The 57,180-nt window shown below is 58.9% G+C and carries 50 protein-coding genes, 1 tRNA gene and 1 pseudogene (2 of these 52 only partly in view); 18 read left to right on the top strand and 34 right to left on the bottom strand.

From position 1 onward, the window contains the following. The 11 genes from E3Z29_RS03720 to E3Z29_RS03670 all read right to left on the bottom strand — a co-directional run. A protein-coding gene (locus tag E3Z29_RS03720) for a MetQ/NlpA family ABC transporter substrate-binding protein (protein WP_027611172.1) crosses the window boundary here: on the bottom strand, positions 1-630 show its 5' portion. The gene continues 168 nt to the left of window position 1, outside the view; only the first 630 of its 798 coding nucleotides appear in the window; the start codon lies at positions 628-630; its stop codon lies off the left edge, out of view. A gap of 167 nt (positions 631-797) precedes the next feature. After that, a complete protein-coding gene (locus E3Z29_RS03715) occupies positions 798-1,730 on the bottom strand; it encodes a sigma 54-interacting transcriptional regulator (RefSeq protein WP_096797445.1) in 933 nt (310 codons plus the stop codon). Positions 1,731-1,786: 56 nt separating this feature from the next. After that, the gene (locus E3Z29_RS03710; RefSeq protein WP_003220572.1) at positions 1,787-2,368 is read right to left on the bottom strand and encodes an alpha/beta hydrolase; all 582 of its coding nucleotides are present in this window, start codon (positions 2,366-2,368) and stop codon (positions 1,787-1,789) included. A 355-nt stretch (positions 2,369-2,723) separates the two neighbouring features. Beyond that, positions 2,724-3,125 carry a biopolymer transporter ExbD gene (locus E3Z29_RS03705; protein WP_003220570.1) on the bottom strand — a complete coding sequence of 134 codons (402 nt, stop codon included), beginning with the start codon at positions 3,123-3,125 and terminating at the stop codon, positions 2,724-2,726. Between the two features lies 1 nt (position 3,126). Further along, positions 3,127-3,852, bottom strand: coding sequence for a MotA/TolQ/ExbB proton channel family protein (locus E3Z29_RS03700; protein ID WP_098966635.1), 726 nt, complete (start codon positions 3,850-3,852; stop codon positions 3,127-3,129). A 44-nt stretch (positions 3,853-3,896) separates the two neighbouring features. Next, positions 3,897-4,712 carry an energy transducer TonB gene (locus E3Z29_RS03695; RefSeq protein WP_097086849.1) on the bottom strand — a complete coding sequence of 272 codons (816 nt, stop codon included), beginning with the start codon at positions 4,710-4,712 and terminating at the stop codon, positions 3,897-3,899. Between the two features lie 274 nt (positions 4,713-4,986). Next, on the bottom strand, positions 4,987-5,322 hold the full coding sequence (locus tag E3Z29_RS03690; RefSeq protein ID WP_134785171.1) for a hypothetical protein: 336 nt from the start codon (positions 5,320-5,322) through the stop codon (positions 4,987-4,989). Positions 5,323-5,372: 50 nt separating this feature from the next. Continuing rightward, positions 5,373-5,696: a hypothetical protein gene (locus E3Z29_RS03685; protein ID WP_098966632.1), complete on the bottom strand. Its 324-nt coding sequence runs from the start codon at positions 5,694-5,696 to the stop codon at positions 5,373-5,375. A 162-nt stretch (positions 5,697-5,858) separates the two neighbouring features. Next, positions 5,859-6,185 carry a hypothetical protein gene (locus E3Z29_RS03680; protein WP_134785170.1) on the bottom strand — a complete coding sequence of 109 codons (327 nt, stop codon included), beginning with the start codon at positions 6,183-6,185 and terminating at the stop codon, positions 5,859-5,861. Between the two features lie 189 nt (positions 6,186-6,374). Then, positions 6,375-7,718: an aryl-sulfate sulfotransferase gene (locus E3Z29_RS03675; RefSeq protein WP_134785169.1), complete on the bottom strand. Its 1,344-nt coding sequence runs from the start codon at positions 7,716-7,718 to the stop codon at positions 6,375-6,377. A 23-nt stretch (positions 7,719-7,741) separates the two neighbouring features. Further along, entirely contained in the window at positions 7,742-10,102 is a 2,361-nt protein-coding gene (locus E3Z29_RS03670) for a TonB-dependent receptor (RefSeq protein ID WP_134785168.1), read from the bottom strand. 165 nt (positions 10,103-10,267) lie between these two features. On the opposite strand from E3Z29_RS03670, the gene E3Z29_RS03665 reads away from it, so the two are divergent. Both E3Z29_RS03665 and E3Z29_RS03660 read left to right on the top strand, forming a co-directional pair. Next, positions 10,268-11,212: a LysR family transcriptional regulator gene (locus tag E3Z29_RS03665; protein ID WP_134785167.1), complete on the top strand. Its 945-nt coding sequence runs from the start codon at positions 10,268-10,270 to the stop codon at positions 11,210-11,212. A gap of 190 nt (positions 11,213-11,402) precedes the next feature. Continuing rightward, positions 11,403-13,019: an alkaline phosphatase family protein gene (locus E3Z29_RS03660; protein ID WP_098966624.1), complete on the top strand. Its 1,617-nt coding sequence runs from the start codon at positions 11,403-11,405 to the stop codon at positions 13,017-13,019. Positions 13,020-13,126: 107 nt separating this feature from the next. On the opposite strand, the gene E3Z29_RS03655 is transcribed toward E3Z29_RS03660, so the two are convergent. Next, entirely contained in the window at positions 13,127-14,047 is a 921-nt protein-coding gene (locus E3Z29_RS03655; protein ID WP_134785166.1) for a TauD/TfdA family dioxygenase, read from the bottom strand. Between the two features lie 181 nt (positions 14,048-14,228). Here E3Z29_RS03655 and E3Z29_RS03650 point away from each other — a divergent pair, with 181 nt between their 5' ends. Beyond that, positions 14,229-15,149, top strand: coding sequence for a LysR family transcriptional regulator (locus tag E3Z29_RS03650; protein ID WP_045122247.1), 921 nt, complete (start codon positions 14,229-14,231; stop codon positions 15,147-15,149). 121 nt (positions 15,150-15,270) lie between these two features. On the opposite strand, the gene E3Z29_RS03645 is transcribed toward E3Z29_RS03650, so the two are convergent. Continuing rightward, positions 15,271-16,284, bottom strand: a complete 1,014-nt coding sequence (locus tag E3Z29_RS03645) for an ABC transporter substrate-binding protein (RefSeq protein ID WP_134785165.1) — start codon at positions 16,282-16,284, stop codon at positions 15,271-15,273. Positions 16,285-16,692: 408 nt separating this feature from the next. On the opposite strand from E3Z29_RS03645, the gene E3Z29_RS03640 reads away from it, so the two are divergent. From E3Z29_RS03640 to E3Z29_RS03630, 3 genes are read left to right on the top strand one after another with little or no spacing between them, the layout of a single operon-like run. Then, positions 16,693-18,291, top strand: a complete 1,599-nt coding sequence (locus tag E3Z29_RS03640) for an ABC transporter permease (RefSeq protein WP_134785164.1) — start codon at positions 16,693-16,695, stop codon at positions 18,289-18,291. Further along, the gene (locus E3Z29_RS03635) at positions 18,288-19,103 is read left to right on the top strand and encodes an ABC transporter ATP-binding protein (protein WP_134785163.1); all 816 of its coding nucleotides are present in this window, start codon (positions 18,288-18,290) and stop codon (positions 19,101-19,103) included. The genes E3Z29_RS03640 and E3Z29_RS03635 overlap by 4 nt, the downstream gene beginning before the upstream one ends. A gap of 13 nt (positions 19,104-19,116) precedes the next feature. Beyond that, positions 19,117-20,727: an arylsulfatase gene (locus E3Z29_RS03630; RefSeq protein WP_134785162.1), complete on the top strand. Its 1,611-nt coding sequence runs from the start codon at positions 19,117-19,119 to the stop codon at positions 20,725-20,727. 103 nt (positions 20,728-20,830) lie between these two features. Here the strand turns inward: E3Z29_RS03630 and E3Z29_RS03625 are convergent, their stop codons facing one another. Continuing rightward, positions 20,831-21,904, bottom strand: a complete 1,074-nt coding sequence (locus E3Z29_RS03625) for a fatty acid desaturase (RefSeq protein WP_134785161.1) — start codon at positions 21,902-21,904, stop codon at positions 20,831-20,833. A 100-nt stretch (positions 21,905-22,004) separates the two neighbouring features. On the opposite strand from E3Z29_RS03625, the gene E3Z29_RS03620 reads away from it, so the two are divergent. Next, positions 22,005-23,009, top strand: a complete 1,005-nt coding sequence (locus tag E3Z29_RS03620) for an AraC family transcriptional regulator (RefSeq protein WP_007963478.1) — start codon at positions 22,005-22,007, stop codon at positions 23,007-23,009. 3 nt (positions 23,010-23,012) lie between these two features. Here E3Z29_RS03620 and E3Z29_RS03615 read toward each other — a convergent pair whose 3' ends face one another. The 4 genes from E3Z29_RS03615 to E3Z29_RS03600 all read right to left on the bottom strand — a co-directional run bounded on the left by E3Z29_RS03615 (position 23,013) and on the right by E3Z29_RS03600 (position 26,649). Further along, positions 23,013-24,236 carry a type II toxin-antitoxin system HipA family toxin gene (locus E3Z29_RS03615; protein ID WP_134785160.1) on the bottom strand — a complete coding sequence of 408 codons (1,224 nt, stop codon included), beginning with the start codon at positions 24,234-24,236 and terminating at the stop codon, positions 23,013-23,015. Beyond that, positions 24,229-24,477, bottom strand: a complete 249-nt coding sequence (locus tag E3Z29_RS03610) for a helix-turn-helix domain-containing protein (RefSeq protein WP_103368632.1) — start codon at positions 24,475-24,477, stop codon at positions 24,229-24,231. Before E3Z29_RS03610 ends, E3Z29_RS03615 begins: the two co-directional genes overlap by 8 nt. Before the next feature lie 113 nt (positions 24,478-24,590). After that, complete coding sequence (locus E3Z29_RS03605; protein ID WP_134785159.1) at positions 24,591-25,979, bottom strand: heavy metal sensor histidine kinase; 1,389 nt, start codon at positions 25,977-25,979, stop codon at positions 24,591-24,593. Beyond that, a complete protein-coding gene (locus tag E3Z29_RS03600; protein ID WP_134785158.1) occupies positions 25,969-26,649 on the bottom strand; it encodes a heavy metal response regulator transcription factor in 681 nt (226 codons plus the stop codon). Before E3Z29_RS03600 ends, E3Z29_RS03605 begins: the two co-directional genes overlap by 11 nt. A 136-nt stretch (positions 26,650-26,785) precedes the next feature. On the opposite strand from E3Z29_RS03600, the gene E3Z29_RS03595 reads away from it, so the two are divergent. Next, positions 26,786-27,271, top strand: coding sequence for a heme-binding protein (locus E3Z29_RS03595; RefSeq protein WP_134785157.1), 486 nt, complete (start codon positions 26,786-26,788; stop codon positions 27,269-27,271). Between the two features lie 11 nt (positions 27,272-27,282). After that, positions 27,283-27,693 carry a hydroxyisourate hydrolase gene (gene uraH, locus E3Z29_RS03590; RefSeq protein WP_097086822.1) on the top strand — a complete coding sequence of 137 codons (411 nt, stop codon included), beginning with the start codon at positions 27,283-27,285 and terminating at the stop codon, positions 27,691-27,693. Between the two features lie 171 nt (positions 27,694-27,864). On the opposite strand, the gene E3Z29_RS03585 is transcribed toward uraH, so the two are convergent. Beyond that, entirely contained in the window at positions 27,865-28,542 is a 678-nt protein-coding gene (locus E3Z29_RS03585) for a Crp/Fnr family transcriptional regulator (RefSeq protein WP_134785156.1), read from the bottom strand. Positions 28,543-28,624: 82 nt separating this feature from the next. On the opposite strand from E3Z29_RS03585, the gene E3Z29_RS03580 reads away from it, so the two are divergent. Continuing rightward, a complete protein-coding gene (locus E3Z29_RS03580) occupies positions 28,625-29,149 on the top strand; it encodes a DUF962 domain-containing protein (protein ID WP_098966608.1) in 525 nt (174 codons plus the stop codon). Positions 29,150-29,230: 81 nt separating this feature from the next. On the opposite strand, the gene E3Z29_RS03575 is transcribed toward E3Z29_RS03580, so the two are convergent. The 6 genes from E3Z29_RS03575 to dibA all read right to left on the bottom strand — a co-directional run bounded on the left by E3Z29_RS03575 (position 29,231) and on the right by dibA (position 35,731). Continuing rightward, positions 29,231-30,220: a sulfate/molybdate ABC transporter ATP-binding protein gene (locus E3Z29_RS03575; protein ID WP_025113397.1), complete on the bottom strand. Its 990-nt coding sequence runs from the start codon at positions 30,218-30,220 to the stop codon at positions 29,231-29,233. 3 nt (positions 30,221-30,223) lie between these two features. Continuing rightward, a complete protein-coding gene (cysW, locus tag E3Z29_RS03570; RefSeq protein WP_003220512.1) occupies positions 30,224-31,096 on the bottom strand; it encodes a sulfate ABC transporter permease subunit CysW in 873 nt (290 codons plus the stop codon). Positions 31,097-31,108: 12 nt separating this feature from the next. Beyond that, positions 31,109-31,927 carry a sulfate ABC transporter permease subunit CysT gene (gene cysT, locus E3Z29_RS03565; RefSeq protein ID WP_027611147.1) on the bottom strand — a complete coding sequence of 273 codons (819 nt, stop codon included), beginning with the start codon at positions 31,925-31,927 and terminating at the stop codon, positions 31,109-31,111. 242 nt (positions 31,928-32,169) lie between these two features. Continuing rightward, positions 32,170-33,183, bottom strand: a complete 1,014-nt coding sequence (locus tag E3Z29_RS03560; RefSeq protein ID WP_027611146.1) for a sulfate ABC transporter substrate-binding protein — start codon at positions 33,181-33,183, stop codon at positions 32,170-32,172. Positions 33,184-33,320: 137 nt separating this feature from the next. After that, positions 33,321-33,503, bottom strand: a complete 183-nt coding sequence (oscA, locus tag E3Z29_RS03555; RefSeq protein ID WP_003220508.1) for a sulfur starvation response protein OscA — start codon at positions 33,501-33,503, stop codon at positions 33,321-33,323. Between the two features lie 308 nt (positions 33,504-33,811). Next, complete coding sequence (gene dibA, locus E3Z29_RS03550) at positions 33,812-35,731, bottom strand: phosphodiesterase DibA (RefSeq protein ID WP_134785155.1); 1,920 nt, start codon at positions 35,729-35,731, stop codon at positions 33,812-33,814. Positions 35,732-35,878: 147 nt separating this feature from the next. On the opposite strand from dibA, the gene desA reads away from it, so the two are divergent. Both desA and E3Z29_RS03540 read left to right on the top strand, forming a co-directional pair. Continuing rightward, positions 35,879-37,063 (top strand): delta-9 fatty acid desaturase DesA, encoded by a 1,185-nt coding sequence (desA, locus tag E3Z29_RS03545; protein WP_027611144.1) that lies wholly within the window; start codon positions 35,879-35,881, stop codon positions 37,061-37,063. Between the two features lie 246 nt (positions 37,064-37,309). Continuing rightward, positions 37,310-38,299, top strand: coding sequence for a sensor domain-containing diguanylate cyclase (locus tag E3Z29_RS03540; RefSeq protein WP_115988480.1), 990 nt, complete (start codon positions 37,310-37,312; stop codon positions 38,297-38,299). A gap of 139 nt (positions 38,300-38,438) precedes the next feature. Here E3Z29_RS03540 and E3Z29_RS03535 read toward each other — a convergent pair whose 3' ends face one another. The 3 genes from E3Z29_RS03535 to gabD form a co-directional block, all read right to left on the bottom strand. Continuing rightward, a complete protein-coding gene (locus E3Z29_RS03535; RefSeq protein ID WP_096796911.1) occupies positions 38,439-39,650 on the bottom strand; it encodes a response regulator in 1,212 nt (403 codons plus the stop codon). A gap of 140 nt (positions 39,651-39,790) precedes the next feature. Further along, positions 39,791-41,068 (bottom strand): 4-aminobutyrate--2-oxoglutarate transaminase, encoded by a 1,278-nt coding sequence (gene gabT, locus E3Z29_RS03530; RefSeq protein WP_003220503.1) that lies wholly within the window; start codon positions 41,066-41,068, stop codon positions 39,791-39,793. A gap of 186 nt (positions 41,069-41,254) precedes the next feature. Next, positions 41,255-42,697: an NADP-dependent succinate-semialdehyde dehydrogenase gene (gabD, locus tag E3Z29_RS03525; protein ID WP_007963502.1), complete on the bottom strand. Its 1,443-nt coding sequence runs from the start codon at positions 42,695-42,697 to the stop codon at positions 41,255-41,257. 443 nt (positions 42,698-43,140) lie between these two features. Between gabD and E3Z29_RS03520 the strand changes: the two genes are divergently transcribed. The 5 genes and pseudogenes from E3Z29_RS03520 (at position 43,141) to E3Z29_RS03500 (ending at position 50,547) form a co-directional block, all read left to right on the top strand. After that, positions 43,141-43,217, top strand: a tRNA-Arg gene (locus E3Z29_RS03520). Between the two features lie 156 nt (positions 43,218-43,373). Next, positions 43,374-46,409 (top strand): annotated as a pseudogene (locus tag E3Z29_RS03515) (type I restriction endonuclease subunit R). Next, complete coding sequence (locus E3Z29_RS03510; protein ID WP_134785154.1) at positions 46,402-47,691, top strand: restriction endonuclease subunit S; 1,290 nt, start codon at positions 46,402-46,404, stop codon at positions 47,689-47,691. Before E3Z29_RS03515 ends, E3Z29_RS03510 begins: the two are co-directional and overlap by 8 nt. Next, complete coding sequence (locus tag E3Z29_RS03505; protein ID WP_134785153.1) at positions 47,688-48,932, top strand: AAA family ATPase; 1,245 nt, start codon at positions 47,688-47,690, stop codon at positions 48,930-48,932. The genes E3Z29_RS03510 and E3Z29_RS03505 overlap by 4 nt, the downstream gene beginning before the upstream one ends. Beyond that, complete coding sequence (locus E3Z29_RS03500; protein WP_134785152.1) at positions 48,925-50,547, top strand: type I restriction-modification system subunit M; 1,623 nt, start codon at positions 48,925-48,927, stop codon at positions 50,545-50,547. The genes E3Z29_RS03505 and E3Z29_RS03500 overlap by 8 nt, the downstream gene beginning before the upstream one ends. 532 nt (positions 50,548-51,079) lie before the next feature. Here E3Z29_RS03500 and E3Z29_RS03495 read toward each other — a convergent pair. Beyond that, entirely contained in the window at positions 51,080-51,580 is a 501-nt protein-coding gene (locus tag E3Z29_RS03495; RefSeq protein ID WP_134785151.1) for a hypothetical protein, read from the bottom strand. A gap of 597 nt (positions 51,581-52,177) precedes the next feature. On the opposite strand from E3Z29_RS03495, the gene E3Z29_RS03490 reads away from it, so the two are divergent. After that, on the top strand, positions 52,178-52,681 hold the full coding sequence (locus tag E3Z29_RS03490; protein ID WP_134785150.1) for a hypothetical protein: 504 nt from the start codon (positions 52,178-52,180) through the stop codon (positions 52,679-52,681). Between the two features lie 784 nt (positions 52,682-53,465). Here the strand turns inward: E3Z29_RS03490 and E3Z29_RS03485 are convergent. From E3Z29_RS03485 to E3Z29_RS03465, 5 genes are all read right to left on the bottom strand, one after another. Then, the gene (locus E3Z29_RS03485; protein ID WP_177416184.1) at positions 53,466-53,696 is read right to left on the bottom strand and encodes a hypothetical protein; all 231 of its coding nucleotides are present in this window, start codon (positions 53,694-53,696) and stop codon (positions 53,466-53,468) included. Between the two features lie 56 nt (positions 53,697-53,752). Next, positions 53,753-54,352 (bottom strand): hypothetical protein, encoded by a 600-nt coding sequence (locus E3Z29_RS03480; RefSeq protein ID WP_134785149.1) that lies wholly within the window; start codon positions 54,350-54,352, stop codon positions 53,753-53,755. Further along, the gene (locus E3Z29_RS03475) at positions 54,349-54,930 is read right to left on the bottom strand and encodes an RNA polymerase sigma factor (protein WP_372241215.1); all 582 of its coding nucleotides are present in this window, start codon (positions 54,928-54,930) and stop codon (positions 54,349-54,351) included. The genes E3Z29_RS03480 and E3Z29_RS03475 overlap by 4 nt, the downstream gene beginning before the upstream one ends. A gap of 29 nt (positions 54,931-54,959) precedes the next feature. After that, positions 54,960-56,645, bottom strand: a complete 1,686-nt coding sequence (locus E3Z29_RS03470; protein ID WP_134785147.1) for a VWA domain-containing protein — start codon at positions 56,643-56,645, stop codon at positions 54,960-54,962. An 88-nt stretch (positions 56,646-56,733) separates the two neighbouring features. Further along, positions 56,734-57,180: the 3' portion of a YbhB/YbcL family Raf kinase inhibitor-like protein gene (locus E3Z29_RS03465; protein ID WP_098966595.1), read on the bottom strand. It continues 114 nt past the right edge of the window; only the last 447 of its 561 coding nucleotides appear in the window; its start codon lies off the right edge, out of view — the gene reads right to left on this strand; its stop codon occupies positions 56,734-56,736.

The raw sequence follows: 57,180 nt of genomic DNA, 5'->3' as shown, positions 1-57,180 counted from the left end.
ATCCTTGGTCGGGTTCAGCTTGGCTTCCAGCGCGTAGTTGGTGTTGATCATGTCCAGATCAACTTCCTTCAGCACGCGTGGCAGCAGGGCCGACTCCAGTTCCTTGAACTTGAAGTTGTGCGGGTTCTTGGCGATGTCCTTAGGGGTCGCCAGAGCGTTTTTCGGATCTTTCAGCTCGATCAGACCCGCCTTCTGCAGCAGGATCAGCGCACGGCCGCTGTTGCTGCCTTCGTTGGGGATGGCGATGGTCGCGCCGTCTGGCAGATCAGCCAGTTTCTTGTACTTGCTCGAGTAGCCACCGAACGGTTCAACGTGGACGCCTTGCACGGTCACCAGGTACTTGGACTTGTCGTCCTTGTATTTGCCGGCGTTGAAGCTGTCCAGGTAAGGCTTGGTCTGGAAGTAGTTGGCATCCAGACGCTTCTCGCCAACCTGCACGTTCGGCTGCACGTAGTCGGTGAAGACTTTGATTTCCAGATCCACGCCTTCTTTGGCCAGGGTCGGTTTGATCAGCTCGAGAATTTCCGCGTGCGGCACCGGAGTCGCCGCCACCACCAGTTTCTCGCCAGCCTGGGCCAGGGAAGCAGTCAGAGCAGCCGCCAATGCGGTAAACAACAGAACCTTTTTCATGCAGTGTCCTTATCGAGAATCACGGTCGCGAATGGCGACGGCTATTAATACGAGTGCCAGTGAAGTGCTATCTCTGGCGTGAAGCGGACAATACCGGGATTTTTTATTCCCGCACAATAACGTTTATTCACTTTGATATTCCATTTCGTTCATACAGAACCGAACGGCTACAACTGCTGGCTCAAACCAATCAGCAGATCTTTCAAAGCCTTACGTTCGTCGACGCTACCACCGATATTGATTTGAGCTACCAGTCGTTCGATCTGAAGCTGCGGCCCAGACACTTCGGGCAGGTTCAGGTGCTCTGGCAGGATTTCATCGCCGGTGCTGACCAGCAGCGCAAAGTGAATGACGTTTTCCAGCTCGCGGGTATTGCCCGGCCAGCTGTGTCGCTCCAGCAGGTGCTGCGCCGCTTCGCTGATCAATGGCACCGGCAGATCCAGGCGCTGGCTGTAGATGCCGAGGAAATACTCCGCCAGCGACAGGATGTCGCCAATCCGCTCGCGCAGCGCCGGCAATTCCAGCTGACCTTCGCTGAGGTAGTGGTAGAGCCGTTCGTGGAATTTTCCGGCGTCCACCGCTTGTGCCAGATCGATGCTGGTGGCTGCGACCAACCGCACATCCACCGGGCTTGGCTGATGCGCGCCGACGCGGGTGACTTCGTGGTTTTCCAGGGCGGCGAGCAGTTTGATCTGGATCGGCAACGGCAGATCGCCGATTTCGTCCAGATACAAGGTGCCGCCATTGGCCGAACCGAACCAGCCGGCCCGACTGCTCGCCGAACCTGTATAGCTGCCGGCGGCATAGCCGAATAGCTCGGCATCGGCGTAGGTCGGGCTGATCGCACCGCAGTTGACCGAGACGAACAGACCGCTGCGATCACTGGCTCGGTGAATGTGACGGGCGAGCAACTCTTTACCGGTACCGGTCTCGCCACGGATCAATACCGAGATGGCACGCGGCGCCAGGTGCTCCAGCTCCTCACGCAACTTGCGGGAACGGGGATCGACGAACACCAGCGCCTTGGCGCGAATGCTCAGGGGACTTTTTTCCGCATCGGGAAAGGTCAGCAACGGCTGACCGAACGTTTCGAAACTCATGGCAGACTCCCGCCCAGAACCGCCGGCAGACGGGGGCGTTCAGAAAAGAAAAAGGTTCAAGCGCGACGCCGGGCGTGGTGTTCCATACGGTTCTGCAGGCGATACAGATAAGCGAAACCCTGCTCCCAACGCTGATGCCCGGACTTGACGTTGATGTGCCCGGCCCCGGCAAGAATTCCCGCCTCGGCGCCCCAGTTGCGCGCCAGCTCCAGGGCACGCGGGGCGCTGACGGCGGCGTCGTTGTCGGAACTGACCACCTGGCTGGGGAACGGCAACAGATCGGTCGGGATCGGCGCGAAATTGCGCAACGCAGGCGCGCAGGCCGGACGCTCGACATCGGCAGGTGCGACCAGCAACGCGCCGCGCACCTGACGCAGGTATTGCACGGGCGCGGTGGCAGCCCAATGCGCAACGGTGATGCAACCCAGGCTGTGAGCAATCAGGATCACCGGTGTGCTGTCGGCGGCAATCGCTTCGGCCAGCGCCGCAACCCAGTCTTCACGGCGCGGGGTCAGCCAGTCGGCCTGCTCCACGCGTGCGCTGTTGGGCAGACTGTTCTGCCAGTGGGTTTGCCAATGATCTTCTGGCGATCCTTGCCAGCCCGGCACAATCAGGTAGCGGATTGATTCGTTGCGCATGGGGAGCTCTCCTGCGTCGTGTCTGTTCCTGATCGAGTATAGGGACGGGATTTATATTCGTTAAGGAATAAGAAGCTATTTATTAAGACCTAAATTGAATATATGATTTGTGTACGACTTTAAATCCTTTACCCCTCACCCCAGCCCTCTCCCGAGGGAGAGGGAGCTAATTTTTGAGCTTTTCAAATCCTGAGTTCGACTAGATATCCCACGTCAGCGTACGTCTACCAAACACCTAGATCAGTCCCCTCTCCCTCTGGGAGAGGGCTAGGGTGAGGGCTTTGTTTTCTATGCCAGAAATAAAAAAAGGGCCGCACCCTGCCAAGGAGACGGCCCCGGAAAAACGTAAATCCTGTTACCGCGCGGTGATCACCGACAATTTGGTAATCCCTGCCCGCTCGATCGAAGCCATGGCCCGCGCCACTTCGCCGTAGTTCACCCCGTCGTCGGCCTGCAATTGCACGCGCACTTCCGGGTCCTTGGCCTTGGCCGACTTGAGGTTGAATTCCAGCAAGTCCGGCTGGATTTCATCCTTGTTGATAAACAGTTTGCCGGCGCCGTCGATGCTCACCACCAGCGGATCTTTCTGCTCGACCGGTGCTACCGCTTCGGTCTTTGGCAGGTTGATCGGGATCGCGTTGGTCAGCAGCGGCGCGGTGACGATAAACACCACCAGCAGCACCAGCATCACGTCCACCAGCGGTGTCACGTTGATCTCGCTCAGCACCTCGTCGCTGTCTTGTGTGGAGAAGGCCATGTCAGGACGCCTCCTTCACTTTTGGTGCGTTGCCCGGTGCCGCTACCTTGTTTGCAGTCGGGTGGATCAGCACACGGAACGCACTCTTCTGCGCCAGGCTGTAGAAGTCGTGGGCGAAGTCATCCAGATCCGCCGCCGTCAGTTTCAGACGCCGCAAAAAGTAGTTGTAAACCAGCACCGCCGGTACCGCGACGGCGATCCCCACACCGGTGGCAACCAGTGCCGCACCGATTGGACCGGCGACCGTTTCCAGGCTCGCCGAGCCTGCCGCGCTGATGCCTTTCAACGCCTCCATGATTCCCCACACCGTGCCGAACAGACCAATGAACGGCGAGGTGCTGCCAATACTTGCGACCACTGCCAGACCGGTTTCCAGCGAACGGCGTTCACGGACGATCTGCTGACGCAGGGCACGCTCCAACCGATCCTGATGGTTGATCGCCTGGCTCAGGTCATTGGCCTGCGGCGCCTCACCCACCTGAATCGCCGCGTAACCGGCCTGAGCGACTCGTGCCGCAGCACCAGGCTGGGTTTCGCTCAACTCAGCGGCGGAATCCAGACTCGACGCCGCCCAGAAACGTTTATGAAACTTGCGATCCTGCGCCTTCAGACGACCGAACTGCACAGCCTTGAGCAGCGCCAGTCCCCAGGTGGCAACGGAAAAAACCACCAGCAGCCAGATCACCGCGCTTTCGATGGATTCCAGTGGAGAGGCCAGTAACGTCATGATGTATTCCCTCGTGTAAACATTTAGCGCGAATAGGTTTCGGTTTAATGAATCTTGAAATCGATGGGCACGCTGACCCAGCCGTCCTGGGCGACATCACCCTGCTTGGCCGGCACGAAGCTCCACTGTTTGACGGCATTGAGTGCCGCATCGTCGAGCTGTTGCCGACCACTGCTTTTCTGAATCTGAATTTCACCCGGCTTGCCATTGGCCAACACGTGCACCCTTAACAACACCGTGCCTTCCCAGCCGCGACGCTGGGCCAGCGACGGATATTCCGGCGCCGGGTTCTTCAAATACGCGGCGTTGGCCGAGGCCGGTGTCACTGGCGCGGGAGCCGGTGGGGCGGGCGGTGCCGGGGCGGCAACCGGAGCGGCCGGTTGCGGCGGCGCGGGCGGTTGTTCAACAGCTTTGGGCGCCGGTTTCGGCACCGGTTTGGCCACCGGTTTCGGCTTGGGTTTGGGAATCGGTTTGGGTGGCGGAGGCTTCACCGCCAACTCGTCTTCAACCGGCGGCGGTGGCTCAACGACCGGTGCCGGTGGCGGCGGTTCGACCACTGGTGGCGCGGGTGGCGCCGGCCGCGAAAACTCGATGGTCATCGGCGGAATTTCCGGCGGCACGATCGGCAACGCCGGCGTCGGATGCTGGTTGATCCAGTAGATCACCGCACCGTGCACCAGCAGCGCCAGCACGCCGAGCAGAATGGTTTCACGGCGGCTCAGAATGCCCTTGGGCGCACGCTGCAAACGCAACTGCCCCAGCGGCACACGATGCGGCCGGCCGAGATCGACCAATTCGCCACTCGGCGTCTGACGCCACAGCAATTCCTGTGCGCTGGCGGCGGTCTGGACATTGCCCATTGATTCACTCCCTGCGGTCTCTTTGCGAAGTACCCGACCGGTCGCCGCAAACATCCCCCGGGCGACCGGTCGTTGGGTGAATCATTGGAGCAATCGCTTATCTCCGAAAGTAACTTTTATCGATGTGTTTAGATTTTTTACGAATATCAGTTTTCGCAGATTGTCGCGAAGCCACGGCCTGCAAGGCCTGGCGCCGAGGGCTGAATTTACAATGCTTTTCAAGCATGAAAAATATTCGGCGAAGGCATCCGAAACCCGCTCATTTCGCGCTTCTTCAGCGGTTTTGCCGGATGAATTCCAGGCCATTCAACCCGGTGTTGCCCATTATGTCCGCCGCGCTGCCCATTGCCCGCAAGCGTGTGTAGGCCTGATCGGGCGAGAACATCACCCAGGCTTGCGCCGTGCCATCGGCCGTCAGCGTATTGAAAGAGATAGCGACCGGGCCTGTTGAAAAGCCATGCCTGAAATGAAAATTGCCAAATGTGATCGGGTAATCGGTGCCGGACACGGACAATGTACCGGTGAAACTGCCGGTGCGGTCATCGCCCTCGGTCAGGGTCAAGGTTGTATCTGAAGGTTCATGACGATAAACGCCATTGATCGTGGACATGTGCAGCATCCTTGCTTGTGTTTGAGAAGAAATCTGGCGCTGGCTGCGCCTCATGCGTGGCGAACGAAGTCGCCCGGCAGGCTGCTGACCACGCCGTCATAAGTAACGCGCACGCAGTGCCCCTGCAATTCATGAGTGCCGCGACTTGGCGAGAACAGGGTCAGGGCGAAATAACCGTGATCCTGGTTATTGGCAATCAGCGTGACCACGGTTGGCGGCTGGTAGCCGTTGAGGCTGGCATAACGGCCATTGACGATGCCGTAGTTGATGCCTTGGTAATGCAACGTGCCGGCGAAGACCCCGGTGCGGTCATCGGAATCGACAATGGTCAGAGAGGGCCCATCGAGGGTGTTGGAATAAAGCGCGTTTTGCATGTAAGCGTCCTGCTCGAATGATTGAGTTCACCGCGAGCTTAGAATCAGACGCCAGCAAACGCTGTCATCCACAGGAAGCACAACCAACATGAAAATGACTTATTTCATGTAAGAAAAAAGCCGCCAGGCTCAATAGCATGACGGCTTTTTTGTGACACAAAATTACTGTTTAACAAACTCTCCAGCCAAGCCAACAACATCACCATCAAAGTTGGTGCGCGAACCCGCAGCACGAACTTTCGAATAGTTGTGATCCGGCGAGAACAGCGCCCAGGATTGATAACCTGTGCCGTCATTCAGAGCCGCGAAGGTGATGATCGTAGGCTGCCCGGTGCTGTTCTGGAAATGGTAATGCCCGTAGGTGATGTCGTAGTTCACGCCGTTCTGGTTCAACTTGCCGCTGAAGGTGCCGTTGGAGTCGTTGCCATCGGTAATCGTCAGTTTGGCGCCAGCGTTAGCGTTTACATAAGTTCCATTAATGCTCGACATAACGTGATTTCCTTTATCGTTGGATAAGTGTCTTCCGATGAGAGCAAGTTCCCTCCTGGAAACTCACGACACTCAGGATGGTTGGCCATTCACTTATTGTCCACGCGACTTTTCAACGAAATTGCAATAAGCAGTATTCAAACCGCACATAACTTATCGCCATTCATTCGAGCATTAATTCCTTTTCAACTAACGACTGGCACTGGTCTGCTGCACTGCCGATGTCGGGGCAATCACGGCGGTCTCGGAGCGCGGCGTACCCTTCGGCACCCAGTCGTAACTCACGGGCAACGCCCGATAGACCCAGTTGCTGATCGCGTCGCTGCCCGGTGCTTTACCCAGATAAGGACTGACGTATTCCCAGACGTTTTCGCCGCCGGCCGTGACCTGGAAAAAGCGCCCGTTCATGCCTTCGTCGATCAGCGTATTGCCGTTGGGCAAACGTCGCGCGCTGCTGATGAACGAGCTATAGAACGCCCACCCCGGCTGCTTCGAATTCGCCGCGCTGTACTGCCAGACGATTTCATTTTTCTGCGGGTCGATTTCCAGCACTCGCGAGCCGGAAATCAGCCCGAGGGTGACGTTCGGATACCCCGCCGAACCCTGGTTGTCGAACACCAGCAGGTTGCCCGCACCGGGCAGCCCGACAGGGATGATGTGCGCGTCGTGCTGGCCGACAAATTGATCCACCGGACGCGGCAGTTTCTGTGCGGTTTTCGGGTTGATCAGCGGCAGGTTCGGGCCGAGGCGCCAGACCACTTTGCCGCTGTGTTTGTCGATGATCGCGATGAAGTTGGCGTTGCGTGAATCGAGCAACAGGTTGTCTGGATTGAAGCGCTTGTCCCCGGCATCGAACCACTTGTTCGGCCCGACCACGCTCAGGTTGTTGATGTGCAGGTAATCCGGGTTGTCGCTGGCGCGTACCAGTTTCAGTTGCTCCGGGGTGAAGCCGAACTCGTTGAGGTGTTCCGAGGCCAGCCACTGCCATTTCACCTGCCCGTCGGGGCTGACTTCATAGATTGCATCGTCGATCACCTCAGGGACTTTGAAGCCTTTGACCTTATGCACCTTGTTCGCCAGCACCACGGTGTTGCCGTTGCTCAGGCGCCGCTGATCATGGTGTTGCTGCGCTGCGCCGCCGGGCGCCTTGTCGCCCCACTGCCAGACCACTTTGCCGTTCCAGTCCAGCTCGCCGACGCTCTGATTGCCCAGGCCGTTACCGGCGGAGCCGAGCTTGCCCGGATCCTTGTCGCTCAGTTGCAACAGCACATGCCCGCGCTCGCCACCGACCAGTTGTGGGTCGATGATCGCCGACGGAAACCCCGCCTGCGGCCAGGTTTTCACCTCGTTGCCGTTCATGTCGATCAGGTGCGTCTGCTTGTCGGCACCACTGAAAATCACGTATTGGTTGAACGCCTTGTTCGGGTCGTAGCGGGTGACGCCGGTCGGGTACACGCTGGGTGCGGCGAACACCGAGGTACTCAACGCTGCGCCGGATAACAACAGCGCTAAAGCGGTTTTGCCTGGCAACATGATGCAGCTCCTTGAATGACAGATCAGAAGTCGTAGCGACCGGTAACGCCGAGGGTGCGCGGCGTACCGAGCAGGCCTTCATAACCGCCGTTGCCGCCGGTCCACAGGGTCGTGTAGTAGGTCTTGTCGAAGGCGTTCTTCAGCCACAGCGAAACGTCCCACTGGCCCTGATTGAAATCGCCGCGCAGACCGGTGGACAGGTTGACCACCGCGTAGCTCGGGATCTGCCCGTAGTCGGAATCTTCGACCGTGCCCACCGCTTTGGAGCGGAACGCGTAGCTGCCGGTGACGTAGGGTTGCAGACCGTTGGCCAGATTCCATTCGTATTTGCCGTTGGCGTTGCCGATCCATTTCGACGCGCCGACCACTTGATGGCCGCTGAGGTCGCAGGACGCCGGTGCGCCCGGTGCCTGGCTGACTTCCGGCGGGCATGGCGCATCTTTGTACGAGAGGTAGCTGACGTCGTTGTACGAGCCGTTGAAGTTCAGCGTCAGGCCGCGCAACGGGATCACCGTGCTTTCGATTTCGACGCCGCGCGAGCGCACCGAGCCGGCGTTGGTCAGGTATTGCACGCGGTTGACGTCGTCGTAGGCGTTGGTCTGGTAAGCGTTGACCTGAGTCCAGAAAACGTTGGCGTTGAGTTGCAGACGCCGATCCCACAGGGTGCTTTTGAAACCGAGTTCGGCGTTGTTGGCGCGCTCGGTGCCAATCAGCAGCGAGTCGGCGCCGGCGGTTGGCGCCGAACCCACCGCAAGGTTCACCCCACCGGATTTTTCGCCGTGGGACAGCGTGGCGTAACCGAGCAGATCATCGGTGATGCGATAGCTGAGGTTAAGCAACCCGGAGGGGCTTGAGCTGTACTGATTGAGATCGCCGGAATCGTAGGCGCCAGTGCGTCCGCGGCGTGCCGTGGCCGCTGCACCGGTGACAGTGGCGCCACCGACCGGCGCATCGCGGGTGACCCAGGCGTTCTTCTCTTCATAGGTGCCACGCACCCCGGCGGTGAAGTCCAGGCGCTCAGTGAGGTGCCAGGTGCCTTGGGCGAACAGGGCGAAACTGTCGGTCTTGATGTGGCCGTTGCCGACGCTGCCGACGTTGGCCAGGGCACCGCGTGGCGTGCCGTTCCAGATGTCGGCCTGCGGGCCGTAATAGGCGAAGGATTTGTTGTCCAGATCCGAGCCGAAGTAGTACGCGCCCACCACGTAGTCGAAGAACTCGCCCTTGGGCGAGGCCAGGCGGAATTCCTGCGAGTACTGTTTGTCTTCGACCGAAACCCCGGCGTTGTAAGTCGCCGCAACGTTGAGACCGTCGTCGTTGGCCGGGGTGAAATTCCAGAAGCGATACGAGCTGATCGAGGTCAGGGTGAAATCGCTCGGCAGCGTCCAGTTGGCCTCCACCGACGTGCCACCCTGATGCACGGTGACGTGCTGGTCGTTGTCCAGATTGACCTTGCGGTGCGAGCCGTTGACCAGCGTCGCACCGGCCGCATTGGCCCGCGATTGATAGAGGTTGACGCCATTGATGGTCGGCCCGGTGTTGTACAGCACGCGGGTGCCGGCGCTGGAGTCCTCTTCGTTGTAATCGCCGATCCAGCGCAGATTGAAATCTTCGTTGGGCTTGAACAGCAACTGCGCGCGGAAGCCATCGCGCGAGCCTCCGTTCAGGTCATGGCCGTTGTATTCGTTCTTTATATCGCCGTCGCTGCGGGTGCGATAGGCCGAAAAGCGCCCGGCCAGTTCATCGTTGATCGGCCCGGAAATCGTGCCCTTGGTCTGGAAGTAGCCGTCCTCGCCGAACGAGGTTTCGATGCTGCGTTCAGGAGTGAACGTCGGTGCGCGGGTGCTGATGTTGATCACCCCGGCGGTGGTGTTCTTGCCGAACAGCGTGCCCTGCGGCCCGCGCAGGACTTCAAGCTGTTCGATGTCCATCAGGTCAAACACCGCCATCCCCGGACGGCCCAGATACACGTTGTCGATGTACAGACCGACGCTGCCTTCCAGGCCGTCGCTGGCCGGGTTGTTGCCCAGGCCACGAATCGACACGCTGGACTGGCGCGCGTGCATGTAGGCGACGTTGACGCTCGGCACCAGTTGCTGCAAATCCTGAATCCGGTAGACCCGCTGGGTTTCCAGGGTCTGGCCGCTGACCACGCTCATCGGCGTCGGCACATCTTGCGAACTTTCCTCGCGACGGCGGGTGGTAACGGTCACGGTTTCCAGCTGCGAGCTGTTGGCCGCGGGTTTACCGGCGGGAGCTGGCGGCGGGGTCTCGGCGTCGGCGGCGTAGCTGTGAGTCCAGCTGGCACTCCCCGCCAGCAACAGGGCCAGAGGCAGGCGTTTGAGCCGTCGTGGCGTTAAGGGTGACGCAAGGTTCAACGGACTCATGGCGCGGCTCCTGGTCAAAAAACACACAGACATCTTCAGCGCTGCATATTCTTTTCAGTTATTTATTTATGGATTTACAAATATTTACTGCATAAGAGATTGCCTTTATAAGGAGTCGACCTAATGCATATCCAATGCATTTCCCGGATATTTTTTATGTGAAAAATGCATATCGACTTGCGCCAACTTCGACACTTCATCGCCCTCGCCGAACAACGCAGCTTCGTCGCCGGCGCGCAGGCGGTGAACCTGTCGCAGTCGGCGTTCAGCCGCAGCATTCAGGCGCTGGAACACAGCGTCGGCTGTCAGCTGGTCGATCGCGGGCGCAAGGATCTGCCGCCGACCAAGCAGGGTCAGGTGCTGCTCGAACATGCACGGCGACTGGTCAGCGGCGCGCAGCAGATGGCCAACGAGATCAGTCAGTTCAATGGGCTGGAGGCGGGCGAGCTACGCTTCGGTTGCGGCCCGGCACCGGCGGCCGGATTGATCCCGCGCGCGATCGGCGCATTCATCGGCCGCTATCCGAAAGCGCGGGTGCAATTTCAGGTCGATGACTGGCAGAGCCTGAGCAAACGCCTGCTCAGTGAGGAATTCGAATTCTTCGTCGCCGACACTCGACACTTCGAGGCCGATCCGGATTACCTGACGTACCGCTTGCGGCCGCGAAAATGGCATTTCTGTTGCCGTGCCGGGCATCCGCTGGTCGCTCTTGAACGGGTCACAGCCGAGCAATTGATGAGCTATCCACTGGCGGTGAGCATTCGTCCGCCGAACCTGCGCAAGGTCATCGTCGACCTCAGCGGCCGCCCGGACTTCACCCCCAATGTCGAATGCGAAAACAGCTCGAGCCTGCTCAGCGTGGTGCTGCGTTCGGATGCGATCGGCATTGTCGGGGCGTATTCCGATTCGTTGCATCAGGCCAAGGGTGAGCTGGTGTGTTTGCGGATCGACGGCCTGGCGGATGATCTGGAGGAACTGTATACGCGCTACGGGATTGTCAGTCGTGCGGGGTATCGGTTGTCGCCGTTGGCCGAGGCGATGATTGAGCAGATCAAGGCGATTGATGCGGTGGATGATGAGGTGTGTTCGCTGGAGAATTTTGCCGTCTGAGCCACTGCCTTCGCGAGCAAGCCCGCTCCCACATTTGGAATGCGTACTCCTGTGGGAGCGGGCTTGCTCGCGAAGGCGTCGCCACTCACACCGATGCATCCACTGCATAAAACCCATTCCCCAAATGCACTTGCCGAACACCCCTGCCGAAAGCGACAACCCTCGCCTGTCCTTCTGACCGGTGAACCCCATGCCCAACCCGCAAAACCCTGTGCGCAACGTCCTGTACATCATGTGCGATCAGCTGCGCCGCGATTACCTGTCCTGTTACGGTCATCCGCATCTGCACACGCCGAACATCGATCGCCTGGCCGCCGCTGGCGTGCGCTTCAGCCGTGCCTACACCCAGGGCACGATCTGCGGCCCGTCGCGGATGTCGGCCTATACCGGACGCTACGTCAGCAGCCATCAGGTCGCATGGAACGCTGTGCCGTTGCCGCTGGAAGAACTGACGATCGGCGACTACCTGCGCCCCCACGGCATCCGCACCGCGCTGGTCGGCAAGACCCACGCCACGGCCAATGTCGACGCCTTGCAGCGTCTGGCGATCAACCCGGACAGCGCGCAGGCCGAAGTGCTCAACGAGGTCGGTTTCGAGCCGTACTTCCGCCACGACGGAATCTTCCCCAACGACCCGCTGTTCGACGACAAACGCGAATCCGCACCCTACACCCATTACCTGCGCGAGCAGGGCTTCGACGGGCGCAATCCCTGGCACGACTGGGCCAACGCCGCCGAAGGCGAGAACGGCGAAATCCTCAGCGGCTGGCACATGCGTCATGCGCATTTGCCAGCGCGAATTCCCGAGCAGTTCTCAGAGACTGTCTACACTACAAATCGAGCCATCGACTTCATCACCGAGCAAGGTGAGAAATCCTGGTGTTTACACCTCTCCTACATCAAACCGCATTGGCCCTACATCGTACCGGCGCCATACCACGCCTTGTACAGTACGAAATCGATTCTCGAAGCGGTCCGCGCGACGCCCTCCGAAGCCAGCAAACACCCCGTATACACGGCGTTTCGCCAGCATGAGGAAAGCCTCAACTTCTCCCGGGACTCAGTACGATTGAATGTAATCCCCACTTACATGGGCCTGATCAAGCAGGTGGATGACCAACTCGGGCGGCTATTCGATTTTCTGCAGAGCAACGGTCGTTGGGATGACACCTTGATCGTGTTCACCAGCGATCACGGCGACTTTCTCGGCGACCACTGGCTGGGCGAGAAGGAGTTTTTGCTGGAACAGGCAGTGGGCGTGCCCCTGATCGTGCGCGACCCGCGCGCCGCGGCGGACATCACTCGGGGCACGGTGGATAAGCGGCTGGCAGAAACCATCGACGCATTGCCGACATTTCTGCAGGCACTGGGCTTGCCGAAAGCCGAGCATCGGCTGGAAGGACGCTCGCTGATCCCGCTTTTACACGGAGAAAATCCCGACTGGCGCCGCTACGCCATCAGCGAATACGACTACGCCTTTCAGGCCCCGGCACGCGAGCGACTTGGCCAGCCGATCGACCGCTGCCGCATGACCATGGTGCGCAGCGAGCGCTGGAAATACCTGGCGTACGACGGCTTCCGGCCGCAGTTGTTTGATCTGCTGAATGATCCGCAGGAGTTGCGCGATCTGGGTGATGATCCTGATTACGCTGCAGTGCGCGAGGAGCATGCGGGATATCTGTTCGAGTGGGTACGCGGCTTGAAGCGGCGGACCACGATCAGTCATCAGGAGATCGATCTGCGCGGGCAGCGGTTTCGCTATGGCGAGCCGGAGACCGAGAAAGTCGTGCAGATTGGAGTTTGGTGAAAGAGCTTCGCGAGCAAGCCCGCTCCCACAGGGTTCTGTGTCGTTCACATCCACTGTGTTCAACACATTTCCACTGTGGGAGCGGGCTTGCTCGCGAAGAGGCCCGATCAGACGCCGACGAGCTCGGCACCTTTGATGGTTTGACTACGCTGCCCCGAAGCCCCAACCGGCACTTCACCCTTGAGCGTCACCCGCCGCACGATACGATCCTGAGTGCCGTAATCATCAATCGCATAATGCTGAGTCGAACGGTTATCCCAGATCGCCACATCACCGGCCTTCCAGCGCCAGCGCACGGTGTTTTCCTGACGAATCACATGGCTCTGCAACAGGCCGAACAGGTGCGCCGAATCGGCTTGCGAATACCCCTTGATGCGTTTGACGAAGTGCCCCAGCAGCAAGCTTTTCTCGCCGCTGATCGGATGCACACGCACCACCGGATGCTCGGTCTCGTAGACGGTCGAGGTGAAGACCTTGCGGTAGCGCTCCAACTTCTCCGCCGACACGTCTGGCTTGGCCCCGGCGTAGTCGTATTCGTTGCTGTGTACGGCGACCAGTTTGTCCGCCAGCTCGCGCAGTTCGCTCGGCAGTTCGTTGTACGCGGTCGCGGTGTTGGCCCACAGGGTGTCGCCACCGAAGGCCGGCGCCACCACCGAGCGCAGGATCGAGGCTTTCGGGTAGGCGTCGACGAAGGTCACGTCGGTGTGCCAGGAGTTGGCGCGCTGGCCCTCGGCCCCGTCCAGTTCCAGCAGATAGCGTGTGCCCTCGCGCACCGGTACGGTCGGATGTGCCACCGGCTCGCCGAGCAGATGGGCGAAGGCTTCCTGGCGCTGATCGTCGAGCTGGGTCTGCTCGCGGAAGAACACCACCTTGTACTGGATCAGCGCCTGCTGAATGGCTTCGACGGTGGCGGCGTCCAGTTCTCCGGACAGGTGCACACCACGGATCTCGGCGCCGATACGGCCGGCCACCGGATGGATTTCCAGCGCGTGGACAGCAGGTTTTACAGCGAGTGCGGCATTGCTCATGGGTAGACCCTCATCGACTGCTTGCGGTTAGGCGGCAGCGAAACATCGCTCTATCTATATTCCATTTACATCTAATAGATATTCACATGCTTCGTTGACGGAATAAGAGCTTGCATTTAAAACCTCAAGCAACCCTCGTCGCAAATGCCTTCGAGCTATTTTTAGGATGCCGGAAAAGCATATGGATCTTCGCCAGTTGCGCTACTTCATCGCCCTCAACGAACACCGCAGTTTTGTCCGTGCGGCAGACGCGATGGGCATCACTCAACCGGCGTTCAGCCGCAGCATTCAAGGGCTGGAGCAAGAGTTCGGCTGCGTGCTGGTGGATCGCGGCAACAAGGATCTGCGCCCGACGCCCGAAGGCCAGGTGGTGCTGCAACACGCCCTGACCCTGGTGCAAGGCGCGGCGCTGCTCAGCGCGGAAGTGACGCAGATGACCAAGCTTGATGCCGGGGAACTGCACTTCGGCTGCGGCCCGGCCCCGGCGGTGAAACTGGTGCCGGATGCGGTGGCGCAATTCATCAACGCGCACCCGAAAGTGCGCACCTGTTTTCAGGTGGATAACTGGGAAAAACTCAGCCGTGCGCTGAGCCGTGAAGAGATCGAATTCTTCATCGCCGACATCCGCCACTTCGAAGCCGACCCGAACTTCCAGACCCAGGCCCTGACGCCCAAGCGCGGGGTGTTTTTCTGCCGTCCCGGGCACCCGCTGCTGGCCAAGGAAAGCCTGTCGACCAACGACATGTTCGACTACCCGCTGGCGACCACATTGATCCCGCCGGGGATTCGCAAACTGCTGGCGAACCTCAGCGGCCGGATCGATTTTTCGCCGACCATCGAGACCGAGCATTTCCCGGCGCTGGTGAAAGTGGTGCTGCAATCGAATGCCATCGGCATCGGTACGGAAGAGGCGTTTTACGAGGATATTGCCCAGGGTTCACTGGCGCTGCTGCACTGGCGCAATCTGCCGCAGAATCTGGAGAGCATGAACGCGCGCTGCGGGATTGTCAGTCGCACAGGATTTCGCTTGTCGCCGGCAGCAAGAGCGATGATCGAAACGTTGGTGGCGGTGGATAAGCAGGAAGTCAGCGTCGCGGTTTGAGGACGCCTTCGCGAGCAAGCCCGCTCCCACAGGGGATTGTGGTGAACACAGTTTTGTATTCACGCCGATCCACTGTGGGAGCGGGCTTGCTCGCGAAAAGGCCCGTCCAGACACTGGAGATTCAGAGCTTGGCCGCCGCCAATTCAGGCGCTACCCAATCACTGACCTTGAACGGCTTGCGAATCAGCTTCTGCTGCGCCGCCAGGTCCACCGAATCCTGCAACTTGCCGAGGAACACCGGGTCCAGCGTCGACGGGAACACTTCGCTGAGTTTCTGATCCGCCAGATCCTGGGTCAGGATCACCGGTGGATAACTCGCCAGCCCCGACACCAGTTGCACATAAGCGTCCTTGTTGCTGTCCCGAGTCAGCCACTCAACCGCCTGCTGCTGCGCCTTGAGCAGTTTTGCCACGACCTCCGGGTGCCCGTCGACGAACTTGCCGGTGCCGACCAGCACTGACTGCACACTGCCGGCGCCACCCAGATCCTTGGTATTGAGCGGCAATTCAGCCAGCCCCTTGGCTTGCAGTGCCGTCAGCCCTGAGCTGCCCCACGACGCGTCGATCTGTTTCGCCGCCAAGGCCGCGACCGCGCCGCTGAAGTCGAGATTGATCACTTTCAGATCCTTCTCGCTCAAGCCCTGACTGGCCAACGCCGCATCAAACGACAACTGCGTGGCGGTGCCACGGAAGATCGCCACGCGCTTGCCTTTCAGATCCTGCAGGGTCTTGATCCCCGACCCCGGCACCACGCCCAGATACTGTTTCACCCCGCGCGCACTGGCGCTGAGCAAACGCGTGTCGAGGCCATTGGACTTGCCGATGATCGCCGCGAGGTCGCCCAGATACGCCAGATCGACCTGACCATTGGCAAACGCCTCGTTGATCACCGGCCCGGCGCCCTTGAAAAAGCTCCACTGAATCTTGATGCCCTGATCGGCGAAGGCTTTTTCGAAGATCTGCTGATCACGCAGCACATCCACCACACCGCCGCCGCTGTGCTGGGTGCCGGCGCTCAGGTCGGGCACAGCGATCCTGATTTCCTTGAGCTCGTCGGCCTGCGCGGTAATCGCCAACAGGCCCGCCAGTGCCGGAATGGCAAACAGACTGAAGACTCGTTTGAAGGGAAGGTTCATGGGTACGGCTCCTTGATCACGACAGGCGTTGAGGAGCCGAAAGTAGGCCGAAGCATGACCTTCGCTTAAATACTATAAATGCACATTTTTATAGCTTTTTGCGCTAAGCAAGCAATGACGCGGGCTGCAGCGGCGTATGCATTAACAGCATCGAAAATATTCTTCGAATGCATTGGATGCGCGTCGCGCTGCAAGCCTTAAATGGTCTGGCTTATCTCTCAATAGAATTGATTTGAATTTTTATAGATCGATTTTGCATACACCGCTAGCCAATTGTGGGAGCGGGCTTGCTCGCGAAGAGGCCGTGTCATTCACCATCATCGGTGCCTGACACTCCGTCTTCGTGAGCAAGCCCACTCCCACACAGGCACAGCGGTTCGCCATGCAACCCGACAACGGAGGTCACCCATGGCCCGTGATTCCCTGCTCAGCCTGCCGCTGCCCGCGCCGCCCCTGAAAAGCCGGCGCGCGTGGCCGAGCCTCAACCAACGTCTGTTGCCATGGCTGTTGCCGATCAGCCTGTTCGCTCTGTGGTGGCTGGCCGCACGCAATCAATGGATGAGCGAGCAGATCCTGCCGGCGCCATCGCTGGTGTGGAACAGCGCCATCGAGCTGTCCCAGGGCGAGTTGTGGAGTCATTTGTGGATCAGCCTGCAACGTCTGCTCTGGGGCTTGCTGGCAGGGATCTCAGCTGGTGCGCTGCTGGGTGCCGCGCTGGGCTTCAGCCGTCGCCTCGAACGCCTGGTCTTCCCGACGTTCGCCGGTCTGGCACAGGTGCCGACGCTGGCGTGGATTCCGCTGTTCATGGTGTTTTTCGGCATCGGCGAAGTGCTGAAACTGGTGGTGCTGATCAAGGCCATCGTGGTGCCGGTGACCCTGCACACCCTGGTCGGCGTTCGTGATGCGCAACCGAAACTGCGCGAAGCTGCCGCCGTATTGCGCCTGCCGTCGCATTTGCTGATCCGGCGCCTGGTGCTGCCCGCTGCACTGCCGGCGTTCATGGCCGGCGTGCGTCTGGCCCTGGCCGCTGGCTGGACTTCATTGCTGGCGGTGGAGCTGTTGGCGTCCAGCGAAGGCATCGGCTACCTGATGGTCTGGGCACGGCAACTGTTCATGCTCGACATCGTGTTCGTGTGCATCGTGGTCATCGGTGTCCTCGGTGTCGCGATGGATCGCGGCATCGGTTTTCTCGACCGCAAACTGGTGCACTGGCCGCACCCGGCGACTGCGGAAATCCGCCGAGGCCCACGTTATCAAGGCTGGCAACGGCTGCAACCGTGGCTGTTGCCGCTGAGCCTGATCGGCGTCTGGCAAGTGGCGAGCGATCAGCAGTGGGTCGATGTGAATATTCTGGTCAGCCCGCTGGCGGTACTGGAAACGACCAGGAACGGTCTGCTCGACGGCACGCTGATCAGCGGCATGGCCTTGAGCCTCGGTCGCACCCTGGGCGGCTTGCTGCTGGGCGGCGGACTCGGTTTCGCCCTCGGCTTGTTGCTGGGTCTGTCGCGCACCAGCGAACGGCTGCTCGGCCCGACCCTCGCCGCCATTCGCCAGATCGCGATTTTTGCCTGGGTGCCGCTGCTCACCGCGTGGTTCGGTTTGGGTGAATTGGCGAAGTGGGTATTCGTCGCCCTCGCCGCGTTTTTCCCGCTGTTCATCGCCACCCAACGCAGCGTCGCCAACCTCTCGCCACAACTCAACGAAGCCGCGCAGGTGCTGCGCTTGAGCCTCGGTCAGCGCCTGCGCCGTCTAGTGCTGCCGGGGGCGGCGCCAGGGATTTTCGCCGGGCTGCGCCTGAGCCTGATCTACGCCTGGCTCGGCACCATCGGCGCCGAATATTTCATGCCGTCCAACGGCGGCATCGGCAGCCAGATGATCGGCGCCCAACAACTGCTGCGCATGGACCTGATCATGGCCGCGATGCTGCTGGTCGGCCTCACCGGCGCCCTGCTCAACCTCGTCGGCCAACGCCTGGAAATTCGCGCTACTCGCTGGAGACACGCATGAACGCACCGATTGTCAGCTTCACCCACGTAGGCAAATCCTTCGACGTCGACGGCTTCGAACTGGAGGCGATTCGCGAATTCAACCTCGACATCGCCGAGGGCGAATTCGTCGCCATCGTCGGCTCCAGCGGTTGTGGCAAATCTACCTTGCTGCGCTTGCTGGTGGGGCTCGATACGCAGTTTCGCGGGCAGATCAGCGTCGATGGCAAAGCGGTCAGCGGCATCGGCGGCGAGCGTGGCATCGTGTTTCAGGAGCACCGTTTGTTCCCGTGGCTGACGGTGGCCGACAACATCGGCCTCGGCCTGGTCAACGAACCATTGAGCGCCGCTGAAAAGCAGCAGCGCATCAACGATTTCATCGATCTGGTCGGCCTGCGCGATTTCACCCGCGCCTATCCGCACCAGCTCTCCGGGGGCATGGCCCAGCGCGTGGCGATTGCTCGCGGACTGGTCGCCAGCCCACGGATTCTGCTGCTCGACGAACCGTTCGGCGCGCTCGATGCGTTGACCCGTCAGCAAATGCAGGACGAGCTGCTGGCGATCCGCGACCGGGCGAAAATCACCACGATCCTCGTCACCCACGACGTCGAAGAAGCGATCTTTCTCGCCGACCGCGTGGTGGTGATGGAGCCGCGTCCGGGACGGATCAAGCAAGTGGTCGACATCGCCCTGCCGCACCCGCGTCAGCGCAGCAGCTTCGACTTCCATCAGTTGCGTGAAGAGCTGCTGCACGAACTGACCAGTGACGACCATTACCAACCGAGCCTGCCGGTCCAGATCCGCGATCTGCCGCTGTCGTTCATTGCCTGCTGAGAGGAGCTTTTCGATGCCGCAACGCCCCAACTTTCTGGTGATTCTGGCCGACGATCTCGGCTTCTCCGACATCGGCGCGTTCGGTGGCGAAATCGCCACGCCGAACCTCGATGCTCTGGCCAACAATGGCCTGCGCCTGACCGATTTCCACACCGCTCCGACCTGCTCGCCAACGCGTTCGATGCTGCTGACCGGCACCGACCACCACATCGCCGGCATCGGCACCATGGCCGAAGCGCTGACCCCGGAGCTGATCGGCAAACCGGGTTACGAAGGCTATCTCAACGACCGCGTTGTGGCCCTGCCCGAGCTGCTGCGCGAGGCCGGTTATCAAACCTTGATGAGCGGCAAATGGCACCTCGGCCTGACTGCTGAACTGGCGCCGCAGGCCCGTGGTTTCGAGCGTTCGTTTTCGTTGCTGCCGGGCGCGGCCAACCACTATGGTTTCGAGCCGACCTACGATGAACACACCCCTGGCCTGCTGAAGTCGACTCCGGCGCTGTACATCGAAGACGACACCTTTATCGATGAGCTGCCCAAGGATTTCTACTCGTCGGACGCCTTCGGCGACAAGCTGCTGCAGTATCTCAAGGAGCGCGATCAGAGCCGGCCATTCTTCGCTTATCTGCCCTTCTCCGCACCGCACTGGCCGTTGCAGGCACCGGCCGACATCGTCGAAAAATACCGTGGTCGCTACGACGCCGGTCCTGAAGTCTTGCGCCTCGAACGCCTGGAAAAACTCAAGGCGCTGGGGCTGATCGAGCCGGATGTCGAGCCACATCCGCTGATTCAACTGAATGCGCAATGGGACGCGCTGAGTGATGAGCAACGGCAGATTTCCGCGCGGGCCATGGAGGTCTACGCGGCCATGGTCGAGCGTATGGACTGGAACATCGGCCGGGTGGTCGATTACCTGCGCCAGCAGGGCCAACTCGATAACACCTTCATCCTGTTCATGTCCGACAACGGTGCCGAGGGCGCACTGCTGGAGGCGTTTCCCAAGTTCGGCCCGGAACTGCTGACCTACCTCAATCAGCATTACGACAACAGCCTCGACAACATCGGCCGCGCCAATTCCTACGTGTGGTACGGGCCGAGCTGGGCGCAGGTGGCGACCGCGCCGTCACGGCTGTTCAAGGCGTTCACCACCGAAGGCGGGATTCGCGTACCGGCGCTGCTGCACTATCCGCAACTGCCGATCAAAGGGCAGATCAGCCACGGCTTTGGCACGGTGATGGACATTACCCCGACCATTCTCGATCTGGCCGGCGTGCGCCATCCGGGCAAGCAATGGCACGGCAAACCGGTGGCGCCGCTGCGCGGTAAATCATGGCTGGGCTTTTTGTCTGGCGAGACGGCGCAGGTGCATGACGAACACACCGTGACTGGTTGGGAGTTGTTTGGCCGGCGGGCAATTCGCCAAGGGTCGTGGAAAGCCGTGTGGATCCCCGGGCCGGTGGGGCCGGCGACCTGGCAGCTTTACGACCTGAGCAGCGATCCGGGTGAGATTCATGATCTGGCGTCGAGTCAGCCGGACAAGCTCAGCACCCTGATCGGGCATTGGCAGCAGTATGTGGAGGAGACCGGGGTGATTCTCAGTGCTTCGCCATTTCAGCCGGATTGAGGTTGCCTGATCCGGTGCCTTCGCGAGCAAGCCCGCTCCCACAGTTGAAATGCGTTCCCCTGTGGGAGCGGGCTTGCTCGCGAAGAGGCCCGCAAATTCACCATCAAGCCTGAGCCGTACGCGCCTCCTCCGCTACCACTTCATCCCGACGAACAAACCGGTTCGCCCGCCCAAACGTACCGAAATCATTGAAGCGCACGCCCATCTCACGCATCACCTTATGCGCCACCGGCACGGTCAGCTGCCGGATGTAAAACGGTTCTTTCACCACAAAATGATGAATCCCGTGGCTGCTGCCGAAGTTGAAGCAGAACGCCTGCAGCGGCCACAGCCACCAAGGGTTCAACACCTGGCACTGCTGCAGCACATTGCCCGCCTCGATGTCGCCGTAGTAATGCATGTTCGAGCTGATGAAGTGCAGGCAAAAGGTGCGCAGCACGTTCGGGCCGATGATCACCACCGCCGCGATGTCGATCATCTGCATCACCGACAGCGTGGTCGCCGACCATTCAATCGGCGAACCCATGAGGTAGGCAATGCCATTCGCCGCATGAAAGCCGAGGAACACGTACCACGCCCCCCAATGCACCAGCGCCAGTGGCGCATAGACCTTCAGCGTGCGTTTGATGATGTTGATTTTGTGCGCCCAGGTCTTGGCCCGCAGCATGCGGATGAACGCCGACATCACGTTGTCGCCGACCATCAGCAGCCGCGCAAAACCCCACGGTTCGCCGTTGGTGATCGCGCGTTCTTCCATATCGGTTTCGGTGCCGGAGACCTTGTGGTGATTGAGGTGCAGATGGCGGCGGATCCACGGGTTGATCGTGCTCGGCCGCGCCAGCCACACCAGGCCCATCATCAGGTTGTGCGGCACGCGCTGCTTGCGGAAATACATGCTGTGGATCAGGTCGTGTTCCAGCTCATGGGTCAGGGAGGCGAAAAACGCGTTGAGCAACAGGCATACCCACCACGCCATGTGGCCAGTGATGTACAGCGTCGCCGAACCGATCATCCCGGCCAGAGCAAAGGCCAGAATCCCCGCGCCGAGGGCGTCCTGGTGCTGCAAAATCGGGTAACGCTCGCGCAACTCGACGCCCTTGGCCAGCACCACTTCGCGAATATGCGCTGATCGCTGGGCAGCATTGTGTCGCTGGGGACTTGCAGAAGTACGGTCCATGCTTCCATCCTCTGGTTATTGATGTTCGCATCCTGCCCTGCGAACGCTTTATTGATGGTAGCCGTGAACGCCAACCTGTTGACCGGAAGCGCCAATCAGCATGAAGGAACCGACCTCGCTCGCCAGCTGGACCCGTGCCTTGCGCAAGCAACTCGATGCGCTGGGGCTGGACAGTCTCGGCCTGTGCCAACAGGCCGGACTCGATCCGCAGTTGATGGACGACCCGAACGCGCGTTATCCGTTGTCCGGCACCACGCGCCTGTGGCAACTGGCAGTACAGTTCAGCGGCGATCCGGCGATCGGCCTGCGAGTGTCGCGGTTCGTCAGCCCGACCACGTTCCATGCGCTGGGTTACGCGCTGGTGGCCAGCGGCAGCCTGCGTGAGGTATTCGAGCGCATCGTGCGTTATCACCCGGTGGTCAGCGATGCATTGGAACTGGAGCTGAGCCGCAGCGATGACCGCTATCTGTTTCGTCTGAAAATTCCGTCAGGCAATCCGGCGCCGGCCTTCGAAGCCATCGATGCCTTTGCCGCGATCTACGTGCGTACCTGCCGCAATCGCCTGGGTCGCGATTACGCGCCGCTGGCGGTGTACCTGCGCCGCCCGGAACCGTCCGATGCGCATCAGTGGCACAAGGTGTTCCGCGCTCCGGTGCATTTCTCCTGCGCCGAAGATCGCCTGGAGTTTGCCCTCGCCGACTTCGACAGCCACCTCGACGACGCCAACCCGGAACTGGCCGAACACAACGAAGCGGTGCTCAAGCGCACGATGGCCCAACTCCAGCCGCTGACCTGGGAGCGCAAGGTGCGCGACGCCATCGAAGAACAACTGCCCGAAGGCGAACCCAGCGCCGAACGCATCGCCCAGGCCTTGCACCTGAGCCTGCGCAGCCTGCAACGGCATCTGGCGGATGAGGGCTGTCGCTTCGACACGCTGCTCAACGAGAGCCGCGAAAACCTCGCGCTGCTGCACCTGCGCGATCCGCAGTGTTCGTTGAGTGAAGTCAGTTACCTGCTGGGGTTTGCCGACACCAGCAGCTTCAGCCGCGCGTTCAAGCGCTGGACGGGAATGACGCCGGGGCAGTTTCGCGATCAGTTGCGCTGACCATCAGCCCTTGATCAAGCTGCGTTGCAGGCCGGAAGTCCACTGTTCGATCATCGCCTCGCCTACTTCGGCAAAATCGGGGTACTTGCGGCAGTGTCTGGCCATTTCCTCGATCGCCATCTGCATGCCGTGAGCCACTTGTTGCAGTAATTCGTTGCAACGCGCCTCGGTCAGGTTGCATGCCGTACGACCGAACCGCACCAGCATCTTGTACTTGGGCCAGGCTTTTGAACCGCCCAGCAGCAGCGCCATGCTGTCGCTCTTGATATAAACCGACGTTGTGATGATGTCGTACGCCGGCGCGAGCCTGACGGATGACTGCTCTGCACAATCTTCGTAAAGCACGCCGAAGTTCTTCAGATGCGCATCACCGTTTTTCAGCCCTGCAGACAACGCGACAATCTTGAAAAACGCTTCCAGGGCAGAGCCCAGCAACTGCGGCGAAACAAATGCCTTGATCTGCCGCGCGGCACCTTCATAGGAACCGTCGTATTTGGCTTTCGACGGCCACCCGTTCAGTACACAGAAATCCTCGAAACCGAGGTACCCCGAATCGCTCAGGTCAAAACGCTCGACCACCAGAAATTTGCCGCGCTCGCTGAGCTCGAATGTTGGCACTTCGAGGCCGCAGTGCTGTGCCGCCCGCATACAGAAATATTCATTGGTTGCCAGCTGCGGATACTCTTCGGCGCGAAAGGCCTTGACCAGATGAGTCGCGCCCCGATGAGTCAGGCGATCAATCGCGGCAGCGCTGTCACGCACCAGCACTTTGGGCTGCACGCCTGACACTCCGGAATACTGACCATAGGTCTGTAACAGGTCTTCGAACAGTCCCTGAGCACCATCGTGCACCAGCAGATCGCTGAGGGATGTTGCCGGAGGCTGATCAGTCGCCGGTGCGCTGGCAATTGCCAGACGGCCGAGCTGATGGGGGCCGACGATAGCCAACAAAGCAAAATCATCGAAGCCACGCACGGCTTTACTGAAGCGCCGCATCAACTCCTCACGTAGCGCGCCTTCGGGCAAGTTCATCTCGAAGACAGGGTGGATGCCATGTTCCCAGCCATAGCTGTCCAGGCGAGTGGGCATCGTCAGCGATACCGCATTGTCAGCGCTGGCGTCTTCGCGGTAACTGAACACGCTGTCGTCGCGAATCTGCCCGCGCCCCAGCGTCCCGACCACCTGCTCACCTACACGGATTTGCAACCTGTCCGGCGTTTCAGTCATGGAAATTCACTTTTTGCAGAGCGTCGAGGGTTGGGCGATTGGACTTCCGGGGAACGGCAACCAGCTCGTAACCGAAGCCGTTGAGTATCGCCTCAACCTTGCGCAGGCCGATTTCGGAGACCGTGTTGTTTTCGATCCCCGAGATGGTGGCGCGGCTCATGCCATATTGTTGAGCCAGTGCCTGCTGGGAGAGTTTGCGCGCCTTACGCAAACTTCTGATCACTTCGCCGATCTGTTCCATTGCGCAAACCTGCACTGTTTACGATGCATTTATAGATAAATCAATGAAATGCATCACATGTGATGCACTAGTCACCAAACTCTAGCTGAGTTTCAGAATACTTGCACGGCGCATCATTGGCTCAGGACAAAACCCAACTCAAACACTGTGCCACTCGCATCACTGCTCACCCTGACCCGTCCGCCATGCAACAGCATGATCGACTGCACGATCGCCAGCCCCAGCCCACCGGAATCCCCAGGCTGCGCCCGTGAAGGATCGACGCGATAGAAGCGGTCGAACAGTTTGCCCAGATGTTCTGGCGCGATGACCGGGCCGTGGTTGTGTACCTGTAACCAGCACACGCCCGGCTCATCGTGGCGGCGCAGGCTGATCAGCGTGCTTTCATCGGCATGGCGCACCGCGTTGGCCAACAGATTACCGAGCGCGCGTTGCAGCAGTTGCTGGTCGGCCAGCAGTTCGCCGTGCAGCGCATTTTCCAGACGGATATTGCGGTCGTCCGCCAGCGCTTCGAAGTAATCGCACAATTCATTGCCGACCTCGTGCAATTCCAGCGTGCGCAAGTCGAGCGCACGCTCCGCCTGTTCGGCGCGGGCGAGGAACATCAGGTTCTCGGCCATGCGTTTGAGGCGTTCGAATTCTTCCATGTTCGACGCCAGCAATTCCTGATACTCCGCCGTGCTGCGCGGGTGATTCAGCGCCTGGCCGTTGCTGGCGAGCAAGGTGTGCAGCGGTGTGCGGATCTCGTGAGCCAGATCGGCAGAAAACTGCGACAGCCGCTGCACGCTGTCGTCCAGCCGCGCGAGCATGCCGTTGATCGCCTGCACCGGTTCGAGCAGTTCGGCGGGGGTGCCACTGGCGGGCAGACGCTGGTCGAGGCTGCGCAGATCAATGCCGCGCACCGCAGCGCTTAACTGGCGCAACGGTTGCAGACCACGGCGCAGCAAAACCAGGCCCAGCGCGAACGCCAGCAACGCGCCAAGCCCGACGGCCAGGTACAGGCGCAAGCGATAACTGGCGAGCATCTGTTCACGCTCAGTAAGCACCTTGCCGGCGATCACGGTGAGCGGTTCGCCGTTCGGCCCTTGGGCTTCACCGGACAACAGCGCCAGCTCGGCGCCGTCCGGCGCTTGCCAGGTCAGCACATCGCGACGCTGCGGCGTTTGCTCACGTGCGATTGCGTTCAATGGCGGCAGCTCGCGCTGACGCGGGTTGATCGCAATCACGTTCGAGCCATCGGCGCGCCGTACCAACAGCAGGCTGTCGAGGTTACCGAGCATGTTCTGATAGAGACGTGGCCGCGCCTGCAAGGCGCCGAGGCTGTCACTGTCGGCGAGCAAGGCGCGCACCTGCTCCAGACGGCCGAGCAACGCGAGGTCGTCGCGGTAGGCGATTTCCGAGTCGAGCGAGCGGTAGAGAAACACACCGATCGCACTCAACACCAACGCGCAAACCACAGCGAACGCCAGCGCCAGACGCCAGGCGATCGACCTAGACCGCATCGTCGGGCGCCTCCAGCTGATAGCCGACCCCGCGCACGGTATGGATCAGTTTCGGCATGTACGGGTCATCGACCTTGGCCCGCAAACGCCGCACTGCAACTTCGACCATGTTGGTGTCGCTGTCGAAATTCAGGTTCCACACCTGCGAGGCGATCAGCGTGCGCGACAGCACTTCGCCCTGACGGCTGACGAGCAATTGCAGCAAGGCAAATTCCTTGTTGGTCAGGGCAATGCGCTGACCGCCGCGACTGACCCGACGCCGTAGCACGTCGATTTCCAGGTCGGCGATGCTGTAGGACTCGGCCTCGCGCAGCGGCCCGCGCCGCAGCAACGTGCGCACCCGCGCGAGCAATTCGGCGAAGGCGAAGGGTTTGAGCAGGTAATCATCGGCGCCCAGTTCGAGGCCGCGCACGCGGTCTTCGATGGCGTCCTTGGCGGTGAGGAACAGCACCGGCGTGGCGCCGCGCTGGCGGATCAGTTGCAGCAGCTGCCAGCCATTAAGGCCCGGCAGCATCACGTCGAGGATGATCAGGTCATATTCCTGCTGCTCGATGAAATAGCGCCCATCGAGACCATTGAGCGCCACGTCCACGGCAAAACCCGACTCGCCCAGGCCCTTGGCCAGGAAATTCGCGGTTTTGGCTTCATCTTCTACGACCAGCAAACGCATGGCACACCTCGATTGATCAGGCACACAGGCTAGGCGCCTTCGGCCCGATTGCCCATTACAAACTTGTAATCCGACTGACGGGGTTCTGACGAAGAGCGGCGGCTAAGGTGATGTCCTTCGCTTTCGGAGCCTGTTCATGACCGTCAAATACCTTGCAGCCAGCCTTGCCCTCGGCCTCAGCGTCAGTGTTTTCGCCGCCCCTGAACTGCCGCGCCACGCTGACCTCGATCTGAAAACCGCACGCCTGCTGGCCGACACCGCGCTGAGCAATTGCACCGCCACGGTATCGGTGCTCGACCGTGGCGGCAACTTGCTGGTAACCCTGCGCGGCGACGGCATCGGCCCGCACAACACCGCTGCCAGCCAGCGCAAAGCCTACACCGCGCTGTCGACGAAAACCCCGACCCGGCTGTTCGCCGAGCGCGCCCGCAGCAATCCGGAAACCGCCAACCTCAACACCCTCGATGAGCTGCTGTTGCTCGGCGGCGGGATCCCGTTGTTCGCCGCGGATGAACTGGTCGGCGCCATGGGCGTGGCCGGCTCCGGCGGCGGCGAGCAGGACGAAAACTGTGCCATCAAGGCCGCCGAAAAGGCCGGCCTGACCCTGACCCGTTCCCAATAAGGAGACTGACCATGACCACCCTGCGCATGACCTTCGCCGCACTCGGCCTGAGTGCCTTCTCCAGCCTGGCGCTGGCCGCCGGCAACCCGCTGAGCGTGCACGTGCTCAACCTGGAAAACGGCCTGCCCTCCCCGGGCGTCAACGTGACCCTGGAAAAACACGTCGGCCAGAACTGGCAGCCACTGGCTCAGGGCACCACCAACGAACAGGGGCGCATCGCCGAACTGTTCCCGGCCAAGCAGCCTTTCGAGGCGGGCGAATACCGGGTGGTGTTCAAGACCGGCGAGTATTTCGAGAAGAACAAGCGCGAGACGTTTTTCCCGGAGATTCCGGTGATTTTCCAAGTGAAGCAGACTGACCAGCACTACCACATCCCGCTGCTGCTCAGCCCTTACGGGTTCTCGACCTATCGCGGCTCGTAAGCCACACATGTTTCCCCTGTAGGAATGAGCCTTGTGGTGAGGGGATTTATCCCCGATCGACTGCGTAGCAGTCGCCGGACTTCATCACAGGTTGGGGGCGGCTGCGCCCCCCATCGGGGATAAATCCCCTCACCACAGAGGCCCACTCCAGCAATGGATCGGTGTGAAGTTTTAGAGTGTGGCGAGAGCGCGCAATCGCTTGGCATCGAGAATCTCGATCTCGCCATACCCCAACCCGATAATCCCCTGCCCTTGCAGATCCTTGAGGATCTGGTTGGTGGTCTGCCGTGACAGCGACAGCATCGACGCCAGCTGCTCCTGCGGCAGTTGCAGGACCCGGCGTGGCGCATCAATTTCACCGTAGCCCTCGGCGATCATCAGCAAGCGATGGGCCAGGCGTGCCGGAGCCGGCAGCAGGCTCAATTGTTCGAGATTGATAAAGGTCAGGCGCAGTTTGTGGCTCATCAGCAATGCCAGATGGCGCCAGTACACCGGCTGTTCGTCGAGGATTTTCAGCAGCGTGGCCTGCGGGATATTCAGCAGGGTGCACGACCCGACCGCATACGCATCATGAGTGCGTGGCTGGCCGTCGAACAGGCAGATTTCGCCGAACCAGTGCGGCGCCTCCACCAGGCTCAGCAACGCCTCCTTGCCCTGCTCGCTCACCGCGCCGATTCGGATCGCGCCGTCGAGCACCGCGTACAGGCCGCAGGGCGGATCGCCGCGCTGGAACAGGCGCTGCCCCGCCGTCAGCCGCCGCTCCCGAGCCGCCGCCAGCAGACTATCCTGAAAGGATGCCGGCAGATGACTGAACCATTGCCCGGTCAGCAGCCGTGAACGCTTATCCATGATCACTCCCAATTGTCGCCTGCCTGACAGAGCGAACGCCGAACCCGAGACATGCTGCACGCACCCTACAGGAGGAACAACAATGAAAAGCCTCGTCGACCATCTCAGTCAATACGCCGCCTACCACCGCGACCCGCGCAACATCGCCAGCCACTTTATCGGCATTCCGCTGATCGTGGTGGCGGTGGCGGTGTTGCTGTCGCGACCAGAATGGTCACTGGGCGGCTTGTGGATCTCTCCGGCGGTGCTGCTGGCGCTGGCGTCGGCGTGGTTTTACCTGCGCCTGGAACTGAAGCTGGGCGTTCTGATGACGCTGTTGATGGGCCTGTCGGTCTGGGCCGGGCATGCGCTGGCGCAGCAGAGCACCATGGTCTGGCTGAGCAGCGGGCTGGCGATGTTTGTGATTGGCTGGGTAATCCAGTTTGTCGGGCACCACTACGAGGGGCGCAAACCGGCGTTTGTCGATGACGTGAGCGGGCTGATCGTCGGGCCGCTGTTTGTGGTGGCGGAAGTGGCCTTCCTGCTCGGCATGCGCCATGAGTTGAAAGAGCAGATCGAGGCGCGGGCGGGGGTGGTGCGGGTCAATCCGAATCGCGCGGCTGTATAGGCCGCTTTCGCGAGCAAGCCCGCTCCCACAATGGAATACGTTCCAAAGGTGGGAGCGAGCCTGCTCGCGAAGCTTTTGACTTTAGAGGCCGGCGACTTTCTGCCAGACCTTCGGCTTGAAGAACAGCGTTTCACCCTTGGCCAGTCCGATCAGGCTGTCGTGATCCTTCACCACTTCAGCCTCGATCAGATCCGTCTGCCCCTCCACCTTCAACGTCACCCGCGTGGTCGCGCCCAATGGGCGAATATCACGCACTTCAGCGGCGTGGTGATCTTCCAGTTCATGCTTGGACAACGACACTTCGTGCGGACGGAACAGCACATGGTTGTCATCGCTGAGCAGCAAGCGGTTCGAGTCGCCGAGGAAGTGATAAACGAAATCGCTGGCCGGGTTTTCGTAGACGTCGCCCGGTGAGCCGATCTGCTCGATCACGCCCTTGTTCATCACCACGATGCGGTCGGCGACTTCCATCGCTTCTTCCTGGTCGTGGGTCACGAACACCGAGGTCAGGTTGATGTCTTCGTGCAGGCGCGCGAGCCAGCGGCGCAGCTCTTTACGCACCTTGGCGTCGAGAGCGCCGAACGGCTCGTCGAGCAGCAGCACTTTCGGTTCCACCGCCAAGGCACGGGCCAAGGCGATACGCTGACGCTGACCGCCGGAGAGTTGCTCCGGGTAGCGATCCGACAGCCAGTCCAGCTGCACCATGTTCAGCAGTTCGTGGACCTTGGTCGCGATCTGGCTTTCGCTCGGGCGCTGGTTTTTCGGTTTCATGCGCAGGCCGAACGCGACGTTGTCGAACACCGTCATGTGGCGGAACAAGGCGTAGTGCTGGAACACGAAACCGACGTTGCGATCACGCACGTCGTGGCCGGAGACGTCTTCGCCGTGAAACACGATGTTGCCCTGATCCGGGGTTTCCAGGCCGGCGATGATCCGTAGCAGCGTGGTCTTGCCGCAGCCGGACGGGCCGAGCAGCGCCACCAGTTCACCGCTGTGAATGTCCAGGCTGATGTTGTCCAGCGCCTTGAACGCATTGAAATTCTTGCTGACGTTACGCACTTCGATCGACATGAATTATTCCTCCGCGGCGCTGGCGCGCAGGCGGTTGATACGGTTTTCGCTCCACTGCTTGAGCAGCAGGATGAAGAGCGCCAGGATCAGCAACAGGCTCGCCACGGCGAACGCGGCCACGTGGTTGTATTCGTTGTAGAGGATCTCGACGTGCAGCGGCAAGGTGTTGGTCACCCCGCGAATGTGCCCGGAAACCACCGACACCGCACCGAACTCACCCATGGCCCGAGCGGTACACAGCACCACACCATAGATCAGGCCCCACTTGATGTTGGGGACGGTGACATGCCAGAACATCTGCCAGCCATTGGCGCCGAGCAGGCGCGCGGCTTCCTCTTCCTGCGTGCCTTGTTCCTGCATCAGCGGAATCAGCTCGCGGGCCACGAACGGCACGGTGACGAAGATCGTCGCCAGCACGATGCCCGGCAGGGCGAAGACGATCTGGATGTCATGATCCTGCAGCCAAGGCCCGAACAGGCCCTGAGCGCCAAACATCAGCACGTAGACCAGACCGGCGATCACCGGCGACACCGAGAACGGCAGGTCGATCAGCGTCACCAGCATGCTCTTGCCACGGAACGAATACTTGCTCACGCACCACGCGGCACTGACCCCGAACACCAGGTTCAGCGGCACCGAAATCAGCACGGCGATCACCGTGAGTTTCAGCGCCGACAAGGCGTCCGGTTCAAAGATCGCCGTGAAGAATGCGCCGAGGCCATTCTTCAAACCTTGCGACACCACGATGAACAGCGGCAGTACCAGAAACAGGAAAAAGATCAGCCAGCCGAGACCGATCAGCACGCGCCGTGAAGTAGCACTGCCACGGCGTGCAGCGTTGGCCGAGGACGCGGCCGCAATAGACGATTGGGACATGTTCGCGCCTCCTTATGGGGTTTCGATGCGCCGCTGCAACAGGTTGATCAGCAGCAACAGGACGAAGGAAACCACCAGCATCAGCACGCCGATGGAAGTGGCGCCGGTGTAATCGTATTGATCGAGCTTGACCATGATCAGCAGCGGCAGGATCTCGGTTTTCATCGGCATGTTGCCGGCGATGAAAATCACCGAGCCGTACTCACCGACACCGCGGGCGAACGCCAGGGCAAAACCGGTCAACCAGGCGGGCAACAGCGCTGGCAAGAGGATATGGCGGAACACCTGCAAAGGTTTCGCGCCAAGGCAGGCAGCGGCCTCTTCGACTTCACGGGGAATGTCAGCCAGTACCGGCTGCACCGTGCGCACCACGAACGGCAGGGTGACGAAAGTCAGCGCCAGGGTGATGCCCAGCGGCGTGTAGGCAATCTTGAAACCGAGGTCGGCGGCAAACTGGCCGACCAGACCGGTCGGGGTGTACAGCGCGGTCAGGGCGATACCGGCCACCGCCGTCGGCAGGGCGAACGGCAGGTCGATCATCGCGTCGATCACCTTGCGCCCGGGGAAGGTGTAGCGCACCAGCACCCAGGCCAGCAGCGTACCGATGATGCCGTTGATGATCGCCGCACACAGCGCGGTGCCGAAGCTCAGCTTCAACGCTGCCAGCACGCGTGGCGCGGTGATGATCGTCCAGAACTGATCCCAGGTGAGTTGGGCGGCGTGGACGAACATCGCCGCCAGCGGGATAAGCACAATCAGGCTGAGGTACACCAAGGTGTAGCCCAGCGTCAGCCCGAAGCCGGGTATGACGGGGGAGATACGACGCGACATAAAAGTCCTTGGTTAAAAAGCATTCCGCTGAACGCACCAATGTGGGAGCAAGCCCTGTGGTGAGGGGATTTATCCCCGACCGACTGCGAAGCAGTCGCAAAACCAGAGTTCGCGGTAGATTTGATTCACCGCAAAGGTCGGCATTGGGGCTGCTGCGCAACCCATCGGGGATGAATCCCCTCACCACAAAAGCTCACTCCCACATCTCAAGTGCCTAAACTTCAGGCTCATTGTGGAGCAGATTACTGCGCCTGATAGATCTGGTCGAACACGCCACCGTCGTTGAAGAACTTCGGTTGTGCGGATTTCCAGCCGCCGAAGTCCTTGTCGATCGTCACGAGTTCCAGTTTCGGGAACTGCTGGGCGTACTTCGCCGCCACGTCCTTGTCGCGCGGGCGGTAGAAGTTCTTCGCGGCGATCTCCTGACCGGCCGGGCTGTACAGGTGCTTCAAGTAGGCTTCGGCGATCTGCTCGTTGCCCTTCTTCTCGGCGTTCTTGTCGACCACGGCCACCGGTGGCTCGGCAAGGATCGACAGCGACGGCACGACGATGTCGAACTTGTCGGCGCCGCCATCTTCTTTCAGTGCCAGGAACGCTTCGTTTTCCCAGGCCAGCAACACGTCACCCTGACCATTGTTGACGAAGGTGATGGTCGAGCCACGGGCGCCGGTGTCCAGCACGGGAACGTGCTTGAACAGGGTCTGTACGTATTCTTTGGCTTTTTCTTCGCTGCCGCCGTTGGCTTTCAGGCCATAGGCCCACGCGGCGAGGAAGTTCCAGCGTGCACCACCGGAGGTTTTCGGGTTCGGGGTGATCACCGAAACGTCGTTCTTGACCAGGTCGCCCCAGTCCTTGATGCCTTTCGGGTTGCCCTTGCGCACCAGGAACACGATGGTTGAGGTGTACGGGGTGCTGGCGTCCGGCAGACGCTTCTGCCAGTCGGCCGGCAGGGTCTTGCCGAGCTTGGCGATTTCGTCGATGTCGCCGGCCAGGGCCAGGGTCACGACGTCGGCACGCAGACCGTCGATCACCGCCCGGCCCTGCTTGCCCGAACCGCCGTGGGATTGCTGGATTTTCACGGTGTCGCCGGCATGATCCTTCTGCCAGAACTTGATGAATTCGGCGTTGTAGTCCTGATACAGCTCGCGCGTCGGGTCGTACGACACATTGAGCAGTTCGTAATCCTTGGCAACCGCGGAACCGGCAAACACAGCACTGGCCAGCGCGGCCAAAGCGTAACGGCGAATCGACGACATGGTGAAAGCTCCTGGAATTCTTGGTGGTGGCTTTTTCTTATGTGTTGCTGGAATCGGGTTGCTCATTCAAAGATCGCCGCCTGCGCCAGCGCTTGCGCACAGCCCCCTGCAAAAGCTGGCGCAGGCTGCGATCTTTTTCAGCTCGGCTTGTTACCCGGCTGCTGCAAACGGAATTTCTCTTTGCGTTCGATCTGCACGACCTGGGCGTTGTGCACAGTGATCTCCACCGCGCCAAACCGCAGATCGCGCAGGGCGCTCTGGATTTCACGCAAGATGGTGGTTTCGTCCTGACCGTCAACGCTGCGAAGGGATGCGCTCATGGTGCTGCTCCTTTGAATGGGATGTGCCTGGCAGTGGGCGGCACTGCGTTCGGCGTGGGAGCAATATAAGAGAGGCGCAGATATTCTTAAAAAGACTATTTAAGAATGTTTATATAACTAGAAAACATTATCTGACGGGGCAAGGGTTTGCGCGGTGTTCCCCGAGTTTGAAGCCTGTATGAAACCTTTTGGTGAGGGGATTCATCCCCGATGGACTGCGTAGCAGTCCCTGTTTTTTAGGGCCGCTGCGCGACCCATCGGGGATAAATCCCCTCACCACAGGTTTTGTGTCAGCCATAACAGGACTGCTAACCGATAACAGGAGCTCTGGTCCAATCAATCTCCCCCGCCGGCACCGGCCGCCCAAACCAGTACCCCTGCCCCAGATCACATTCCTGCTCCAGCAGAAACGCCGCCTGCTCGGCCTGCTCGATCCCTTCGGCATGCACCTGCATGCCCATGCTGCGTGCCAGGGCGACGATCACCCGAACGATGGCTGCGTCATCCTCGTCCCACGGCAGACCGGCGACAAAACCCTGATCGATCTTGAGCTTCTGCACCGGCAAGCGCTTGAGCCGCAACAACGACGAGTACCCCGTGCCAAAGTCATCGATGGCCAGGCGAATGCCCAACTCACGCAAGCGATGCATCTGTTCCAGCGCCACTTCCGGGTCATCCATCACCGCGCTTTCGGTGACTTCCAGCTCCAGATACGCCGGATCCAGCCCGGTCTCGTGCAGCACCTGCGCCACCTGCTGATACAGCTCACGCCGGGCAAACAGGCGCGACGACACATTCACCGCGACAAACGACAACACAATCCCGGCCTGCTGCCATTGACACATCTGCGAACACGCCTGACGCATCACCCAGGCGTCGATTTCGGCGATCAGCCCGGTGCGCTCGGCAATCGGGATGAATTCCGCCGGTGACACCAGACCACGCTGCGGATGCTCCCAGCGCACCAGCGCTTCGACGCCGATCAGGCGACTGCTGTGCAAATCGTGAACCGGTTGGTAATAGACGCGCAGCTCCTGCTGCTCCAGCGCGCGACGCAGCTCGAAGGCAATCTCGACCCGTTGCTGCGCATGGGCGGTCAACTCTTCGGTGTACAGCGCGTAGCCGTTTCGGCCGCTGCTCTTGGCCTTGAACAGCGCGGCGTCGGCATTGCGCAGCAATTGATCGGCACTCAATGCATCACTGGGGAACAGGCTGATACCGATACTGGCGTTGATGAACAGCTGATGCCGCTCGATGCTGAACGGTTCCTTCAGCGCATCGAGAATGCGCTGGGCCAGCGCCGCTGCCTGAACCAGTTGTGGACAACTTTCCGCCAGCACCGCGAATTCGTCACCGCCGAGCCGTGCCAGGGTAATCCCGGGGCCGAACAGGTCCTGCAGGCGCGCCGCCACCGCTTTGAGCAGGCGATCGCCGACGTTGTGCCCGAGGCTGTCGTTGATCATCTTGAAGTGATCCAGATCGATCATCAGCAGGGCGCAGCCACGCTTGTGGATCTGCGCCGAGGCCAGCGCCTGCTCGGCGCGGTCGCTGAACAACAGGCGATTGGGCAGGTCGGTCAGCGGGTCGTGATGGGCGAGGTGCTTGAGTTCGTGTTCGGAGTCCTTGATCGCACTGATGTCGGAAAATACCGCCACGTAGTGACTGAGCCGGCCCTGATCATCGTGAATCACGCGGATGGTCTGCCACTGTGGATAAATCTCGCCGCTCTTGCGTCGGTTCCAGATCTCACCGCTCCATTCGCCCTCGCTCTCCAGCGTGGCGAACATCGCCTGGTAAAAGCCCGGCGGATGGTGGCCGGACTTGAACAGGCTTGGCTGATGGCCGAGAACTTCGTCGTACTGGTAGCCGGTGATTTCCATGAACGCACGGTTGACGTGCACGATCAGGCCCTGATGATTGGTGACCAGCACCCCTTCGCGGGTGCAATCGAACACCGCTGCCGCCTGACGCAGGCGTTCACGGTCGGACTGACGCTCGCGTAGCCGCGCACCAATGCCGAGAAATTCGCACAATCTGGCCCGTGCCAGGAAAATCAGGCCAGCGCTGACGGCAGCCCAGACGTAACCGTTGATCAGTTGCCATCGCTGCAGATCGACAGACTCATCAAAGAAACTGTTCAATAAGTAACCAGTTCCCTGCAGCCAGACCACAGCAAGCAACAGGTAGAGCAGCGCTGCACGCAAGGCATCGCGGTAAGTGGCAGGCATTCGGCTGTCCATGTCCCTACAAAAAAGGCTGGAATTATAGGTCAAGAAACATCCAGCGACTCTTATCTGAAAGGGCGACTGGTTTTATCTGTGTGCTTGGTGATAATGCAACGGCTGTTTTTATCTTTATCGAGGGCCCTATAGCCTATGTGGTACGAAGGTTTTCTTGGCTTGTCGGCCTGGTCTCTGGTCGCGGTCACCCTGCTGATGACCCACGTGACAATTGTCGCCGTCACGGTCTATCTGCACCGTTACTCGGCCCATCGCTCGCTGGAGCTGAATGCCGGCCTGAAACACTTTTTCCGTTTCTGGCTGTGGCTGACCACGGCGCAGAACACCCGCGAGTGGACTGCCATCCACCGCAAACACCACGCCAAATGCGAAACCGAAGATGACCCGCACAGCCCGGTCATCAAGGGTCTGTCCACCGTGCTGCGCAAAGGCGCCGAGCTGTATCGCGCCGAAGCCGAGAACCCGGAGACCCTGCGCATCTACGGCAAGAACTGCCCCGAAGACTGGATCGAGCGCAACCTCTACAGCCGCTACCCGTTGCTGGGCGTGGCGATCATGGGCGTCATCGACCTGCTGCTGTTCGGCACCATCGGCATCACCATCTGGGCGATTCAGATGATGTGGATCCCGGTCTGGGCGGCCGGCGTGGTCAACGGTCTGGGTCACGCCATCGGCTACCGCAACTTCGAATGCCGCGACGCGGCGACCAATCTGGTGCCGTGGGGCATCCTGATCGGCGGCGAAGAACTGCACAACAATCATCACACCTACCCCAACTCGGCCAAGCTGTCGGTGAAGAAGTGGGAGTTCGACCTCGGCTGGGCGTGGATCAAGGTCTTCAGCTTCTTCGGTCTGGCCAAAGTGCAGCGTGTGGCACCGATTGCCCACCGCGTCGAAGGCAAGGGCCATCTGGACATGGACACCGCCATGGCGATCCTCAACAACCGCTTCCAGATCATGGCCCAGTACCGCAAATTGGTGATCGGCCCGCTGGTCAAGCAGGAGCTGGACAAGGTCGATCATTCGGTACGTCATCAATTCCATCGGGCCAAGCGCCTGCTGTCGCGGGAAACCAGCCTGCTGGAAGACCGTCATCACTTGCGCATCCAGAACATGCTCGAGCACAGCCAGGCGCTGAAGGTCATTTACGAGAAACGTCTGGCCCTGCAGCAGATCTGGGTCAAGACCAGCGCCAATGGCCACGACATGCTCGCCGCCATCAAGGAATGGGTGCACGAGGCCGAAGCCAGCGGCATCCAGTCCCTGCGTGAATTTGCCGACCAGCTGAAAACCTACTCGCTGCGCCCCGCCGCAGCCTGACCGCCATGAACGAATCCCCTGTGGCGAGTGGATTCATCCCGATCGGTAGCGCAGCTACCGCAAATTTGTCGACGCGTTCTCATTGCTGAAACGCGTCATCTCTACCGCCCGGCGGGAGCGAGCTTCCTCTCTACAAAAGCGCGGAACTTAGCACCGAAAGCCCTATCTCAAAGACACTTCGCCACCCCGGCGGGCTGTACTGTGGCCGTTGTCGAAATTGCGGCACACCTTTTGAGAAATGTGCCGATGGTCAACAACAATCAAAAAGACTCATCCCTTGCGCAGTGGCCCGAGGCCGCGCAAACCCTGATGGCGCTGATGCACGCCCAAGGCGAAGTCGCCCGGCTGAGCGAGCGCGAACAACTGTTCAGTTCATTGCTGGTGAGCGTCAACGCGGTGCTCTGGGCGTTCAATTGGGAAACCCGTCAGGTGCTGTATGTCAGCCCTGCCTACGAGCGGATTTTCGGTCGCTCCGCAGGCCTGTTGCTGGCCGACTACAACCAGTGGCGCGACAGCATCTACCCCGACGACCTCGACTATGCCGAACGCAGCCTTGCCGAAGTGCTGCAAAAAGGTGCTGTGGAAGACCGCGAGTACCGGATCATCGCCGCCGACGGTCAGGTGCGCTGGCTCAGCGACAAGTGCTTCATCAACCGTCAGGACGAACCCGGGCAACCGGTGATCATCGTCGGCATCGCCGAAGACATCACCGACAAGAAGCACATGGAAACCGAACTGCATCGCCTGGCGACCACCGACGTACTGACCCAGAGCAGCAACCGCCGCCATTTCTTCGAATGCGCCAACCGCGAGTTCGAAGAGGCGCGCCTGCAAGGTGCACCACTGGCCTTCCTGCTGCTGGACATCGATGATTTCAAGCTGATCAACGACAGCTACGGCCACCCGGCGGGTGACAACGTGCTGCAACGGATTGCCGAATGCGGACGTGGGTCGTTACGCCGGGGCGATCTGTTCGGGCGCATTGGCGGCGAGGAGTTCGCTGCGGTGTTTCCCGGTTGCGCACCGGACATGGCGCTGCAAGTGGCCGAGCGGCTGCAGCAGGAGATTCAGCGCCTGAGTTTCAACCACGAGGGGCAGACATTCGGCATCACCGTCAGCCAGGGCCTGACCAGCCTCAGGGATGGCGACGACAGTCTCGAGAGCCTGTTCGCCAGAGCGGATGCGGCCATGTACGAGGCAAAACGGCAGGGCAAGAACCGGATCATTTCTGCCTGATCCAGAATTTCAGCAACCCAAATATCCAATGTGGGAGCGGGCTTGCTCGCGAAGGCGGTAGGTCATTCAGCATTTATGTTGGCTGATACACCGCCTTCGCGAGCAAGCCCGCTCCCACAGGGTTTTGTGAAAAGTCAGATTACTTACGCATCCGCATCAATTCCGGCAGCCCGATCTTCAGCAGCCGCGCCGTACGACTCCTCGCCAGTTCCTCAACGCCCTCATGCTCGGTCAGACGGGCCATCTGCGCGGCCATGTTCATCACCAGCGCTTCCCGGGAATAGACCCCGCCACCGAGCTGGTAGACCGACGCAATCAACTCGCGCAGCTCCAGCGGCAGGCGCCAGCGTGTACGCAGCGCCGAACCGTAGGCCGCGCCAAACTCCGCCAGCGCGTCACCGACCTCCTCCCACTCATCAAGCTCGCCGCCAGCCTGCTTCCACTCCTGCAAACAACGCAGCAACGCCAGGTCACCGAGACGATGCAGCATGCCCGCGCAGTAGCAGCGCTCCTGATCCAGATCGAGCAGGCGCGCCAGGGTGCGGGCGTATTCCGCCGTGTGCAGCGACAGCCCCCAATAGCGCTCGGCGTAATCCGCCAGGCACGGGTCACTGAGTCTGGCGCTGCGTTTGAGCGCCAGGCCGAGGATCAGGTTCATGCTCTGCCCGGTACCAAGGCGATGCAAGGCCTGCCCCAGTGTCTGCACCGCCACACCATGATGCTGCGCCGCACTGTTGGCGGCGGCGATCAGCACAGCGGTAATCTGCGGATCGGTGCGGATCTCTTCTTCCAGCAGCTTCAGATCGAGGCCATTGGGGTTGAGGCTGCGTTTGACCGCCACTTGCACATCGGTCATCAACGGCGCGCCATCGGCCTGCTCGCGACGCCGCTCAAGGAACACCGACAAGGTCATGCCCGGCGCCAGCGTCGGCACTTCGCAGAACACCTCTTCACCCGCATTCAGCAGCAAACCCTGCAGCCGCTCGGTCAGACTTTCCATGTTCAGCGGTTTGGTCAGATAGGCCGTCGGGGCCAACGGGATGGCTTCGCGCACGCTGGCGCTGTCGTTGCGACTGCTCATCAGAATGAACGGCAGCGGCGGATTGCGTTTGCGCTGGCGCACGCTGCGCAGCACGCTCAAACCATCAATGCCCGGCAACTCCCAATCGACAATGGCCAGGTCATAAGGCACTTCGCTGAGTAACGACATGGCTTGCTGGCCATCGGCACACAAGTCCAGCCGCGCATCACAGCGCACGTTGAGCAACACTTGTTTAAGCAGGTCACGAGACCACGGATCGGCCTCGGCAATCAGCACTCGGGGTACGGCGGGTAAATCAACGGCGGTCATGCGCGCTCTCCCTTGCAATGCCTGAACCTTAGCCAATGCTGGCCTATCGATACAGCGCAAAAGCGTTGGATGTGTATCAGGGGCATAAAAAAACCCGCCGAAGCGGGTTTTTTGTCGAACGGATCACACAGCGCCGGGGCTTACAGCTCCGAGAAGCACTCTTCGATGATCGCCAGACCTTTGTCCAGTTGCTCGTCCGGCGAGGTCAGCGGTACGAGAACGCGCAGCACGTTGCCGTAGGTGCCGCAGGACAGCAGGATCAGACCCTTGTCGCGCGCCTTGGCCACGACAGCCGCAACGGCGGTCGGGTTTGGCTTGTGGCTGTCGCCGTTTTCGAACAGCTCGACCGCGATCATCGCGCCCAGCGCACGCACTTCGCCGATCACCGGGTACTTGGCCTGGATGGCCTTCAAACCGGTTACCAGACGCTCGCCGACAGCCTTGCAGCGGTCCAGCAGTTGCTCTTCTTCGAACACTTCCATCACGGCCAGCGCCGCAGCGCAAGCGATCGGGCTACCGGCGTAGGTGCCGCCCAGGCCGCCTGGAGCGATGGCGTCCATGTATTCGGCCTTGCCGCAGACACCGGCGAGCGGGAAGCCGCCAGCGATGGATTTGGCGAAAGTGGTCAGGTCGGCAGCAACGCCCATCTGTTCCATGGCGAAGAAGGTGCCGGTACGGCCAGCGCCGGTCTGCACTTCGTCAGCGATCAGCAGGATGCCGTGCTGGTCGCACAGGGCACGCAGACGCTTCATGAATTCTTTCGGCGCGACGTAGAAACCACCTTCACCCTGCACAGGCTCGATGATGATCGCGGCGATGTCTTTCGGCTCGGCGTCGTTCTTGAAGATGCGTTCGATGGAAGCGATCGAGTCGTCGATGCTCACACCGTGCAGTTCGTTCGGGTACAGCGCACGGAAGATGCCGCCTGGCATCAAGCCCATGCCGGCCGAGTAAGGCACGACTTTACCGGTCAGGCCCAGGGTCATCATGGTGCGACCGTGGTAAGCGCCGGTGAAGGCGATCACACCGGCACGGCCAGTGGCGGCACGGGCGATTTTCACGGCGTTTTCCACGGCTTCGGAACCGGTGGTCACCAGCAGGGTTTTCTTGGCGAAATCACCTGGCACCTTGGCGTTGATCTTTTCGCACAGCTCAACGTACGGCTCGTAGGCCAGTACCTGGAAGCAGGTGTGGGTCAGCTTGTTCAGCTGTTCGGTCACGGCGGCGATGATTTTCGGGTGCACGTGGCCGGTGTTCAGCACAGCGATACCGCCGGCGAAGTCGATGAATTCACGACCTTCAACGTCAGTCACAGTAGCGTTCTTCGCCGACTCAGCGAAGATCGGGTGAATCTGGCCAACACCACGTGGAACAGCTGCGGTACGACGGGCCATCAGTTCAGCGTTAGTCTTGCTCATTACAGTCCTCATTCACCGCTCATCGGGCGGCGTGGTTCAAGGATTAAGCGGGAGAAATCGGCGGTGGCAGCATGCGATGATCGACTGCCACGGCGTTCCCGGCCGCAGAGAAAATTCCGGTTTGAAACGACGCAAAGGGACAGCGCTCTCGTGCCCTTTGCGTTTACAGCGTTCTTCTACCGAGGCTTAGATGCCAAGGCAGAGGTATTTGATTTCCAGGTAATCCTCGATGCCGTACTTGGAGCCTTCACGGCCCAGGCCCGACGCCTTGATGCCGCCGAACGGCGCGACTTCGTTGGAGATCAACCCGGTGTTGACGCCGACCATGCCGTATTCCAGGGCTTCAGCCACACGGAACACCCGGCCCAGGTCGCGAGCGTAGAAGTAGGAAGCCAGACCGAACTCGGTGTCGTTGGACATCGCGATCACTTCGGCTTCGTCTTTGAAGCGGAACAGCGGTGCCAGCGGGCCGAAGGTTTCTTCCTTGGCGACAGCGGCATCTTTCGGCACGTTGGTCAGGATGGTCGGCTCGAAGAAGTTGCCTTCCATCGGCTTGCCACCGGCCAGCACGGTGGCGCCTTTGGCCACGGCGTCAGCGATGTGCTCTTGCACCTTGGCCACGGCTTTCTCGTCGATCAGCGGGCCCGTGGTGGTGCCCTCTTCCAGACCGTTGCCGATCTTCAGCTTGGCGACGGCCACTTTCAGCTTCTCGGCGAACGCGTCGTAGACCGAATCCTGAATGTACAGACGGTTGGCGCAGACGCAGGTCTGGCCGTTGTTGCGGTATTTGGAAATGATCGCGCCTTCGACGGCCTTATCCAGGTCCGCGTCGTCGAACACGATGAACGGCGCGTTGCCACCCAGTTCCAGCGAGACTTTCTTGATGTCCTTGGCGCATTCCGACATCAGCTGACGGCCGATTTCGGTCGAGCCGGTGAAGGACAGCTTGCGCACGATCGGGTTGCTGGTCAGCTCGCTGCCGATGTCGCCGGCGCTGCCGGAGACCACACTGAACACGCCTTTAGGGATGCCAGCGCGCTGCGCCAGTTCAGCCAGAGCGAAGGCGGAGAATGGGGTTTGCGAAGCCGGCTTGAGCACCATGGTGCAACCGGCAGCCAGCGCAGGGCCGGCTTTACGGGTGATCATCGCCGCCGGGAAGTTCCACGGGGTGATCGCGGCGGTCACGCCGATCGGCTGCTTGATCACGATCAGGCGCTTGTCAGGCTGGTGGCCCGGAATCACGTCGCCGTAGATACGCTTGGCTTCTTCGGCGAACCACTCGATGAACGAAGCGGCGTAAACGATTTCGCCCTTGGCTTCAGCCAGCGGCTTGCCCTGCTCGAGGGTCATCAGGCGCGCGAGGTCGTCCTGGTTCTCGATCATCAGTTCGAACCAGCGACGCAGCTTGCCTGCACGCTCCTTGGCGGTCAGTGCACGCCAGGCCGGCAGCGCTTTGTCAGCGGCTTCGATGGCGCGGCGGGTTTCGGCGGCGCCCATCTTCGGCACGGTGCCGAGGATTTCGCCGGTGGCCGGGTTGTTGACCTTGATCGTCTGACCGTTGTCCGCATCGACCCAAGCGCCATCAATGAAGGCTTGCTGGCGGAACAACTGGGTATCTTTAAGCTGCATGTCGGCTTTCCTTAACAGCACCGCGGCCTGCGCGGAGCAAAATTATGATTGTAGAAAGGCGCCTCGCAAGGCTGCCGTCAGGGAAATCATCTACCGGGTGAGGCGCAGCGATCGTGCGTTATTCACAGCATTTGCGCATCCACACCCCGTCAAAGAGCGTTTGAAATCTCAAACGGATCGTAGGAGCAAAGGGGGTAAAGGACAATAGGTCGTTCGAAAAAAAGAACAAAATCCCAGCGTTTGCTGGTTTTTTCAGATCAACGCGCAAAAAGCCCCGGCCGCAGCCAAACCATAGATCAGCCAGGAAAAAGCGCCAAGCGAGGGTTTTGCAGGACGTTACAGCTTTAAGGAATGCAGCGTTTCACACCGACACGCGCACTGACAAAACCCGCCAAAACCCGGCATGGACGCCCCGAGCCGACCTAGGTATGATGTCGCCCGCTGCACCAGTAGCTCAGCTGGATAGAGTACTGCCCTCCGAAGGCAGGGGTCGTGGGTTCGAATCCCGCCTGGTGCGCCATATATAGAAGAAAAAAGAGAAAGCCTCAGGCCCATTGGGTTTGGGGCTTTTTTGTGCTTTAAGAAATATCAAACTGGTTCAGTCTGATTCGAGTATGTGGTAACAACAATAGTCATGTTTTACTACGGGCCATATGAAGATCGCAGAGCATCATCAATGAGTGAGCAAATAATCGAACAAGGCTTTATCGACAAGCTGATTGAGCTCAAATACAGCTACCGCCCAGACATCACAGACCGCACCTCAATGGAGCGCAACTTTCGTGAGAAATTCGAGGCCCTCAACCGGGTTCGCCTCACTGATGGCGAATTCGCCCGCCTCCTCGACGAGATAGTCACCCCTGATGTGTTTGCGGCGGCGCGTACCCTGCGCGAGCGGAATGCGTTCACCCGCGAAGACGGCACTCCGCTGAACTACACCCTGGTCAATATCAAAGACTGGTGTAAAAACACCTTCGAGGTGGTCAACCAGCTGCGCATCAACACCGACAACAGCCACCACCGTTTCGATGTGCTCATACTCATCAACGGCGTGCCGTGCGTTCAAGTGGAAATGAAAACGCTGGGCGTCAATCCGCGCCGCGCCATGGAACAGATCGTCGAATACAAAAACGACCCGGGCAACGGCTACACCAAAACCTTGCTGTGCTTTCTGCAGTTGTTCATCGTCAGCAACCGCGACAACACCTACTACTTTGCCAACAATAACGCCCGTCATTTCTCGTTCAACGCAGATGAGCGCTTCCTACCCATTTATCAGTTTGCTGACGAGGCGAATAAAAAAATCACATACCTCGACAGCTTTGCCGAGACCTTTCTCGTCAAATGCACGCTTGGCCAAACGCTCAGCCGTTACATGGTGCTGATAGCCAGCGAGCAGAAGCTCATGATAATGCGCCCGTATCAGGTCTATGCCGTCAAAGCCATAGTCGACTGCATCCAGCAAAACTGCGGCAACGGCTATATCTGGCACACCACCGGCAGCGGTAAAACACTCACGTCCTTCAAGGCATCCACGCTGCTCAAGGACAACCCTGATATCGAGAAATGCCTCTTTGTGGTCGACCGCAAAGACCTCGACCGTCAGACTCGTTAGGAATTCAACAAGTTCCAGGAAGGCTGCGTCGAAGAAAATACCAACACCGCAGCGCTGGTACGCCGACTGCTGTCCGAGGACTACGCCGATAAAGTAATCGTCACCACCATCCAGAAGCTCGGCCTCGCCCTCGATGAAAACAGCAAACGTAACAAACAGCGCAAACGAAGCGACCAGCTTACATACAAAGAGCAGTTGGCCCCGTTGCGCGACAAACGCATTGTTTTCATCTTCGATGAATGCCACCGCTCCCAGTTTGGCGAGAACCACAAAGCCATCAAAGAGTTCTTCCCCAAAGCCCAGCTATTTGGCTTTACTGGCACGCCCATATTTGAAGAAAACGCCTCACGGGTAAAAGTGGAAGACCAGCAGGCTTCTTACCAAACCACGGATGAGCTGTTCCAGAAGCAGCTACATGCTTACACCATTACCAACGCGATTGAAGATGCCAACGTGCTTCGCTTCCATATCGATTACTTCAAACCAGAAGGCAAGAAAACACCCAAGCCTGGGGAAGGCTTAGCCAAGCGAGCCGTGGTCGAAGCCATTCTCGCCAAACACGACATGGCCACCGCCCGGCGCCGCTTCAATGCCATTTTGGCGACGGCCAGCATCAACGACGCCATCGAATATCATAGCCTTTTTGCCGAACTGCAACACGCCAAACAACTGGCCGACTCTGACTACCAGTCGCTGAATATCGCATGCGTATTCTCGCCGCCTGCCGAAGGCAATGCGGACGTTAAACAAATTCAGGAAGACCTGCTGCAAGAAAAGCAGGACAACGAAGAAGATCCAGAAGGCAAAAAAAAGGCCCTCAAAGCCATCTTGGCCGACTACAACATCCGCTACGGCACCGACCACCGCATCAGCGAGTTCGACCTTTACTATCAAGATGTTCAAAAGCGCATTAAAGACCAACAGTGGCCAAATGCCGACCACCCTCATGCGCAGAAAATCGACATCACCATCGTGGTCGATATGCTGCTAACCGGCTTCGACTCCAAATACCTGAACACCCTGTACGTGGATAAAAACCTCAAGTACCACGGTTTGATCCAGGCCTTCTCGCGTACCAACCGTGTGCTCAGTAGTGCTCAAGCACCCGATAAAGGCCCTACTGGGATAAAACCATTCGGCAACATCCTCGATTTCCGCCATCAGCAAGAGGCCGTGGATGCAGCCGTCAGCCTATTTTCTGGTGAAAAATCCGGCCCACAGGCCCGCGAAATTTGGCTGGTGGACAAAGCCCCCGTGGTGATTGAAAAACTACAGGCTGCCGTACAAAAGCTAGATGATTTTATGCAATCGCAAGGCGTGGCTTGCGCACCGGAAGCCGTGCATAACCTGAAAGGCGACGATGCCCGTGTCGCTTTTATCAGCCACTTTAAGGAAGTACAGCGACTCAAAACCCAGCTCGACCAATACACCGACCTCACCAAAGACAACGCCGCCGCCATCGAACAGATTCTGCCTAAGGAAAGCCTGCTGGGCTTTCGCGGCGCTTATCTGGAAACGGCCCAGCGCCTCAAGGCCCAGCAAGATAAGAACGGTAATAACGAAGATGGCAAAACCGACGCAGTGGACCAGCTCGATTTCGAGTTCGTGCTCTTCGCCTCTGCCGTTATTGACTACGACTATATCGTGGGGCTGATGTCGCGCTTCTCGCAGCGAGAGCCCAGCAAGCAGAAGATGAGCCGCGATCAGCTTATTGGCCTGATTCAGGCCGATGCAAAGTTTATGAACGAGCGCGAAGACATTGCCGCTTACATCGCCACCCTCAAGGCCGGTGAAGGCCTGAGCGAAACTGCGATTCGTGATGGTTATAGCCGCTTCAAGCAACAGACAGACGCCACAGAACTCGCCGACATCGCGAGCAAACATCACCTGGCCCCATCAGCATTACAAAGCTTTGTGGATGGCATTCTGCAACGCATGATCTTCGACGGCGAACAGCTCAGTGACCTTATGGCTCCGCTCGAGCTCGGCTGGAAAGCCCGTACCCAGGCCGAACTTTCCCTAATGGAAGACTTACAGCCCCTCCTCACCAAACGCGCCCAAGGCCGCGACATCTCAGGACTCAGCGCGTATGAGTAGTAAGACAAAAACAACAGACGCAAAAGTAGCCGGCAACCCCGGCCTTTTGCCGAAGTTGCGCTTTCCGGGCTTCGACAAGCCATGGTCATATGACCCGCTCTCGAAAGCCCTCAAAGAACACAAAATCAAGAACACCGCTGGCCGTGATGTTTTCTCAGTTTCGATGGAATACGGCATCGTCAACCAGATTGAACTCTTGGGCCGCAGTTTTGCGGCCGCTGACACTTCGCACTACACCATCGGGCGGCAGTTTGATGTGGTTTACACGAAAAGCCCGTTGAAGGCGTTCCCTTACGGCATAGTGAAGCAGTGCAAGTTCAACGGAGAGGTCGCACTCTCGCCACTTTACGGTGTCTTCACTCCGGCCAACCCGCATCTGGGTTTGATGATCGAAGCTTATTTTGAGTCGCCAAACCGGTCGAAGGACTTTCTTTCGCCGCTTTGCCAAAAGGGTGCGAAGAATACGCTTCAGATCACAAACACGACTTTTTTGTCTGGACGTTTGCCGCTTCCGACGCAACCAACCGAACAACAAAGAATCGCCGAGTGCCTTAGTTCGGTGGACAATCTGATCGCCGCACAAGCCCGCAAAGTGGACGCGCTTAAGCTCCATAAAAATGGGTTGATGCAGCAGCTTTTCCCCCGAGAAGGTGAAACTCAACCCCGCCTCCGCTTTCCCGAATTCAAAAACGCCGGGGAGTGGGAGGAAGATACGCTCGAAAATTTGTGCACAGCCAAAATCTCTTATGGCATCGTTCAAGCAGGGCCACATATTCCAAACGGAATGCCATATATCAAAAGCTCAGACTTAAACTCTGAGCTTTGCCTCGCCAGTCTGGCTCGCACGTCTGATGTTATCGCCAAAAAATATCGAAGATCAGAAGTAATGCCGGGTGACATAGTGTTTTCTCTCAGAGGAAATATTGGCGTAGCTCAGATCGTCCCTAAAGACATACCAGTGGCTAACTTAACGCAGGGAACCGCGAGGATTAGGACCCAAGGTCCGTCTGAGTTTTTTTTCCAAGCGCTTCGGTCCCAATCTGTTCACGGCCGAATTCTTGCCGTCAGGAAAGGCAGCACATTTCAAGAAATCTCATTGGAAGCCTTGCGAAACATCCGGCTGCTTCACCCAGCAATCGCTGAACAAAAACGCGTCGCCGACTGCCTCTCCACCCTTGACACCCTGATCACCGCGCAAACCCAAAAGTTCGAAGCCCTAAAGATTCACAAGAAAGGGCTAATACAGCAGCTTTTTCCGTCCATGGAGGTGGTTAAGGCATGAGCAACAAGCCAAAGGTCAACAGGTATGCCAACCTCAATACACTAGCAAGGAAGCTGCGCGACGATCTAGGTGGGGCAGATCTCATCCTCGTCTATGCCTACAATCGCACCGGCAAGACGCGGCTCTCGATGGAGTTCAAGGATATTGGAAAGCGTAAGACGAAAAAGAATCCGGATGGTCTTGTAGATACCCTCTACTTCAACGCCTTCACCGAAGATCTGTTCACTTGGGACAATGACATTGAAAACGGCACCACTCGCGGCCTAGAAATAAACCAGGCATCGCGATTCTTTGATGCTTTTAAGAACGAGCCTTTGGAGCCGGCTATTGCTGAGTACTTGAAACGCTACGCAGACTTTGACTTTGATTTCACGTTCCAAGAAGTGCAGCAGGGCAACGAATTCTTTTCCAGACCTGTGTTCGTTAGCTTCCGCAAAGGCGAGCAATCGCACATCAAAATCTCTCGTGGTGAGCAGAACATTTTCATTTGGTGCGTCTTCATGGCCATCTGTGAACAGCTTTTGAAATATCCCGACGGTTATCCGGCAGTGAAGCACGTCTATATCGACGACCCGATTTCATCACTAGACGATAACAACGCCATCTCCGTCGCCTGCGACCTCGCCAAACTTCTTCGTCGCGCAGCGAGCAGGGCAGGGCAGAATGGCGAAGCGGCTCCGATGAAGATCGTTTTTTCATCCCACCACGCCCTCTTTTTCAATGTGATGTGCAATGAGATTGGGCGGGCGAAGGAAGGGGAGCCGAAGGTGTCTCATAAACGTTACTACCTGCACCGTGCGAATGGTGAAGGTAACTTTACCCTGCAGGCCACCGAGGACACCCCGTTTTTCCATCACGTTGCGGCCCTCGCCGAACTACAGGTGGCCGCCGAATACAACTCAGGCAAGCTCTACACCTTTCACTTCAATGCGCTGCGCAGCATCATGGAAAAAACGGCTTCGTTCTTTGGCCATACCGATATTTCCTTCTGCCTTAAAGCGCTCGCGAGTGAGGAAGACACAGCACTCTACAACCGTGCCCTCCAACTGCTGAGCCATGGCAAATACGCCATCCATGAGCCAACCGAAATGGGCGAGGACAACAAAGAGCTGTTCCGCCGCATTCTCAGGGACTTCATCAGTACATTTAAATTTGCCCTGCCTGACCTATTGGGTGCGAAACCAGCCTCGGCGGCTGTTCCACCAAACCCAGGCCTACAAGCGAAGCCAGCACATGAATGACACCAATAGAAAACAACTTGGCCAAACCCTTTGGGCCATTGCCGATCAATTGCGCGGAGCTATGGATGCGGATGATTTCCGCGACTACATGCTGTCCTTCCTCTTCCTGCGCTACCTCTCGGACAACTACGAGATAGCGGCCAAGAAGGAACTTGGAAAAGACTATCCAGAGTTGCCCATTGACGTTTTGCTAAGAACGGGGGCACCGACTCCTCTGCAAGTCTGGTATGAGGAAAACGAAGCGGATATCCCAGCCTTCGAGAAGCAGATGCGCCGCAAGGTGCATTACGTCATTGAGCCGGTACACCTGTGGAATAGCATCGCCAATATGGCCCGCACCCAGGACGACGAACTACTCACCACGCTGCAAGCGGGCTTCAAATACATAGAAACCGAGTCCTTTGAGAGCACCTTCCAAGGCCTTTTCTCGGAAATCGATCTGGGCTCCCCCAAGCTGGGCAGGAGCTATACAGAGCGCAACGCCAAGCTCTGCACCATCATCCAGAAGATCGCTGAGGGTCTGGCAGATTTTTCCACGGATGTTGATGCGCTGGGCGATGCCTATGAATACCTGATAGGCCAATTTGCCGCCGGGTCAGGCAAGAAGGCGGGCGAGTTTTATACGCCCCAACAAATTTCCGACATTCTTTCCACCATCGTTACCCTCGACAGTCAGGACCCTAAAACCGGAGCCAAAAAACGCTTAGAAAGCGTGCTGGACTTCGCCTGTGGCTCTGGCTCGCTGCTGCTTAACGTGCGCAAGCGCATGGGGCCGCATGGCATTGGCAAGATTTACGGCCAGGAAAAGAACATCACCACCTATAACTTGGCCCGCATGAACATGCTGCTGCACGGGGTGAAGGACACGGAGTTCGAGATTTACCACGGCGACACTTTGAGCAACGACTGGGACATTCTGCGCGAGCTGAACCCCGCTAAAAAACCCACGTTCGATGCCATCGTCGCCAACCCGCCCTTCAGCTACCGCTGGGACCCGACAGAAGCCATAGCCGATGACGTGCGCTTCAAAAACCACGGCTTAGCCCCTAAATCGGCTGCCGATTTTGCCTTTCTGCTGCACGGCTTTCACTTTTTGAAAGACGAGGGCGTGATGGCCATCATCCTGCCCCACGGCGTGCTGTTCCGAGGCGGTTCGGAGGAGCGCATCCGCACTAAGCTGCTAAAAGACGGCCACATCGATACGGTGATCGGCTTGCCCTCCAACCTGTTTTATTCAACAGGTATTCCGGTGTGCATTCTCGTGCTCAAAAAATGCAAGCAACCGGACGACGTGTTGTTCATCAACGCGACTGAACACTTCATCAAAAGTAAACGTCAGAACCAACTGACCGATGAGAATATCGCCAAGATCATTGAAACTTACCAGTTCCGCAAAGAGGAGCCTCGCTATGCCCGCCGGGTAGAGATGGAAGAGATCGAGAAGAACGGCTACAACCTGAATATTTCACGCTACATCAGCACGGCAAGCGCAGAGACAGAGATTGATTTACACACCGTGAACACCGAACTGGTCACACTGGAAAAAAACATTCGGGCGACACTGGACAAACACAATGCCTTCTTAAAAGAGCTGGGACTGCCACCCTTAGTGTGAACCGCAAAGCGATTTAATGAGACCATATAACAAGGCACTGCAAGGACAGCGATGCCTGGTTATGCGTCTATAAATTACTGAAAGATGAAAAGTGGACAAATTGTTTATACGGTAGACCTGCCGCTTTTAGCCGACTTCTGTCAGTCGCGACAGGCACGAGCCGGCCAAGAGCGGTCCCTCGACGGAGAACGCTACTGGTACTCCGCCATTCTCTCCACGATCTAGTCGAGTAAGCGCTGCTGGATAAAGCTCATATCATTAATGTCGATTACGGTGATCGGAATGCATAGCCTCCTTGCAATTAATAATTCAAGTCGAACCCAAGGGGAAGAAAACGTTTCTGGCGATCGAATCAAAAGCACAGAGCTAGACCTGATAAGATTCCAAATTACGTTGATTTGTTGAAATCTAGCCGAGCTTCCATGGATGATATGAATGAAAGGCTGGCACCACTTTTCAAGACTGTTATTAAGTGATTTAAGTTTTTCGTACGTTACGAAACCATCCCTACGGGTATAACTGACGAATACTCTCATGAAAATACGCCCGTGGCATAGAGTGCCCAGCAGACAACATTTATAATCATAAGAATGGCATAAATCCACATAGAGTGATTAAAGCCAGCCGCCCTCACCCTTTTCGTCAACGGCCCCTCTACACGCTTTGAAGATATGTATTCAGGGAAGCCGTTTTTGTCTGGTATAACTTGCTTTGTATTTTTGGCTAGCAGTTCGACTTGGGCCGTCTGCATTCTGCCTCTAAGCTTAACCTGATAAAAATAGCTAGTTGCATCCAAGAACCAAAACCCAATGATTACTACTGTGACTGTAACAAATAATGCAGTGTCCAATTTATTATTGGTGAATTTCGTTAGGAAGGCCAATACCACGAACAATGTAGTGACACAGAATTTTTTTATCTCAAAGCAAAATCCACTGAACTGAGATACTGCACTGTGCAGCTGGTCAATCAATTTCCATTCAAGTTCTTCTCTCAAAGAGCGAATGTAGGGTTTGCTGTCAGCATCATGCATCGTAGAAACTCGTTGTATAGGGCCGCTATTGTTACAGGATGCTAACATAGCCGAGGGAAATGCGGAGCAGCAGATATGCCGACGAATAGGTAGTTTATAATCAAAAGCTTCAGATCATTCGCGGTCGCCACGACGCCGGGAGTGACCTTACCCATGTGCTGGAGACCGCCAAAATTTTGATGGCAGTAGCCAGACTTGATCCGAACTGGTGGAGGCGTCGGCAGATACGACACACCACTATCCGCAAGGCTATCACCGGAATAAAGCATTGATACCAGACTATGAGGTGTCACATGCAATCACATGTCATATAGCTTGCGAAAGAGCCGACGTAGGATCGCAGAGAAACGACGAGGCGTCATTATTTCACCACTGCTGAACGTCAACCTGTTTGTGGAACAACTGCAATGGGGCGTTAGTCGCCTGGGGTAGGTTTGCACAAAGCTGTACGGTTGGGTTTTATGCTGCGGGTATATCCCGGGTTTGCAGGCCACGACTATTTGCTAGCCGCTTTGACTAAAATTCGATACTCAAGTGCTTGGCATTTAGGAATATACTGATATCATACTAGTTTCGCTAAAATTGGAAAAGCTGCACATGTCTTTTTCGTTATCCCGAATTTTCATCGCCCCAATCCTCTGTATGGCTACCGCTAATACTTTCGCTAGCCCTTTACAAGCTGCCAACACCCTCAGCAAGGGTAAAGACGTCTGGGAGTTCTATAAGGCCGCCGTTGCAAATCCGGCGCAAATAACTTTGCTGTCCCTTGATATAGAAGGTATGTTTCGAGATAGTTCTACCCGCTACCAAGAGCTAAACAATAAATTTGCAGAGAGTGTTGACTGGTTCAAGAATGGCGCGATGGGTGCGGATCATATAACTCTTCAGTCAGAAAAGTCGCCTGATTACGAATACGGATACTATTCAATCACTTTAAAAAAATTAGATTTTAAGCAGTGCCAGGCACTCGCAAACTATCCGTCCTTCAAGGGTAGGTTTGAGCATGTCGAGATTAATGACGTTAAAGAGGGTGGCGCAGCAGCATGTAAATCCAAGTGGTTTACATCAGATAATAATTCTATAAAGTTAGTCGGCTATTGAATTAGTTCCGCTGCGGCTAGCCGACGCTCGAAGCATCCTATATTCAGGGCTTTCTTTAAGGGCTGTGGTTCTCTTACTTGAATGAAACTGGTGCCAGCCCTGCACTAAGACCGCTTCTGGCTGAATCGGCCTGCCCTCAAGCGGCCACAATCGACCATTCCCCCTCTAGCAACGGGCGGCAACCTATCAAAAGTAGCGCCTACGGAGCCAGGGGGCAAGAATAGCTCAAGCTTCTAAGGTTTAACTTTTAAACGTCTGCTTCTGGCCGAGGCTGTCTAAAACTTTTTTCGAGCGCGACAAGTACTCAAAACCGGACTAAAAATCGCTCCTCTACGCGAAATCCACGCCTGGCCGACGTACCGATAAATTTCAGATTTAATAGATGCGCACACTTCAATTTTGGCGAAGCGTTTTTACACACTCTGGGCCACTCCCTGCCGGTCACGAGAGGCGAGAGTCGGCCATTAGCTGCCCATCACTACGGTCAAGTCTGGGTTGATCCGTTCGAATCAGATGTGTGTGAGCCACTGATTGAAATGCCAAAAATTTGCCACACTCTCCACGCTAAACGAGGCGAAAACACGCTAATCATGGCTACTACAACCCTTTGATTTCCCAGCTAATCCGCGCTAACGTATTGATTCTAAACGTCGGCTTTTAGGACTCCGAAGGCAGGGGTCGTGGGTTCGAATCCCGCCTGGTGCGCCATGAATTGAAACGAGAAAGCCCCGGACTGTGATGGTCCGGGGCTTTTTTGTGGGCGCAGTGTTTCATGCGACGACGGTCACTCCGTCGTCCAGTCAAACTCGTCGTAATCGTCGTCTTCCTCTTCTTCCCCAGCCTCCTCAAAAACCTCGTCCTCTTCCACGACGTCTTCTTCCGACTGGTTCAGCAGAAACTCCTTGCGCGCCTCGGTAATCGCGCGCCGCATCTCCTCGCCCTTCTGCGGGCAGTTGAGGAGTTGGGCGATGCGGTCGATTTTTGCTGCCACTTTGTTCTCCAGCGCTTCAGCCATGGCCCGATAGTGCGCGTTTTTGCCGGGCAATGCCAAATGGCTGGGTGAACAAGCGGTCAGTTCTGGCGGATTTTTTCGAGGAGCAGGTCGAGGTCCACGCCGGGGTAGCGTTTGTGCAGGTTGTTGTACAGCGCGACTGCGGCTTGCGACTGACCGGAGTCGCGCAGGCGCAGGACTTCGCGCAGTTGCGTGTCGAGGCCATTGGCCGGGGCGGCGGCGCGTTTGCCGAGTTTGGCTTGGTCGGCGCTGATCGAGTCGCTTTGCATCGGCTCGGCCATTTCCATCATCGGTGCCGGTGCGGACATGGCCGCAGCGGGCGGAGCGGCCAGTGATTGCGCTTCCGGGGCTTGTTTACGCGCCAATGGCGCGGCCGGTTTGGCCGCCGGGGCGAAGTCGAATTGCGGTTGTGGTTCCGGCGTGTGTTGCACCAGCGACAGCATCAGTGCCACACCGACCAGGCTGGCGAAGGCGACCTGCCAACGCGGTTTCTGACAGGCCCGCAGCCAGCGTTGCCACAGGCCTGGCTTGGGCACCGGTGTTTCGCGGAGAGCAGCATTGAGGATGAACGCATCAAGGTGCGCCGGCGGTTCAACATTGTGCTGTTCGCGTACATGTTTGATCACAGATTCTTCGGGTGTCTGGCGGGCGTCAGTCATGTCAGTACCTCCTCGGCCAGCAGCCGACGCAGTTTATGCTGGGCGTAGCGCAAGCGGCTCTTGACGGTTTCCAGCGGTGTTTCGGTGAGGCTGGCGATTTGCGCCAGGTCGAGGTCGCCGTGGGCACGCAGCAGGAACACTTCGCGCTGATCGGCAGGCAAGGTTTGCAGAGCGCTTTCCAGGCGCTGGCTGTCGCGGCTGAGGTTCAGCAATTGTTCGGGATCGTGGGTCTCGTCGCCAATCTCATGCAGCTGTTCGTCGTAGCTGTCGTGCAGCGACTGATGTGCGCCGTGTTTGCGCCAGTGATCGATCAGCCGATTGCGCGCAATCTGGAACAGCCATGTACGAAACGTCGCCCGGCCCTGTGGCTGACTGGTGCTGCGGATCAGGCTCAGCCAGGTGTCCTGAAAGACTTCGTCAGCCAGTTCCGGTTTGCCGCTCAATCCAAGCAGAAACCGATACAAACCCTGACGATGGCGCGCGTACAGAATCTCGAACGCCGCGCCGTCGCCCTCGCGATAACGCGCCAGCAGCGTTTCATCGCTGCTGGCGGCCGCGCTGTCTGGCGTAGCAAACAGCTGACTGATGAAGCCTTTCAATCGGCTCACTATTCAATCCGTCGCTCAGTGGGCATCGCATTCGATGCGGTTGAGGCGCGCAGGCTTTGCGCCAGTTCCACCAGTTGCACGAACTCGTTGCGCAAGCCGAAGCGGTCGTCGCCCCGAGCGCCACGGGCCAGGGTTTCGGTGTCCTTGAGGCTGAAGTCGCCGGTGTAGCGAGCGTCCTTGAGCTGCTGGGAAAACGCCGCCACCGCCGCCGCGAAACGCAGGTCCTCACTGGCCGGTGCGAGCTGATTGGCAATCGGCCGCTCGATCAGCAGACTTTTCCCACCTTCGGGCTGTTGATAACGCACACGCAGCATCGCCAATTCTCCATCCTTCGCAGCAACCACCTTCTCCGATTTACCGTAGCGCAGCGGTTCCAGCCAGCCCTTCTCACCTGTCGGAACAATTTCATACAGCGCGGTCACCGTGTGTCCTGCGCCGACTTCACCGGCATCGACTTTGTCATTGCTGAAATCCTCACGCTTCAAGGCGCGGTTTTCGTAGCCAAGCAGGCGATATTCACTGACCTGCGCCGGGTTGAATTCCACCTGCAATTTGACGTTTTTCGCCACTACCGCCAGGGTCGAACCGAGTTGATCCACCAGCACTTTGCGCGCCTCGCGCAGGTTGTCGATGTAGGCGTAGTTGCCGTCGCCGGCGTCGGCCAGTTGCTCCATCAAGTGTTCATTGTAGTTATCCACACCGAAACCCAGGGTGGTCAGGGAAATCCCGGTTTTGCGTTTATCCACAGCCATTTGTTTGAGGCTGTCGAAGTCGCTGACGCCGACGTTGAAGTCACCGTCGGTGGCCAACAGGATGCGGTTGATGCCTTTGGGAATGAACGCCTGCTGCGCCATTTGATAGGCCAGTTCGATGCCCGACGCGCCAGCGGTTGAACCGCTTGCGGTCAATTGCTCGATGGCTGTGCGAATTTTGGCTTTCTCGTGTCCGGACGTTGGCTCCAGCACCACACGGGATTCGCCGGCATACACCACCAGCGACACCCGATCCTGCTCGCGCAACTGATCGACCAGCAGTTTCAATGTGCTTTTGACCAGTGGCAGCCCTTCGCGGCGATCCATCGAGCCGGACACATCCACCAGAAACACCAGATTCGCCGGGGCCAGCTCCGCCACAGCCCGGTCAGAGGCCTTGATGCCGATGCGCAGCAGGCGGGTGTGCGGATTCCACGGGGTGGCGGCCAGTTCGGTGGTTACGCCGAAGGGCGAACCATCGGTCGGCAGCGCATAGTTGTAGGGAAAATAATTGACCAACTCTTCCAGCCGCACCGCGCCTTCCGGCGGCAGGCGTCCCTGATTGAGCAAACGCCGGACATTGGCGTAGGCGCCGGTATCGACGTCGGCGCTGAAGGTCGAGACCGGAGCCTCGGCCACGCTGTGAATAGAATTGTCGGCCAGCGCCTGATATTGCTCGCGCTGCTCGTCGCGATAGCCTTGTGGATAACTTTCCGAAGCCGGCATCGCCGCGAAACTGGCAATCGGCGCCGGACGCGCACTGCGCTTGGCCAGCGCACTGTCGGTAACGAGCGCCTCATGCTGAATCGACGCCTGTGGCTGGGCCGGCGCCGGGACGGCAGCCGATTCGGGATTAGAGGACACGCCGCAACCGGCGACGGTCAACAACACACCGACGGCAACGGGTCGCAAAAAAGGCAGGGAGCGGGACATGGGGGCTGACCTCGGGATGAAAGTGATTCATTCATCCACTGAGACGGGCAGCCCTTTCAGATCGGGTTAAACCCCGCTGAAAATTTTTTCAGCGGTGATAACGCCGTACCACGCTGCTGTTACGCAATACGTGGCCTTTGATTTTGTCCATCAGTTCGGCGCGGGTCAGGCCGGCTGGCAAGGCGTCCGGGGCCAGATCCAGGGCGTAAATCTGAATGATGTAGTGGTGGGCGCTGTCGCCAACCGGTGGGCACGGCCCGATGTAATGGGTGGTGCCTTTGGTGTTGGTACCGCCCATGCCTTCGAGATTGGATTTGGCGCCGACGCCAGCAGGGATCTGCCGGGTGGTGGCCTTGATGCCGTAGTGAATCCAGTGATCGACGCCAGCACCTTTCTGACCGTCCGGGTCGTGCATGACGATCGCGTAGCTCAGGGTGCCGGCAGGCCCGGCGTTCCAGGCCAGCGCCGGGGACTGGTTCTTGCCACCGCAACCGGCCGCATCGCTCGCGGCGGCCGAGGTGAACAGACGGTTGTC

This window comes from Pseudomonas sp. S150 (assembly GCF_004526365.1).
Classification (GTDB): domain Bacteria; phylum Pseudomonadota; class Gammaproteobacteria; order Pseudomonadales; family Pseudomonadaceae; genus Aquipseudomonas; species Aquipseudomonas putida_A.
This window is presented reverse-complemented; position numbering and strand designations above follow the sequence as displayed.

What these genes read in the sequence shown, in the direction of transcription:
- E3Z29_RS03715 (WP_096797445.1), bottom strand. Translation starts at nt 1,730, where the DNA reads ATGAGTTTCGAAACGTTCGGTCAGCCGTTGCTGACCTTTCCCGATGCG.
- E3Z29_RS03710 (WP_003220572.1), bottom strand. Translation starts at nt 2,368, where the DNA reads ATGCGCAACGAATCAATCCGCTACCTGATTGTGCCGGGCTGGCAAGGA.
- E3Z29_RS03705 (WP_003220570.1), bottom strand. Translation starts at nt 3,125, where the DNA reads ATGGCCTTCTCCACACAAGACAGCGACGAGGTGCTGAGCGAGATCAAC.
- E3Z29_RS03700 (WP_098966635.1), bottom strand. Translation starts at nt 3,852, where the DNA reads ATGACGTTACTGGCCTCTCCACTGGAATCCATCGAAAGCGCGGTGATC.
- E3Z29_RS03695 (WP_097086849.1), bottom strand. Translation starts at nt 4,712, where the DNA reads ATGGGCAATGTCCAGACCGCCGCCAGCGCACAGGAATTGCTGTGGCGT.
- E3Z29_RS03690 (WP_134785171.1), bottom strand. Translation starts at nt 5,322, where the DNA reads ATGTCCACGATCAATGGCGTTTATCGTCATGAACCTTCAGATACAACC.
- E3Z29_RS03685 (WP_098966632.1), bottom strand. Translation starts at nt 5,696, where the DNA reads ATGCAAAACGCGCTTTATTCCAACACCCTCGATGGGCCCTCTCTGACC.
- E3Z29_RS03680 (WP_134785170.1), bottom strand. Translation starts at nt 6,185, where the DNA reads ATGTCGAGCATTAATGGAACTTATGTAAACGCTAACGCTGGCGCCAAA.
- E3Z29_RS03675 (WP_134785169.1), bottom strand. Translation starts at nt 7,718, where the DNA reads ATGTTGCCAGGCAAAACCGCTTTAGCGCTGTTGTTATCCGGCGCAGCG.
- E3Z29_RS03670 (WP_134785168.1), bottom strand. Translation starts at nt 10,102, where the DNA reads ATGAGTCCGTTGAACCTTGCGTCACCCTTAACGCCACGACGGCTCAAA.
- E3Z29_RS03665 (WP_134785167.1), top strand. Translation starts at nt 10,268, where the DNA reads ATGCATATCGACTTGCGCCAACTTCGACACTTCATCGCCCTCGCCGAA.
- E3Z29_RS03660 (WP_098966624.1), top strand. Translation starts at nt 11,403, where the DNA reads ATGCCCAACCCGCAAAACCCTGTGCGCAACGTCCTGTACATCATGTGC.
- E3Z29_RS03655 (WP_134785166.1), bottom strand. Translation starts at nt 14,047, where the DNA reads ATGAGCAATGCCGCACTCGCTGTAAAACCTGCTGTCCACGCGCTGGAA.
- E3Z29_RS03650 (WP_045122247.1), top strand. Translation starts at nt 14,229, where the DNA reads ATGGATCTTCGCCAGTTGCGCTACTTCATCGCCCTCAACGAACACCGC.
- E3Z29_RS03645 (WP_134785165.1), bottom strand. Translation starts at nt 16,284, where the DNA reads ATGAACCTTCCCTTCAAACGAGTCTTCAGTCTGTTTGCCATTCCGGCA.
- E3Z29_RS03640 (WP_134785164.1), top strand. Translation starts at nt 16,693, where the DNA reads ATGGCCCGTGATTCCCTGCTCAGCCTGCCGCTGCCCGCGCCGCCCCTG.
- E3Z29_RS03635 (WP_134785163.1), top strand. Translation starts at nt 18,288, where the DNA reads ATGAACGCACCGATTGTCAGCTTCACCCACGTAGGCAAATCCTTCGAC.
- E3Z29_RS03630 (WP_134785162.1), top strand. Translation starts at nt 19,117, where the DNA reads ATGCCGCAACGCCCCAACTTTCTGGTGATTCTGGCCGACGATCTCGGC.
- E3Z29_RS03625 (WP_134785161.1), bottom strand. Translation starts at nt 21,904, where the DNA reads ATGGACCGTACTTCTGCAAGTCCCCAGCGACACAATGCTGCCCAGCGA.
- E3Z29_RS03620 (WP_007963478.1), top strand. Translation starts at nt 22,005, where the DNA reads ATGAAGGAACCGACCTCGCTCGCCAGCTGGACCCGTGCCTTGCGCAAG.
- E3Z29_RS03615 (WP_134785160.1), bottom strand. Translation starts at nt 24,236, where the DNA reads ATGACTGAAACGCCGGACAGGTTGCAAATCCGTGTAGGTGAGCAGGTG.
- E3Z29_RS03610 (WP_103368632.1), bottom strand. Translation starts at nt 24,477, where the DNA reads ATGGAACAGATCGGCGAAGTGATCAGAAGTTTGCGTAAGGCGCGCAAA.
- E3Z29_RS03605 (WP_134785159.1), bottom strand. Translation starts at nt 25,979, where the DNA reads ATGCGGTCTAGGTCGATCGCCTGGCGTCTGGCGCTGGCGTTCGCTGTG.
- E3Z29_RS03600 (WP_134785158.1), bottom strand. Translation starts at nt 26,649, where the DNA reads ATGCGTTTGCTGGTCGTAGAAGATGAAGCCAAAACCGCGAATTTCCTG.
- E3Z29_RS03595 (WP_134785157.1), top strand. Translation starts at nt 26,786, where the DNA reads ATGACCGTCAAATACCTTGCAGCCAGCCTTGCCCTCGGCCTCAGCGTC.
- uraH (WP_097086822.1), top strand. Translation starts at nt 27,283, where the DNA reads ATGACCACCCTGCGCATGACCTTCGCCGCACTCGGCCTGAGTGCCTTC.
- E3Z29_RS03585 (WP_134785156.1), bottom strand. Translation starts at nt 28,542, where the DNA reads ATGGATAAGCGTTCACGGCTGCTGACCGGGCAATGGTTCAGTCATCTG.
- E3Z29_RS03580 (WP_098966608.1), top strand. Translation starts at nt 28,625, where the DNA reads ATGAAAAGCCTCGTCGACCATCTCAGTCAATACGCCGCCTACCACCGC.
- E3Z29_RS03575 (WP_025113397.1), bottom strand. Translation starts at nt 30,220, where the DNA reads ATGTCGATCGAAGTGCGTAACGTCAGCAAGAATTTCAATGCGTTCAAG.
- cysW (WP_003220512.1), bottom strand. Translation starts at nt 31,096, where the DNA reads ATGTCCCAATCGTCTATTGCGGCCGCGTCCTCGGCCAACGCTGCACGC.
- cysT (WP_027611147.1), bottom strand. Translation starts at nt 31,927, where the DNA reads ATGTCGCGTCGTATCTCCCCCGTCATACCCGGCTTCGGGCTGACGCTG.
- E3Z29_RS03560 (WP_027611146.1), bottom strand. Translation starts at nt 33,183, where the DNA reads ATGTCGTCGATTCGCCGTTACGCTTTGGCCGCGCTGGCCAGTGCTGTG.
- oscA (WP_003220508.1), bottom strand. Translation starts at nt 33,503, where the DNA reads ATGAGCGCATCCCTTCGCAGCGTTGACGGTCAGGACGAAACCACCATC.
- dibA (WP_134785155.1), bottom strand. Translation starts at nt 35,731, where the DNA reads ATGCCTGCCACTTACCGCGATGCCTTGCGTGCAGCGCTGCTCTACCTG.
- desA (WP_027611144.1), top strand. Translation starts at nt 35,879, where the DNA reads ATGTGGTACGAAGGTTTTCTTGGCTTGTCGGCCTGGTCTCTGGTCGCG.
- E3Z29_RS03540 (WP_115988480.1), top strand. Translation starts at nt 37,310, where the DNA reads ATGGTCAACAACAATCAAAAAGACTCATCCCTTGCGCAGTGGCCCGAG.
- E3Z29_RS03535 (WP_096796911.1), bottom strand. Translation starts at nt 39,650, where the DNA reads ATGACCGCCGTTGATTTACCCGCCGTACCCCGAGTGCTGATTGCCGAG.
- gabT (WP_003220503.1), bottom strand. Translation starts at nt 41,068, where the DNA reads ATGAGCAAGACTAACGCTGAACTGATGGCCCGTCGTACCGCAGCTGTT.
- gabD (WP_007963502.1), bottom strand. Translation starts at nt 42,697, where the DNA reads ATGCAGCTTAAAGATACCCAGTTGTTCCGCCAGCAAGCCTTCATTGAT.
- E3Z29_RS03510 (WP_134785154.1), top strand. Translation starts at nt 46,402, where the DNA reads ATGAGTAGTAAGACAAAAACAACAGACGCAAAAGTAGCCGGCAACCCC.
- E3Z29_RS03505 (WP_134785153.1), top strand. Translation starts at nt 47,688, where the DNA reads ATGAGCAACAAGCCAAAGGTCAACAGGTATGCCAACCTCAATACACTA.
- E3Z29_RS03500 (WP_134785152.1), top strand. Translation starts at nt 48,925, where the DNA reads ATGAATGACACCAATAGAAAACAACTTGGCCAAACCCTTTGGGCCATT.
- E3Z29_RS03495 (WP_134785151.1), bottom strand. Translation starts at nt 51,580, where the DNA reads ATGCATGATGCTGACAGCAAACCCTACATTCGCTCTTTGAGAGAAGAA.
- E3Z29_RS03490 (WP_134785150.1), top strand. Translation starts at nt 52,178, where the DNA reads ATGTCTTTTTCGTTATCCCGAATTTTCATCGCCCCAATCCTCTGTATG.
- E3Z29_RS03485 (WP_177416184.1), bottom strand. Translation starts at nt 53,696, where the DNA reads ATGGCTGAAGCGCTGGAGAACAAAGTGGCAGCAAAAATCGACCGCATC.
- E3Z29_RS03480 (WP_134785149.1), bottom strand. Translation starts at nt 54,352, where the DNA reads ATGACTGACGCCCGCCAGACACCCGAAGAATCTGTGATCAAACATGTA.
- E3Z29_RS03470 (WP_134785147.1), bottom strand. Translation starts at nt 56,645, where the DNA reads ATGTCCCGCTCCCTGCCTTTTTTGCGACCCGTTGCCGTCGGTGTGTTG.